The organism is Janthinobacterium sp. PAMC25594 (assembly GCF_019443505.1).
Classification (GTDB): Bacteria; Pseudomonadota; Gammaproteobacteria; order Burkholderiales; family Burkholderiaceae_D; genus Janthinobacterium.
Genome location: NZ_CP080377.1, coordinates 2292589 through 2350259, shown reverse-complemented (window position 1 = coordinate 2350259; position 57671 = coordinate 2292589). Strand labels below are relative to the sequence as shown.

Here is a 57671-nt window from a genome sequence, read left to right as displayed (position 1 = left end):
ATGCTGTGCAGCAACGCTTGCAGAGGCGCGGTGGTGTCCGAGTGCTGGCGCACCAGGGTCAGGTCGACCCGCAAGGTGGCTAGCAATTGCCCCAAGTCATCATGCAGTTCGCGCGCGATATGTTTGCGCTCTTCTTCGCGGATGGATTGCAGAGCGCTCGACAATTCACGCAATTGCGAAAAGGAGCGGGCCAGCTGTTCATGCATCTGCTGGCGCGCGCTGATATCGCGCACGATGATGGTAAATACGCTATGGCCGTCTTCCTGCATGGCCGAGAGCGAGCCTTCGAGGGGAAACATGGCGCCATCGCTGCGCCGTCCCGTCAGGGTGTAGTCGGTGGCGCGCCGGCCCGTCAGGCGCAGCTCCTGGCTGATGTCGCCAAACGGCGGGTCGCCCTCGTGCTTGCCCAGGCTGCCCAGGGTGCGCAAGTCGCGCAGGATATAGTGGCCCAGGCGCATGCCGCGCATGCCGGCCAGCGTGTCGTCGAACAATCTGGCTGCCGCCGCGTTCGCATGCAGGATGAATTGCCCGCTGTCGATGCTGATGATGGCGTCGCTGGCGCTGTCGATGATGGCTTGCCCGCGCGCCTGCCGCTGTCGGCGGGCTTTCAGCGGAGGAAACAAGCACAGCAATAGCGCCGCCGCCATGCCCAGCGGCAGGATGCGCAGCAGTGTGGGACTGCCTCGGTCGGGCATGGGCTTCTCCTTGCGAACGTGTACGAAGGCAGGCAAGACAGGGATGGAGAGTTGGACTTTATGTAGCCTATGCCTGCTGGGGCGGCATGGCTTGATGTGGCGCAGGAAGGGGGCGGAAGAGATCAAGGCGCCGCGCCGGCATGGGCCGGGCGGCGGCGGGCGACTTACATTTGCTTGAACAGGTGCAAGAAGCTGCGGCTCACTTCGAGCTTGTCGGATTTGCCTTTGATGAGTACCAGGTGGCGGCCGCGGATGTCGCGCGTCACGCCTTCGATGGCATTCACGTTGACCAGGGTGGCGCGGTGGATTTGCCAGAACAGCGCAGGGTCGAGCTCTTCGGCCAGATCGCGCACGGGCTTGCGGATCAGTGCCTCGTACTTGGCGGTTTGCACGCAAGTGTATTTCTCATCCGAACGGAAAAATAAAATCTCTTCCACCGGGATCATGCGCAAGTCCTGGCCGATGCTGGCCTGTATCCATTGCAAATAGGTGGGCTTGGCCGTGATTTTTTCCGCCAGCTGCGACAGCATGGCCGTAACGCTGCTGTTGACGTCCAGCGCAGGCTTGTTCAGGTGCGTTTTCAGGCGCTCCACCGTCACCAGCAAACGCTCATGCTCGGGCGGCTTGAGCACATAATCGACGGCGCCCCGCTCGAAGGCTTCGACGGCGTGGGTGTCGTAGGCCGTGACGAAGACGATATGCGTCTTGCTGCCTATCACTTGCGCCGCCTCCATGCCCGTCTTGCCCGGCATGCGGATATCGAGGAAGGCAAAGTCGGGCTTGAGTTGCTCCACCAGTTCGATCGCTTCGTCGCCATTCTTGGCTTCGCCGATGATTTCCAGTTCGGGCCAGGCCTGGCCCAGGCGCAGGCGCAGCTGGTCGCGCATCAGTCTTTCGTCGTCGGCAATAATAGCGGTAGGCATAGGTCTCAAGTGTGAACAGGCGAAGATTGATTATTCAATGATTTAGCGTTTTTATCAACTGTCTTATTTGGACAGCTGATATGGCACTTCGATCACGGCACACACGCCGGACGGTTGATTTGGCGTAATGGTCAGGCTGCCCTGGTCGCCATGCAGCAGCTTCAGGCGTTCGCGGATGGTGGGCAAACCCAGTCCCGTGCCATCGCTGGGCACCACGCCAAAGCCCAGGCCGTCATCGGTGACGATCACGCGCAGCTTGCTATGCGCCACTTCTGCCACGATGCGCAGGGTGCCGCCTTCCGGCTTGACTTCCAGTCCGTGCTTGATGGCATTTTCCACCATCGATTGCAGCATCATGGGCGGGAAGGCGGCGCTGCGCAGGCCATCGGGAATCTGGAAGTCGACGGTCAGGCGTTCCTCCATCCGCATTTTCAGCAGGTTCAGGTACGCTTGCACCATGTCCGCTTCGCGGCCCAGGTTGGTAATCAGGGCGTTGTCGCGCATTTGCGGCAGTACGGCGCGCAGATACTGGATCAGGCTGCGCTGCATCTTGGCTGCGCGCGGCGGATCGACCTGGATCAGGTGCTCGACGGAAGCGAGCGTATTGAACAGGAAATGCGGCTCGACTTGCGCCTGCATCATCTGCATCTTCGCTTCGCTGAGCTGGCGCTGCATGGATTCGCGTTCGGCCGCCTCATTCGCGGTGACAGTTTCCGCCTCGGCGCGTTTCTTGCCGCCAACCAGGGCTTTCATGGCGAAAAGGGCCAACACCAGCAAGGACACGAAACTCTTGAACCAGGTGGACGCTTGCTGGTGGTAGCGCGACACTTTTTGCTCCGCCGCATCATCGACCGCTTCTTCGATGGCATTCGACAGCTCTTCGCCGATTTGTGGCGGCAGTTCAATATGGACTTCTTCGCCCGAAGCATTCGTCGTTACTGGATAGCTGGGCTTGGCGGGGGCGGCCGGTGGTTGGGGCGGCTCAGGCGGCACGGCGCTGGCTTGGGCGTCCGCCTCGGCGGCATCGACTGGATCGCTGGCGGCGTCGGCCGTGCTGCTACGCCGGTTCTTGCTGTTGCGGGGATTGAAATGGATGCCGGTATCGTCGATCAGGATATTGGTATCACCCGTGCCCTTGCTGCTGCGTTTATGCGACTTGATGACAACTTCTTCGTCCGGGCTGGACGAGAACAGCTCATCTTGCAAAATGGAGCCGGCGATCAGGGCCAGCGCCGCGAACAGGAAAAATTTCCACCAGGACAGTTGGGTAACCCAGGTTGTCGTCGCGTCGAATGCCCGTTGCAACCAGGCGAGAATGGTTTTCAACAATTGGGGCAGGCTGGAAATCGGAAGCATGGGGCACTTTCAAGTACAAGAGTTAATCGACGCAGCGGGCAAGTTTAACCCCTTGTTGAGTAGCGTCAGAGTCTGATGTTGCCACTGTGCCTAAAGACCACGAACTACGCCAGCCGATTGCGACAGGCTGCACAAAAAGGCGCTTGAAGTGAAGACAAGGCTTGCTGGGCGGAGAGGGCGAGAAAATAGCCCTTGCGGGGCGTGCGAGGCGGGGCTATAATTCGCCCCCTCGCTGAACGATGCATGCAAATGCTGAGTGAGGCGGGTAAAAAAGAAGGTTGACGAAATGCTGAAAAAGCTTCATACTCTTCCTTCTTCGCAGCTGACAAACACAACGCTTTGTCGATAGCGCGAAAGCAGTACCGAATACCGTTCTTTAACAATTAACAGTCGATAAGTGTGGGCATTTGATGTAAGTGCAGCGCCAATCTTCGGATTGGCGTCTAACTTAAAATATCAAATGTTCACAAGAAATAATGAAATAGGATACTTCTTCGGAAGTAGCCTGTCAGTTTTTTGAGTGAGCGACCCGTCGCAAGACGGTGCCAATAAAATGGCAAAGTAACAGAGATTAAACTGAAGAGTTTGATCCTGGCTCAGATTGAACGCTGGCGGCATGCCTTACACATGCAAGTCGAACGGCAGCACGGAGCTTGCTCTGGTGGCGAGTGGCGAACGGGTGAGTAATATATCGGAACGTACCCTAGAGTGGGGGATAACGTAGCGAAAGTTACGCTAATACCGCATACGATCTAAGGATGAAAGTGGGGGATCGCAAGACCTCATGCTCGTGGAGCGGCCGATATCTGATTAGCTAGTTGGTAGGGTAAAAGCCTACCAAGGCATCGATCAGTAGCTGGTCTGAGAGGACGACCAGCCACACTGGAACTGAGACACGGTCCAGACTCCTACGGGAGGCAGCAGTGGGGAATTTTGGACAATGGGCGAAAGCCTGATCCAGCAATGCCGCGTGAGTGAAGAAGGCCTTCGGGTTGTAAAGCTCTTTTGTCAGGGAAGAAACGGTGAGAGCTAATATCTCTTGCTAATGACGGTACCTGAAGAATAAGCACCGGCTAACTACGTGCCAGCAGCCGCGGTAATACGTAGGGTGCAAGCGTTAATCGGAATTACTGGGCGTAAAGCGTGCGCAGGCGGTTTTGTAAGTCTGATGTGAAATCCCCGGGCTCAACCTGGGAATTGCATTGGAGACTGCAAGGCTAGAATCTGGCAGAGGGGGGTAGAATTCCACGTGTAGCAGTGAAATGCGTAGATATGTGGAGGAACACCGATGGCGAAGGCAGCCCCCTGGGTCAAGATTGACGCTCATGCACGAAAGCGTGGGGAGCAAACAGGATTAGATACCCTGGTAGTCCACGCCCTAAACGATGTCTACTAGTTGTCGGGTCTTAATTGACTTGGTAACGCAGCTAACGCGTGAAGTAGACCGCCTGGGGAGTACGGTCGCAAGATTAAAACTCAAAGGAATTGACGGGGACCCGCACAAGCGGTGGATGATGTGGATTAATTCGATGCAACGCGAAAAACCTTACCTACCCTTGACATGGCTGGAATCCTTGAGAGATCAGGGAGTGCTCGAAAGAGAACCAGTACACAGGTGCTGCATGGCTGTCGTCAGCTCGTGTCGTGAGATGTTGGGTTAAGTCCCGCAACGAGCGCAACCCTTGTCATTAGTTGCTACGAAAGGGCACTCTAATGAGACTGCCGGTGACAAACCGGAGGAAGGTGGGGATGACGTCAAGTCCTCATGGCCCTTATGGGTAGGGCTTCACACGTCATACAATGGTACATACAGAGCGCCGCCAACCCGCGAGGGGGAGCTAATCGCAGAAAGTGTATCGTAGTCCGGATTGTAGTCTGCAACTCGACTGCATGAAGTTGGAATCGCTAGTAATCGCGGATCAGCATGTCGCGGTGAATACGTTCCCGGGTCTTGTACACACCGCCCGTCACACCATGGGAGCGGGTTTTACCAGAAGTAGGTAGCTTAACCGCAAGGAGGGCGCTTACCACGGTAGGATTCGTGACTGGGGTGAAGTCGTAACAAGGTAGCCGTATCGGAAGGTGCGGCTGGATCACCTCCTTTCTAGAGTTTGCACGAATCAGTCATGATTCACGCATCAAATGTTCACACTTATCGGCTGTTTAATTAAGAAGAAACAGTAGTCGTCAGTAGCACCGCGTTGGGGCTGTAGCTCAGCTGGTTAGAGCACCGTGTTGATAACGCGGGGGTCGTTGGTTCGAGTCCAACCAGCCCTACCAGCTAATTAGTAAAATCTCAGGGGGATTAGCTCAGCTGGGAGAGCACCTGCTTTGCAAGCAGGGGGTCGTCGGTTCGATCCCGTCATCCTCCACCACGTTTTACCGAAAGTACAAATGTAAGCCTCTGGGTTTAGATTTGATCTTTTAGCGATCAAAGCTGTTTCGTTCTTTAACAATCTGGAAGAAGTAAAGATTATTTATTGATCGGTTTGCCGTAAAAAGCGAATCGATGGGTAATGATTGTATGTATCAACAAACAAGCAACAACGTTGTACTTTCTTATCCTTGTAGCGCTCTTTGATTATTTAGGTAATCAGAGGCTAACGTTATAGGGACAAGCGAATAAGTGCACATGGTGGATGCCTTGGCGATTACAGGCGATGAAGGACGTAGTAGCTTGCGATAAGCTGCGGGGAGTGAGCAAACACACTTTGATCCGCAGATTTCCGAATGGGGCAACCCACCCTTTTAGGGTATTGCATACTGAATACATAGGTATGCAAGGCGAACGCGGCGAACTGAAACATCTAAGTAGCTGCAGGAAAAGAAATCAACCGAGATTCCCAAAGTAGCGGCGAGCGAAATGGGAAGAGCCTGTACGTGATAGTCGGACCGATAACAGAATCCCCTGGAAATGGGAGCCATAGTGGGTGATAGCCCCGTATGTGAAATTGGACCGGTGATACTAAGCGTACGACAAGTAGGGCGGGACACGTGACATCCTGTCTGAATATGGGGGGACCATCCTCCAAGGCTAAATACTCGTAATCGACCGATAGTGAACCAGTACCGTGAGGGAAAGGCGAAAAGAACCCCGGAAGGGGAGTGAAATAGATCCTGAAACCGTGTGCATACAAACAGTAGGAGCGGACTTGTTCCGTGACTGCGTACCTTTTGTATAATGGGTCAGCGACTTACATTCAGTGGCAAGGTTAACCATATAGGGAAGCCGTAGAGAAATCGAGTCCGAATAGGGCGATCAGTCGCTGGGTGTAGACCCGAAACCAAGTGATCTACTCATGGCCAGGATGAAGGTGCGGTAACACGCCCTGGAGGTCCGAACCCACTAATGTTGAAAAATTAGGGGATGAGCTGTGGGTAGGGGTGAAAGGCTAAACAAACTTGGAAATAGCTGGTTCTCTCCGAAAACTATTTAGGTAGTGCCTCAAGTATCACCATCGGGGGTAGAGCACTGTTATGGCTAGGGGGTCATTGCGACTTACCAAACCATTGCAAACTCCGAATACCGATGAGTGCGAGCTTGGGAGACAGACGTCGGGTGCTAACGTCCGGCGTCAAGAGGGAAACAACCCAGACCGCCAGCTAAGGTCCCAAAGATTGGCTAAGTGGAAAACGAAGTGGGAAGGCTAAAACAGTCAGGATGTTGGCTTAGAAGCAGCCATCATTTAAAGAAAGCGTAATAGCTCACTGATCGAGTCGTCCTGCGCGGAAGATGTAACGGGGCTAAGCCAGTCACCGAAGCTGCGGATATCCTTTATTGGATATGGTAGGAGAGCGTTCTGTAAGCCTGCGAAGGTGTCTTGTAAAGGATGCTGGAGGTATCAGAAGTGCGAATGCTGACATGAGTAGCGATAATGGGGGTGAAAAGCCTCCACGCCGTAAGCCCAAGGTTTCCTGTTCAACGTTCATCGGAGCAGGGTGAGTCGGCCCCTAAGGCGAGGCAGAGATGCGTAGCTGATGGGAAGCAGGTTAATATTCCTGCACCGTCGTATGATGCGATGGGGGGACGGATCGCGGAAGGTTGTCCAACTGTTGGAATAGTTGGTTTTTGACTCATAGAAGGCACTTAGGCAAATCCGGGTGCGGAATTCAAGGGGTTGAGACGAGTGAATTTATTCATGAAGCAATCGGAAGTGGTTCCAAGAAAAGCCTCTAAGCTTCAGTCATACGAGACCGTACCGCAAACCGACACAGGTGGGCGAGATGAGTATTCTAAGGCGCTTGAGAGAACTCGGGAGAAGGAACTCGGCAAATTGGTACCGTAACTTCGGGAAAAGGTACGCCCCGGTAGCTTGACTGGTTTACTCCAGAAGGGTGAAAGGGTTGCAATAAACTGGTGGCTGCGACTGTTTAATAAAAACACAGCACTCTGCAAACACGAAAGTGGACGTATAGGGTGTGACGCCTGCCCGGTGCTGGAAGATTAAATGATGGGGTGCAAGCTCTTGATTGAAGTCCCAGTAAACGGCGGCCGTAACTATAACGGTCCTAAGGTAGCGAAATTCCTTGTCGGGTAAGTTCCGACCTGCACGAATGGCGTAACGATGGCCACACTGTCTCCTCCCGAGACTCAGCGAAGTTGAAATGTTTGTGATGATGCAATCTACCCGCGGCTAGACGGAAAGACCCCATGAACCTTTACTGTAGCTTTGCATTGGACTTTGAACCAATCTGTGTAGGATAGGTGGGAGGCTTTGAAGCGGGGACGCTAGTTCTCGTGGAGCCAACCTTGAAATACCACCCTGGTTTGTTTGAGGTTCTAACCTTGGTCCGTTATCCGGATCGGGGACAGTGCATGGTAGGCAGTTTGACTGGGGCGGTCTCCTCCTAAAGTGTAACGGAGGAGTTCGAAGGTACGCTAGATACGGTCGGACATCGTGTTGATAGTGCAATGGCATAAGCGTGCTTAACTGCGAGACTGACAAGTCGAGCAGGTACGAAAGTAGGACATAGTGATCCGGTGGTTCTGTATGGAAGGGCCATCGCTCAACGGATAAAAGGTACTCTGGGGATAACAGGCTGATTCCTCCCAAGAGTTCATATCGACGGGGGAGTTTGGCACCTCGATGTCGGCTCATCACATCCTGGGGCTGTAGCCGGTCCCAAGGGTATGGCTGTTCGCCATTTAAAGTGGTACGTGAGCTGGGTTTAAAACGTCGTGAGACAGTTTGGTCCCTATCTGCCGTGGGCGTTGGAAATTTGAAGGGGGCTGCTCCTAGTACGAGAGGACCGGAGTGGACGTATCTCTGGTGTACCGGTTGTCACGCCAGTGGCATTGCCGGGTAGCTAAATACGGAAGAGATAACCGCTGAAAGCATCTAAGCGGGAAACTTGCCTTGAGATGAGATTTCCCAGAGCCTTGAGCTCTTTGAAGGGTCGTTCAAGACCAGGACGTTGATAGGCTGGGTGTGGAAGTGCAGTAATGCATTAAGCTAACCAGTACTAATTGCCCGTACGGCTTGTCCCTATAACCTTAGCAGGTACAGAGGATAAGACGGTACAACGTTGCGTGTGTGTTGATACTACTATTCATTACCCAATCTTTGCTTCTTCCAGATTCATGGCTTTGTCGCTCCACTGAGGACAAACGCCGGTACAAGTTATGCCTGATGACCATAGCAAGTTGGTGCCACCCCTTCCCATCCCGAACAGGACCGTGAAACAACTTTGCGCCGATGATAGTGCTGCAACCAGTGTGAAAGTAGGTTATCGTCAGGCTTGTTATACGCAGTAGAGAAAAACCCGATCAGCAATGGTCGGGTTTTTTTTCGTCTGGTGGTTTTAGCCATACCAGCACTTGCCGGGTTTTTGAAAGGGATATCTTGTCTGCTGTGCATACACTGGAGCAATTACGCACTGGCCAACTGGCCGGCGTGCGCCGTCTGACGCTGTCCTGTGGCTTGAGCGACTTCCCGCGTGAGATATTCGACTTGGCCGACAGCCTGGAAATTCTTGATTTGTCGGGCAATGCGCTGTCCTGCCTGCCTGACGATTTGCCGCGCCTGCACAAGCTGCGCATCATTTTTTGCTCGGATAATCTGTTCACCACTTTGCCTGCCGTGCTCGGTTCCTGCCAGAAACTGAGCATGATCAGCTTCAAGGCGAACCAGATACGCCACGTGCCGGCCACAGCCTTGCCACCCAGGCTGCGCTGGCTGACCCTGACCGACAATGCCATCGAAGTCTTGCCGGATGAACTGGGCAAGTGCGGGCAATTGCAGAAACTCATGCTGGCGGGAAATTGCCTGGCCAGCTTGCCCGCCTCCCTGGCCAATTGCCGCCAGTTGGAACTGGTGCGCATTGCCGCCAACCGTTTCACGGCGCTGCCCGACTGCCTGCTGTCTTTGCCGTGCCTGAGCTGGCTTGCGTACGCGGGCAACCCGTTCACGGAAGCACGCGAACTGGCAACCCTGACCGATGCCGGTGCGGCGGGTGTGGCCTGGCCCCGCCTGGCATTGGCGCAGCAGCTGGGCGAGGGCGCATCGGGCGTGATATACCGTGCCCGCCTCGATGGGCGTGATGATGTCGCCGTCAAAGTATTCAAGGGGGCGATGACCAGCGACGGCTTGCCACGCAGCGAAATGGCCGCCTGTGTCGGCGCGGGTGCTCATCCGGGCCTGATTCCCATTCTTGGGACGCTCGATGGGCATCCGCAACAGGCGATGGGCCTGGTCATGCCGCTCATCGATGCTGCCTTCCGCAACCTGGCCGGTCCGCCCAGCCTGGCATCATGCACGCGCGATGTGTATGTCGATGGCGTGCACTTTGATGCACCACAAGCGCTGGCCATTGCCCATGGCATCGCCTCGGCCGTGTGCCAGTTGCATGCGCGCGGCATCGTCCATGGTGATTTGTATGGCCACAATATCCTGCATGCGGATGGTGGCGCCTGCCTGCTGGGCGACTTTGGCGCGGCGTCCATGTTTGCGCCCGGCTCGTCGCAGGGGAACTTGCTGCAGAGTATAGAGGCGCGCGCTTTTGGCGTGCTGCTGGGCGAGTTGATCGCGCATTGCGCGACGCCCTTGCCCGTCTTGCAGACTTTGCAGCAAGCTTGCCTGCAAGAAGAAGTGCTGCGGCGGCCCAAGTTCGACGTGATCAAACGGGCATTGCTGGAAATGTTCCCAGCATAAAAAATGGCGCAGCCTTCGCAGGCTGCGCCATTTTCATTTCAGGCTGGCAAGATTCAGCCAGGTACCTGGATTTCTTTTTCCGGCAGGGCGATCTGGTTGTCGACGCTGAACTGGTAGTCCTTGAAGACGTGTTCGGCCGTCAGGATCTGGTATTCGCCGTTGTCGAGCTTGTGCGTGGTGTCCTTCAGACGATACGTGTAATGGCCGCAGGTCCAGCAGTTGAAGTTGCGCATGTGCGTGCACAGGCAGGTCTTGTCCATCACGACGACGGTTTTTTGCTCGGGATGGGCCGCCACTTCGCGGTTGTACGAGTTGATGTACGCGCAGTTGCCCGTAGCGTCGAGCAGATAGCCATACGATTCGCAGCCTGGACGGATGCCGGCGCCGATGGCGGGCGTGTTTTTCAGCATGCGCATCGGGTAGCCCGTCGGCGAGACGCCGTTGACGATGATGTCTTCTTCCGAGGCTTTGTAGTATTCCTGCTTGACCTTGTTTGGCAAGCCGCATTCCTCGGTGACGGTAAAGCGCGTCGCCACTTGCACGCCGGCTGCGCCCGCTTCCAGGAAGGAGACGGCATCGCTGCCCGTGAAGATGCCGCCAGCGGCGATCAGCGGGATGTCCAGCTGTTCCGTCTTCAGGTAGGCGAGGATTTCGGCGGTAATCGTGTGCAGGTCGTAATTGGCCCAATCCATGCCGAAACCCAGGTGGCCGCCGGCCAGCGGGCCTTCGACGATGATGAAGTCGGGCAGGCGGTCCAGCTTGGCGTTCTTGCGCAGGAAAATCTGCAAGGCGCGCACGGACGAGACGATGATGCCCAGCTTGGCATCGCGGAAACGCGGATGGTCGGCGATCAGTGCAAACGAGCCGAAGTGCAGGCCGGCCGACAGGGTGATGCCGTCGATGCCCGCGTCCAGCGCCGCATTCAGGCGCACGCGCAAAGTCTCGCGGGGGCCATTCATGGTCAGCTTTTCCATGCAGTTGACGAAGATCAGGCCATCGCCCTTTTTCGCTTCCATGGTGCGGCCGATATGCAGACGCTGCGCTTCCGCCAGACGGCCCAGGTCGAACTGCACCACGGCCTTGTCGCTGTTGTTGATGTTGAATTTGTACAGTTTCGTCTTGTCTTTGACGAAGGTGGTGTCGAAACGACGATCCGACACATCTTCCACCATGGCATCGGAGATATGGCCGATACCGTTCAGCCGGGCCGCTTCCAGGGCCAGCTCCGACGTGGAAATATCCACACCCATTCCGCCTATCATGATGGGCACATATTCTTTTTTGCCAAATCGCAGGCGGAAATCATCAACACGTTTCATTGCTATCCTTAGACTACCGTGGTTATCACTGAGCCAGATGTACGGTCAAGCCCGCCGCCGGTCAGGCGCGCGGGCGCATGTAGCTGTGCGCAGCTTCAATTCTACCCCAAGCGGGCAGGCAGGCTCTCCGGGCAGCTTGCCACCATGCCGGTGCAAGCGCGTGCCGGATCGCGCGCTTCATCGAAATTAATCGCGGAAATTGTTAAATTCCAGCGGCATGTCGGGCACGTCCTTGCGCAGCATGGTCATGGCCGCCTGCAGGTCATCGCGCTTGGCGCCCGTGACGCGCACGGCTTCGCCCTGGATGCTCGCTTGTACCTTCATCTTGCTGTCCTTGATGACACGCACGATTTTCTTGGCATCATCCGACTCGATGCCATTCTTGATCTTGATGATCTGCTTGACCTTGTCGCCGCCGATTTTCTTGATGTCACCTTCGTCGAGGAAGCGTACATCGACCTTGCGCTTGGTTAATTTGTTCGTCAGTACGTCGCGCACCTGGCTGAGCTGGAATTCCGAATCCGCAAACGCGGTCAATTCGTTTTCCTTGTGTTCGACGCGGGCGTCGCTGCCCTTGAAGTCGAAGCGCGTCGTGATTTCCTTGTTGGATTGCTCGACGGCATTCTTGACTTCGATCATATCAGCTTCGGAGACTACATCAAATGACGGCATGGTCTGTTCCTTTCGTGTTAGAGCGAACGCGCTCGTAGCGCGCCGGGCGCGCGCATTCTTTGCAAAATGGCACAGCCTCGTTAAAGATGCGACATTTTAACGGACAACGGACGGCCTGCCCTTGTCTTGCGCTGGTTTTTTGTCGGTTTCACTCTATAATCGAGCAAAATAATCGCTATCCCTTGTCTGCAGAGCTCACCATCGAACACAATTACTCCCTCCAGCGCCTGAATACCTTCGGCATCACGGCCAACGCGGCCGCCTACGTACGCATCACTTCGCAAGCCGAATTGCAGGCCGCGTTGCAAGATCCCGCCTTGTCCGCCATGCCGCGTTTGATACTGGGCGGCGGCAGCAACATTGTCCTGACGGGCGACTTTCCCGGCGTCGTGCTGCACATGGCCACGCGCGGCATGCGCCTGGCGCAGGCGGACTTCGAGACCATCCTCGTCACGGCCGCCGCCGGTGAAAACTGGCACGACTTCGTGCAGTGGACCCTGGCACAAGGCGTGGGCGGGCTGGAAAACCTGTCGCTGATCCCCGGTACGGTGGGCGCGGCCCCTATCCAGAATATTGGTGCGTATGGCGTTGAAATCAAGGATTATCTGCATAGCGTGAGCGTCATGCACAGCGCCAGCGGCATCGTCTTCGACATGGACCGCGACGCATGCCATTTCGCTTACCGCGACAGCATTTTCAAGCAGGCAGACGGGCGCGAGCTGATCGTGCTGGAAGTGACGTTTGCCTTGCCGGCCCAGTGGCAGCCGAATTTGCGTTATGCGGAACTGGCGCAGGCCGTGGCCGAGCGCAATCTTGCCGAACCGACGCCGCAACAGGTGGCTGAAACGGTGATGGCGATACGCCGGCGTAAATTGCCCGACCCGGCCGTGATCGGCAATGCGGGCAGCTTCTTCAAGAACCCCGTGGTGTCACGTGAGCAGTGTGTGGCCTTGCTGGAACGTTTTCCCGCGCTCGTCCACCATGCTCAGCCCGATGGCACGGAAAAACTGGCGGCCGGCTGGCTGATCGATCAGTGTGGCTGGAAGGGAAAAAACCTGGGGCCCGCGGGAGTGTATCCCAAGCAGGCGCTGGTTCTGGTGAATAATGGCGGCGCTCGTGGCGCGGACATTACCCGGCTGGCGAAAGCGATACAGGATGACGTCGAGGCGAAATATGGCGTGCGCCTGTCGCCCGAGCCTGTGTTTGTTTAATCAACCGAAGTGGCAGACGTAATCCACGGTTTCCGTTGTTTCGATGTCAAAATAGCTATTGCCCGGGATACTGAATTGCGTGCCCGCGGCATAGCTGTTCCATTCTGTCGCGTCGGCCAGGCGCACCTTGCACAGGCCGCCGACGATTTCCATCGTTTCCGGCGCGCCCGTGTTGAAGCGCAGCGATGACGGAAAAATCACGCCCACGCTTTTCTTCGTGCCGTCGGCCAGGATGACATTGTGCGAGACGCACTTGCCGTCAAAGTAGATATTCGACTTTTTGACGACGCTGACTTTGTCCAGTTGTGTGCTCATGCTTCACTTTCCTTCAGTTAAAAATCAGTCTTCGACGTCATCGGCGCTCAACACGCTGTTGCGTCCGCCGCGCTTGGCCGCGTACAGGGCCTGGTCGGCGCGGTTGATCAGTTGCTCGACCGTCGAGTCCGGAGACGGCACGATGGTGGCCACGCCGATCGAGATGGTGACGATGCCCGTGCTGGTCGCCGGGTTCTCGATCTGCAAACCCTCCAGGTGACGCCGGCACGCTTCGGCGATCAGCAAGGCCCCTGCGGCCTGCGTTTCGGGCAGGATCAGGGCGAATTCCTCGCCCCCATAGCGGGCTGCCAGATCGGCCGGGCGTTTCAGATGTTCTGTCAGCACGGCGGCCACTTTTTTCAGGCCCAGATCGCCCGCCAGGTGGCCAAAGTGATCGTTATAGCTTTTAAAATGGTCGATATCGCAGAAAAGCAGGCTCAGCGGCGACTTGTCGCGCTGGCCCCGCTGCCATTCGAATTGCAGGGTTTCATCGAAGCGGCGGCGGTTGGCGATGCCTGTCAAGCCATCGAGGGCGGCGAGTTTTTGTAATTCAATATTCGCATCGGCCAGGTTTTTTTGGCTTTCGCGCAGGAAGCGAAATGCCTGGTCGCGCTGCAGGCGGCTGATGTGCGCGTTGGAATGGTAGCGTATGCGTGCCAGCAATTCCAGGCGGTCCGGCAGTTTCACCACGTAATCATTGGCGCCGACGGCAAAGCTGTGGGCCTTCAGTTTCGGGTCATCCTTGGCCGACAGCACGATCACTGGCACATGCGCGAGCGCCGCGTGTTCGCGGTACAGCTGGATCAGCGCGAAGCCGTCGATGCCCGGCAGCACCAGGTCTTGCAGGATGACGGTCGGTTGCAAGCGCAGCGCCGTGTCCAGCGCCTGCGTGGCGTCGGTCACGTAATGAAACTCGATATCCTGCTGGTCGCTCAGCATGCGCCGGATTGCCTCAGCAATGATCAACTGGTCGTCCACCAGCAGCACGCTGACCTTGAATTCGGTCAATGCGGGCTCATGCAGGGTGAAACTGGAGGAAAATTCTGGCATTGCATTCTTTTCAGATGTTAGGGGAGGGCTCCCACCCATTGTTGAGTTTTGCGCCCAGGCGGTTGCGCAGGCTGGCGCCTATTCTATCCAATGGCAGGATTTGTTGCGCTGCATCGAGTTCGGCCGCGGCGCGCGGCATGCCATACACGGCACTGCTGGCCTGGTCTTGCGCTATCGTCGTCTTGCCCGCGCGGCGCATGGCCAGCAAGCCGTCGCCGCCATCGCGGCCCATGCCTGTGAGCAACACGCCGATGGCGTCGCCGCGCCAGTGCTGTGCCACGCAATGAAAGAAGACATCGACGGAAGGACGGTAAACATAGTCGCGTGGTGCCGCATCGTAACCCAAACGATAATTTTGATCTAGCAGCAAGTGATCATTGGTCCTGGCGACCAGCACGCTGCCGGCCACCAGTTCGTCGCCCTCGGCGATCACGCGCACCGGCATGTCCAATTGATCGTCCAGCCATTTGGCGAAGTGCGAGGCAAAGGTTTCATCGATATGTTGCACCACCACGATGGCGCAGCCGGGCGGCGCCGTCCAGCCGGACAGCACCTTGGCCACCGCTGACGGCCCGCCCGTCGAGGCGCCGATGGCCAGCAGGGTCGACACCTGGCCGTCGCCCCGTTCGCCGCCATTGCCGTTTGCCTGGCGCGGCGGCGGCGCTTCGGCGCTGTGGCGTATCAGCTTGCCGATGGTCTTGATCTTGGCCAGCAGTTCGCTGTCGCCGCCCACTTCCCCTTGCAGCACGGGCGTGGCCGTGACGTCGAGCGCGCCGGCGCCCAGCGCGCGGAACACCTGATTGACATTGTCCTGCGGGCGCCCCGTGACCACCAGGATGGCGCACGGGCTTTGCTCCATGATCAGGCGCGTCGCTTCCACGCCATCCATCTCCGGCATGTTCAGGTCCATCAGGATCAGGTCGGGACGGTTGCCCTCGCACATGCGCACTGCCTCCAGTCCCGTGCGGGCGATCCACAGCACCTGGTGCTCCTGCGTGCTGGCGACCACTCGGCGCAGGGCCTCGGCGGCCATGGCGACATCGTTAACAATGGCAATTTTCATGAAGTACGACTCATAAGCTGGCATCTCCTATCAGGTCGGCCACCGCGTCGAGCAAGGTCTCGTCGTGGAAGCTGCCTTTGGTCAGATAATAATCGGCGCCGGCGGACAGGCCGCGCGCGCGGTCTTCCGGGCGGTCCTTGTACGAGACGATCATCACCGGCAGCTTGTGCAGGTGCAGGTCCTTCTTGATCAGCGAGACCAGCTCGATGCCATCCATGCGCGGCATGTCGACGTCGGTGATCACCAGGTCGTACTCGCCGCTGCGCACCACGTTCCAGCCGTCGATGCCGTCGATGGCCACGTCGACCTCGAAGCCGCGCGCCAGCAGCAACTTGCGCTCCATCTCGCGCACCGTCAGCGAATCGTCGACGACGAGGATGCGCTTGGCGCGGCGCTGCTGCGCGTGGCCCGCCTGCGCCAGCTGGTGCAGGCCGCCCTCGTGCAGCAGTTTGTCGATCGACAGCAACAAATCGGGCACGTCGAGGATCAGCACCGGCTCGCCGTCGTCGAGCAGGGCGGCGGCGGAAATGTCGCGCATCTTGCCGAAGATCGGATCGATGGCCTGCACCGCCAGGCTTTGCTCGCCGCGGATGGCGTCGACCACCAGCGCATAGCTCTGCTTGCCGCGCCCGATCACCACCACCGGCAAATCGTCGGCGCTGCCGGGCGTTTCGCCCAGCTCCAGCACCTGCGCCGCCGACACAAGGCCCAGATGCTCGCCCTTGAGTTCAAAGAATTGCTTGTTTTCCAGGGTATGGATGGCCGCTTGCGGCACGCGCACCACGCTTTCCACCTTGACGATGGGGATGGCGTAGGCCTCGCCCTGGATGTCGATCACCAGCGCGCGCACGATCGACTGCGTCAGCGGCAGGGTAATCAGGGCGCGGAAGCCCCGCCCCGGCTCCGATTCCAGGCGCACCGTGCCGTTTTGCTGGCGTATCGTCTCGTGCACGATATCGAGGCCCACGCCGCGTCCGGACAACTGGTTGGCCGTCGCTTTCAGGCTGAAGGCGGGCAGGAACAGGAATTCCAGTAGCTCGCCCGGCGACAGCGCGGCGGCCATGGCGGGGCTGGCCATCTTGCGCTCGATGACGGACTGGCGGATTTTTTCCAGGTCGACGCCGCGCCCGTCGTCGCTGATCTCGATGCTCAGCATGCCGGCGCGGTGGCGCGCTTCCATGCGTATCGTGCCCATTGCTTCCTTGCCCGCGTCGATGCGCTCGTACGGGCCTTCCATGCCATGGTCGATGGCATTCCTCAGCATGTGGTTCAGCGGGCTTTCGATCTTCGCCAGGATGTCGCGGTCGACCAGCGTGTCTTCGCCGTCGATCTCCAGCTGCACTTCCTTGCCCAGGCTGCGCGCCAGGTCGCGCACCATGCGGGGAAAAGCATGGATGCCGTCGCGGAAAGGACGCATGCGCAGGGCCAGCACTTCGTCGACCATGCCCTGCGAGACGGCCAGCAGGCGCCGCTCATAGGTTTCGATGTCGGCGATGTGCTCGAGCATGAACTGCTTCAGCGGCTGCGTCTTGTGCAGCGCCAGCAGGGACCTTTCCATCAGGCCCGGATCGCCCGAGCGGGCAATGGCCTCATGCAGGTGTTCGATGGCGGAAAACAGACTGCTCTGGTTGCGCTTGAAGCGCTGCAGCGCGCCGATGAACGGGTGCATCTGGTGCGCATTGATGCGCGATTCGCTGGCCAGCGACAGCAGTTTGTCGAAGTTCTGCGCCTGGGTCTTGGCTGGCGCGGCACCGGTACGCGGCGCCGGGGCGGCCGTTTCCGCTTCCTCTCCCGCCAGGCCGCTGGCCACGGGGGCCTGTGGTTCGGCCGCTTCCGGCGGCAAGGGAGCTGGCGCGGGCGCCGAGGGCAGGGCTGGCAGCTCCGGCAACTCGGCGATGCCGGCGATGGCGTTCAGGGTCTGGTTGATCTGCGTCGCGTTGGCGGCCAGCCACGCTTCGGCGCCCGCATCGTCCAGGCGTGACAGTTGCACGATCAGGTCGACGCCCGACAGCAGCACGTCGACCCGCTCCGGCGTGAGTTTCAAGCGGCCATGCTGGGCGGCGACAAAGCTGTCTTCCATGCCGTGCGCCAGTTGCACCACCACTTGCAGGCCGACGATGGCGGCGGCGCCCTTGATCGAGTGCGCCGCGCGCATCATCGATTCGACGGCGGCCGCGTCGCCCGCATGGCGCTCCATGGCCAGCAAGCCATCGGTGAGAATCTGGGTCTGGCTGTCCGCCTCCATGCGGAACAGGTCCAGCATGGAAAAGGCACTCAGGTCGCCGTACTGGTCCTGGCTCATCGTAATAGTCTCGCAAGTTGAAAGCCGATCAGCGCCGTGTCGAGGCAGCCGATGCGCATGTCGCCCTCGGTGATGACACAAGACAGGAAGCGCGACAGGCCCTTGTTGATGGTGGCCGCAGGCGTTTGCACGCTGCCCGACGCGTAGCGCACGATGCCGTGCAGGTCGGCCACGGGCAGGGCATAGGCTTGCTCTTCCCAGCGCATCAGCAGCAGGCGCGCAAACGTGTGGCGGCCGCGGGCCGCGGGCGCACCCTGTTCGTCGATGCCCAGCAAACTGGCCAGCGACATGCACGGATACAGCTTGCCGCCGATATTGACGATGCCAGACAGGCCGCGCCCGCTGCGGTGCGGCAGCACGTGCGGCTTCGCTTGCGGCGCCACGGCGTCGAACACGCGCGTGGGCAGCGCCAGCCATTCGCGGCCGATGCGAAACACCAGCGCCGAGCTGTCGCGCACTTCGCCGCCCGCATCGACCTGGCGGAAGTGGCTGGCCCAGTCGCGCCGGTAGTGTTCATCCACGGGCCGCTGCAGGTTGCGCTGGGCGGCGCCCGCATACACGTCGCAGTTGCGGCAATGGACGTTGGCGGGCAGTTTGGGACAGCTCTGGTCGCCGACCACGCCGATATGGTTCCAGCAGTCGTCGATGCTGGCGAGGGACTCGGTGGCGATGAGATTGGTCATGCGTGCCCCTTAGTTGGACGCCTGGCGGCGCTGGTAGATGCGCGCCGCGCGCGCCTTCAGGGTGGCGGCGGCCGTGTGGTTGCCATTGCGTTCTGCCAGCAGGGACAGGTGGCACAGCGCCTCGTAATGGTCCGGTTGCAAATAGATGCAGCGGCGCCAGTAGTCGTCGGCCAGGTCCATCTTGCCGGCCAGTTCATTGATCATGCCCAGCATGAAATACGCTTCCGCCGCTTCGGGTACGCGGGCCAGGTGGGCGTGGCATTTTTCGCCCGCTTCGCGCAACTGGCCACGGTCGGCCAGCAGGCGTGCCTCGGCCAGCAGATCCGCCGGTGGCTGCGGCGCCTGCACAGGTACGGGGCGCGGACGCGCCGCCGGAGCAAATGCGACGCGGGCCGGCGCGGGCCGTGGCGCGGGCGGCACGCTGCGCAGCGCGCGCGTCGGCGGCGGCAAAGCGGCCACCTGGATCACGGCGGCCGGTGGCGTGGCTTCCTTTTTCAGCGCGAAGGCCTGGCGGAACTGCAGCGTCGCAAAGCCATTCTGGCAGAACGAGGGCACTTCCGCATAGCCGGCCAGCAGCATGCCGTCGTCGGCCAGCAGGGCGGACAGATTGGCGATGGCCGCGCGCGTGGTCGGCTTGTCGAAATAAATCAGCAGGTTGCGGCAGAAGATGACGTCGTAATGGCGGCTGTAGGTGGCGGTATCGAACTGCAGCAGGTTGCCCTGCCTGAAGGTCACCTGTTCGCGCAGGGCTTCGATGAGGCGGTAGGCTTCATCGGCCACGTGCGTGAAATACCGTTCGCGGAAGGCCACGTCCTGCGCGCGGAAGGCGTTGCGGCCATACACGCCCGCCTGCGCCCGTTCGATGCAGCCGGGACTGAGGTCATACGCATCGATGCTGAACGCCTGTTTCGGCACGCCGCCGTCGCGCAGCGCCATGGCCATCGAATACGGTTCCTCGCCGCCCGCGCACGGAATCGAGAGGATGCGCGTGGCGCGCCCGCGTGCCCAGCGTTCCTGCACCAGTTCGACGGTGGCGTAAAACGCCTGCGGATCGCGGAACAGCCACGATTCGGGCACCACCACCAGTTCGATCAATTGGGTCATTTCGGCCGGCGTGAGCGCCCGCAGGTAGGCTTCGCTGTCGCTGAAGCCCGTCTGCTCCATGCGCTGGCCGACGGCCCGTTCGGCCACGGCTTTGGAGACGGACAGGCCGGTCGCGCGGCGCAGCAGGGTTTGCGCCGTCATGCCGCGCTCGCGTCTTGAAACAGCAGCGCGCGCACGTCGGGCGGCAGCAGGTGTTCCAGTTCGACCAGTTGCACGATGCCGTCGGCGTCGCTGGCCACCTGGCCCAGGAACGGCGCCGTCGCCACGCCGCTGTCTTCAAGCCCTTGCGGGTCGATGTCGGCGATGCCGCGCACCTGCGAGGTCATCAAGCCCAGCGCATGCGTGGCGCCGCCAGGCGTGCGGTAGTCGACGATGACGATGCGCGTGTCGAACTGCGCGGCGGCGGCCGGCAGCCCGGCCAGGCGCGACAGGTCGATCACGGGCACGGGCGTGCCGTGCAAGTCCATCAGGCCGGCCACATAGTCTGGCGTGAGCGGCAACTGTTTCAGTTCCAGCAGCGGCAAGACGCGCACGATGCCGGCCAGGGGCAGGCCATAGCGGTCGCGTCCGATGTGAAAGAGCAGCACTTTCATGGGATCAGATGGTGACGGCGAAGGTCGAGACGCTCGACTGCAGGTCGCCCGCCGCATATTGCAGCTGGTGCACCGCCTCGCTGGTGGCTTTCAAGGATTCCACCGTTTGCTGGGTGGCGTCGTTGAGCTGCATCATGGTGTCGGAAATCTGCGACGCGCCTATCGCTTGCGACTGCATGCCTTGCAGCACGGCGTCGAATTGCGGCGTGAGTTTCTGCACCTGGTCCATCACGGACGACAGCTGCTCGGCCACTTGCCGCACTTCGCCCACGCTGCGTCGAATTTCCTCAGAGAATTTATCCATGCCCATCACGCTGGCCGATACGGCCGACTGCATTTCCTTGAGCATTTGCTCGATATCCCAGGTGGAAACAGAGGTCTGGTCGGCCAGGCGGCGAATTTCCGTGGCCACCACGGAGAAGCCGCGGCCCGCTTCGCCCGCTTTTTCCGCCTCGATGGCGGCGTTCAGCGAGAGGATGTTGGTCTGGTCGGCCACCTTCGTGATGGTGATCAGGACGCTATTGATATTGCTGGCCTTTTCCGACAGGGCGGCCAGCTTGGCGTTGATGGAATCGGTGGCCGAGACCATGTGCTGCATGGTCGAATCCATGCGCTTGAGGTTGTTTTGCGCTTCGGCCGTGGCATTCGTCGTGTAGTCGGCCACGGCCGTGGCGTCTTCCATGGTTTTGAGTAACTGGCTCGTATTGGCCGAGATTTCCTTGGTGGTGCTGAGAATTTCCACGCTGGTTTGCGCCTGCTCGATGCCGGTCGCTTCCTGCTGGCGTGCCGAGGCGGCGATTTCCGTGGCCGACGTCGTCACCTGGATGCCGGCCTTTTGCACATTGTTGAGCAGGCTGCGCAGGTTTTCGAACATCTTCGCCAGGCCGTTGCCCAGCTGACCGATGGCGTCGCTGCCCGTGATGCTGACCTTGCCCGTCAGGTCGCCCGAGGCAGCTTTTGAGACCACTTCCAGCAGCGAATCGACCTTGGCCCGCAAGCTGTTGGTCGCGGCCAGTTCATTGGCCTGGTTGTCCTGGATGGTTTGCGCCATGCGGTTGAATTCTTCCGTCACCTTGCCCAGCTCGTCGCGCGAGAGGATGGCGGCGCGCGCGTTCTGTTCGCCGGCGGCGATGCGCCCGACGGCATCCGTCAGGTTGTTCAGCGGACCGAGGATGGAACGGCCCAGCAGATAGGAAATGCCCAGCGCCAGCACGACGCACAGCAGGCCGCCCAGCGCCAGGGTCAGCAGCATGGTTTCCTGCAGCCTGGCGGTGGTGGCCGTGCGTTCGGCCAGCAAACGGGACTCTTCGGCCGCCACTTCGTCGAGCAGCTTGTTGGCTTGCGCAACGGCCGGGTAGCCGGTCGGCGGCATGCTGCGCGCCACCGCTTCCGTGGCACCCGGGCCATTGCCCAGCGCGCGGCGTTTTTCGATCAGCGGATTGATCCAGTCCTTGACCCAGGTCGTGGTCAGCTGGTCGATCTTGCGGAAGCGTTCCGACTGCTGCTTGTTGTCGACCGTCATGGCGATGGCTTTTTGCGTGTGCTGGTTCAGCACTGCCGTCTCGTCCGTTTCCGGCGTCAGTGAGGCTTCATTGCCGGTCAGGATGAAACCGCGCACTTCCACCTGGATTTGCAGGATGGAATTGTGGATCTTGTCGATCTCGACCAGCACGTCCATCGTGTGGCGGTCCCATGCATTTGCTTCCGACAGGCGCGAAAAGCTGTTGTAGGCGACGCCCAGCAGGATCAGGATGATGGCCACGATGGAGCCGAAGCCCAGGTACAGTTTATTCTTGATACTCAGGTCTTTGAACATGGGGGCTCCGGAAGCGGGAAGTTTCGACTAAATTGCACTGTAGCATTTTGCCACGGGGACAGCAAAACGGGGGGGGGATACGGGAGTTGCAGGGCCGTAAATCGCGGCCGAGTGCGTTTCAGACGTAAAAAAGCCGCCCGTGGGCGGCTTTCGCTTGGCGCGGGAGGCGGTGCCGCCCGGTAAGCAATTATTTCTGGCCGCGTTTTTCGCGGGCGATGGCGGCGATGCGCATGCGCAAGGCGTTCAGTTTGATGAAGCCGCCGGCGTCGGCCTGGTTGTAGGCGCCGCCGTCTTCGTCGAAGGTGGCGATGTTCATGTCGAACAGCGAATCCGTTTTCGAATCGCGCGAGACGACGATGACATTGCCTTTATACAGCTTGATGCGTACCCAGCCGTTCACGGTTTCCTGCGTGTGGTCGATCAGGGTTTGCAGGGCGACGCGCTCGGGCGCCCACCAGTAGCCGTTGTAGATCATCGACGCGTAGCGCGGCATCAGGTCATCTTTCAGGTGGGCCACTTCGCGGTCCAGGGTGATCGATTCGATGGCGCGGTGGGCTTTGAGCATGATGGTGCCGCCCGGGGTTTCATAGCAGCCGCGCGATTTCATGCCGACGTAGCGGTTTTCCACCAGGTCCAGGCGTCCCACGCCATGCTTGCCGCCAACTTTGTTCAGTTCGGCCAGCACGGTGGCGGGCGACATGCGCACGCCGTTGATGGCGACGATGTCGCCTTTTTCGTATTCGATGTCCAGATATTCCGCTTCGTCCGGCGCCTTTTCAGGGCTGACGGTCCAGCGCCACATGCTTTCTTCCGCTTCGGCGCTCGGGTTTTCCAGGTGACGGCCTTCAAAGCTGATGTGCAGCAAGTTGGCGTCCATCGAGTACGGCGCGCCGCCGTTCTTGTGCTTCATGTCGATGTCGATGCCGGCGTCTTCCGCGTACTTCAGCAGCTTTTCGCGCGACAGCAGATCCCACTCGCGCCATGGGGCGATGATTTTCACGCCAGGCTTCAGCGCGTAGGCGCCCAGTTCGAAACGCACCTGGTCGTTGCCCTTGCCGGTCGCGCCGTGCGAGATGGCGTCGGCGCCGGTGGCGTTGGCGATTTCGATCAGGCGCTTGGCGATCAGCGGGCGGGCGATCGAGGTGCCCAGCAGGTATTCGCCTTCGTACACGGTATTGGCGCGGAACATCGGGAAGACGAAATCGCGCACGAATTCTTCGCGTACGTCTTCGATATGGATGTTTTCCGGCTTGATGCCGAATTTGATGGCCTTGGCGCGCGCCGGTTCCAGTTCTTCGCCCTGGCCCAGGTCGGCCGTGAAGGTGACGATTTCGCACTGGTAGTTATCTTGCAGCCATTTCAGGATGACGGAGGTGTCGAGTCCGCCGGAATAGGCCAGGACTACTTTTTTAATGTCGCTCATATTGCTTCCAGTTGTCGTTGTCGATGTATGTATTGCGATGCTGCCAGAATGCTTGCAGTGCCTGGCGAATTATTGGATTTTACCCAGTAACAGGTATTCGATCAGCGCTTTTTGCACGTGCAGACGGTTTTCCGCCTCGTCCCACACCACCGATTGCGGGCCGTCGATCACCTCGGCGGCCACTTCCTCGCCGCGGTGGGCGGGCAGGCAGTGCATGAACAGGGCGTCGGGCGCGGCGCGGGCCATCTTCGCGCCATCGACGATCCAGCCGTCGAAGGCGGCGATGCGGGCCGCGTTTTCCGCTTCGTAGCCCATGCTGGTCCACACGTCTGTGTTGACCAGGTGCGCGCCTGCACAGGCGTCGGACGGGTCGGCGAAGAAGGTGTAGCGCTCGGTCTTGACTTGCGACAAGTCGATGTCGTAGCCCTGCGGCGTCGATACGTTGACGTGGAAGCCGAACACTTCGGCCGCCTGCAGCCACGAGTACAGCATGTTGTTGGCGTCGCCGATCCAGGCGACGACCTTGCCGGCGATCGAGCCGCGGTGTTCGATATAGGTGAAGATGTCGGCAAACACCTGGCACGGGTGGTGTTCATTGGTCAGGCCATTGATCACCGGCACGCGCGAATTGGCGGCGAAACGCTCGATGATTTCCTGGCCAAATGTGCGCACCATGATGATGTCGCACATGCGCGACATGACCTGGCCCGCGTCTTCCACCGGCTCGCCGCGGCCCAACTGGGAATCGCGCGTGTTCAGGTAGATGGCGGCGCCGCCCAGCTGGTGCATGCCGGCTTCGAACGACAATCGCGTGCGGGTGGAGTTCTTTTCAAAGACCATCACCAGGGTGCGGTCGATCAGTGGATGGTAGATTTCGTAATTCTTGAACTTGCGCTTGATCAGATGGGCGCGTTCGATCACATATTCGTACTCTTCCAACGTGAAATCGGAGAACTGGAGGTAGTGCTTGATCGGTTTTTTTATCGACATAATGACCACTTGAAGATGCGCAGGCCGCCGGCGGCGTGCCTTTCCCGCCGGGTTGCATCAGCGTACAACATCTCGTCTGATGACTGCCTCGCCCGGCGCGCTGCTGTGTTGATCGGTGCCCGTGCCTGTTTGTCGCGCGGGTCGATGCGGTTTGCCAAGTTGTAAATCATGCAATGGCAGGGACTTCAGCCATTCAATTATAAGGGTTTTGCTTTTAGATTGGAAAGACTGGCCGGACGGGTACTTGTGTAGACAAGTACCCGCGTCCAGCCTGGCTCTTGCCCGCTCAATAGATGTTGGCCGGGGTGGCCGCATCGATCTGCGGCGCCAGCAGTGGCAGATCGAGCGTGAAACGCGTACCGGAGGAGCTGCTGGCCACCTGGATGGTGCCGCCCAGCAAGGCCGTGACGATGTTGTAGCTGATCGACAAACCGAGGCCGCTGCCGCCCTGGCCCAGCTTGGTAGTAAAGAAGGGGTCGAAGATGCGCGACAGATGCTGTTCGGCGATGCCGCCGCCATTGTCTTCGAAGACGATCCGCACGCGCGCCCCATCGGGCGTGGCGGACAGGCGCATGCAGCCCGCGCCGGCGCCGCCATCGTTGGGCGCGGGAGCGAACGCGTGCAGCAGGGCGTTGTTGATCAGGTTGGTGATCACCTGGCCGAACGGGCCCGGATAGCTGTCCATGGCGATGCCGAATGCGATGTCCGTCTCGATGCGGTGGCCCGAGCTGCGGATGCGGTTCATGACGGTGGCGATGATTTCATTGCTCACCTGTTGCAGGTCAAACTGGCGCCGCTGTTCGGTGGTGCGGTCGACGGCCACCTGCTTGAAGCTGTTGACCAGGTCGGCCGCACTGTGCAGGCCGCGCATCACCAGCGCCGACGCCTTGGCGGCATCCTCGATGTAGGCGGCCAGGTCGGAGCGGCGCAGGCCGGGGCCGTTCATCAGGCGTTCCACGTCTTCCGTCTTTTGCTGCATGGTGCTGGCGATTAATAAACTGTTGCCGATCGGGGTATTGAGTTCATGCGCGACGCCGGCCATCAGGGAGCCGAGGGCAGCGAGTTTTTCCTGCGACACCAGTTGCGCCTGGGCATCTTGCAGCTGCCGGTAGGCGCTGGCATTGTCGAGCGCGATGGCGCCGTACGCGCACAGGGTGCGGAAGATCAGCCGCTCGCGTTCGCCGTAGGCATGGGCATCGCAAGCCTGCACCGTCATCACGCCCAGCACGCGCTCGCCCACCGTCAGGGGCACGTACAGCACGCTCTGGTTATGCAGGGTGCCGGGCACCGTGTAGGCGTGGCGCTTGGGCGGTACCTGGTCGATATACACTTCGCGCCGGCCCAGCAGGCAGCGCACGGAGTAGGCGCGCGGGTTGCTCAGGGGAATGGCGTTGTCGGGCAGGGGACGGCCCGCCTCGATGCCGTGCGCGCGGCGCAGCGCCGTGCCCGCCGCGTCGAGCATGTAAACGGCGAAGGTGTTGACTGGCAGCAAGGCATGCACGTGGCGGTCGAGCACCTGGAACACGGCGCTGGCGTCCAGGTGGGTGGTGATTTCCTGGCCGATGGCCGACAGCCGTTCCAGCGTGTCGCTGGTCTGTTGCAGCACTTCGGCGCGGCGCGCTTCGGAGGCGGCCAGTTCGCGGTGGTGATAGCCTTCCGAGCGCGCATGTTCCGTCTGGTGGTAGACCTGCATGGCGGTGGCGCGGTTGCTGGCCTGCTGGGTGTGGCTTTTTTCGCGCGCCACGCCCGCATCGAGCGCGATATCGTAGGCGCGCGCATAGTCGCCCGCATGCGCGTATTCGCGCGCCAGCGCATCGAGCAGTTCGCCGGGCGGCACATAGCCGTCGATGGAAGAGGCTACCTGCAGCGCCTGGTGCAGGAAATGCAGGGCCGGATTGCGTTCCTGCATGCCTGCCGGCGGCGGTAGCTCGTGGCGCGCATGCAGCATGGACAAGACGCGCAGCGCCGCCACCTGGTGCATGGCGTCACCCTGCGCCGTGGCCAGCTGCCGCGCCCGCTCGGCCGCCTGCAATGCTTCGTCCGGGCGGTCCAGGTAAGACAGCGCATGGGCGCTGCCGCGCTGCGCCATGCTGCGGAAATCGGCCTGGCCCAGCGCTTCGGCGCGTTGCGCCAGGCGGCTGAAGGCGTCGAGCGCCGTGTCGTAGTCGCCCTTGTCCAGGCTCAGTTCGCCCAGATGGAACAGCGCGTTGGCATACGTGCGCGCACCCGACATAGGGGCCAGGATGTGCAGCGCTTCGCGCAGCAAGTCTTCGGCGGTGGCCAGGCGTCCCAGCTTGCGCATGGTTTCGGCCGTATGCGTCTGGCAGGCGCCGATGCTGCGCGGCCAGCCGGTGGGGCGCGCCAGGTCCAGCGCGCACTGCATCCATTCGAGGGCCGATTCGTTGTCGTTAAGGCTGGAGAAACAGTCACCGATATTGATGGCGGCCGTGATGGCGCCGCGCAGCTGGCCGCTTTCCAGCGCCGCTTCATAGCTTTGCATGTAGTGGCCGGCGGCCGCGCCCAGGTCGCGCGACGTATGCGCCAGCAAGCCACGGAAGTCATGCACCCAGGCGGCCAGCGGCGCGGGCAGCTTGCCGCTGGCGCCGTCGGCCTGGAAGTGGCCGCCCCAGCGCGCCTGCGCGGCTGGCGCATCGCGCAACACGGCCCAGCGCGCCGAGGCCGCGTCGGCCAGGCTGGCGCGCATCGCATCGCCGGCGCCGCGCGCTTGCTGCGCCGCGGCCAGCAGTTCGGCATCGCAACGGGCATGGTCGCCCCGGTCGACGGCGATCGAGGACAGCAGCCAGTGGGCGTCGGCGCAGCCGACGGCGTCGCCGTGCGCGTCGCAGGTGGCGCGTGCCGCCATGGCCAGGCTTTCCGCGGAGTCGAGCGCGCCTTGCAGCCACGCTACTTCCGCCTGCACCAGTTGCAGGCGCGCGCGCGCCTGTTCCAGTGCTGCCGCTTCCTGGCCGCCCAGCGGCAGCAGCAGCAGCGCTTCCTCGCTCAGCGCAATTGCTCTGGTGCAATCACGCTGGCGCAAATGCCAGGACAGCAACAGCAGCAGCGGTACGCGCCCGGCGCCGCGCAACGGCAGCAATGCGCTTTCCCACTGCGCTACGTCATGTTCGAGCGCGAACATTTCCATTCAAGCATTCTCCCTGCAAACAGTGGCGCCAGCCTGCGACCGCACAGGCCATGTGTCATCGCATTGTAAGCTGCATTCAGGGGAATTGTTCAGTGTGCCTGTCAGAATTATTCATCCGGCATGGCGCCACCGGCGGGGGCGATTTGCCCCCGGCATTCGATGCCGGCCCCGGCGCTTAGCGCGACACGAGGCGGATGCTGTCGCTGCCAGCCGCGGTGCTGGCGCTGCCAGCCGCGGTGCTGGCGCTGCGCATGTCGGCACGTAGGCGCAAGCCGGGCAGGAGCTGGGCGTCGTCGATCACCACATGCTCGCCTTCATTGCTGAAGACGAAGGTCGCGCCCTTTTTGCTGACAAACTGGCCGGGCCCGGTGGGATAGATTTCCACGCTGGGCTTTGCCTGCCATTCACGGTCGTCGATCAGGCGGCCAAAGAAATGGTTGCCCTGCTGCTGGACTTCCAGCCGTTGTCCATTCGACAGGCGGTATTGCTGCTCGATATCGAGGGCTTCCTGTGCCGTGACGTGATAGTAGGAGCCAGAGGTCACGCGCACGCTGTCAGCGGTTTGCGGTGCTGCGGCGGTTTGCGCCTGGGCCGTGCCGCCGGCAAGGGCGAAGATAGCGGCGAGGAGGGGGAGTAAGCGTTTGGTATGCATGACATTCACCTTCGATCAGGATGACAGGATTGGTTAGAGTTAGATCGTGTGGTCGCTGGCGGGTTTCCGGCAGGGACTGGTGTCAAGTTAGCAAACGCACCTGGCCGTCGCCAGTGGCAGGCGATGGAAGGCAGGTTTGACGCGCTGAAATGCCTGAAACGGCGGATGAACGGTTTTGGGATTAAAGTCGGAAGGCGGGCTCGGCAGCGAAATTAAATTTTGCCTGCCGAGGTTTTATTGCTGCTTTGTTTGTGCTGCCGCGTATGGTTAATACAGCGTCTGCGCCGATTCGTGCAGCAGTTGGCCATACAGGGTATGGCGCATCTTGGCGATCTTGCCTTCAGACAATGCTTGCAGGATGGCGCACTGCGGCTCGATCAGGTGGCGGCAGTTGTAGAACTTGCAGCCACCCAGGTAGGGCTGGAATTCGCGGAAGGCCCGCTCCAGCATGCCTTCGGACAAGTGGTACAGGCCGAATTCCTGGAAGCCGGGCGAATCGATGATGGAGCTGTTGGCGCCCAGTTCGTCCAGCTTGTACAGCCGTGTAAAGGTCGTCGTGTGCTTGCCCGTGTCGAGCGCGGCCGAGATTTCGCGCACGGCGATGTCCGCGTCCGGCACCAAGAGGTTGATCAGCGACGATTTGCCCATGCCCGACTGGCCGATCAGGATCGACGACTGGCCCGCCAGCAGCGGCGCCAGGGTGGCCACGGCGTGCTCGGGTTCGGCGCGCGCCGACACTTCATCGACGGGATAGCCCATCGAGGAATACGGCAGCAGGCGTTCGCGGGCGCGCTCCAGCGAGGCGGTCACGTCCGTTTTATTCAGGATGATGCGCGCCGCGATGCCGGCCGCGTCGGCCGCCACCAGCGAGCGCGAGATCAGGTCGTCGGCAAAGCCCGGTTCCGTCGCCACGACGATGAACAGCTGCGTCAAATTGGCCGCCAGCAGCTTCGATTTGTACTGGTCCGAGCGATACAGCAGGGTCTTGCGTTCCTCGATGCGGTCGATGACGGCCTGGTCGTTGGAGGTGCGCGTCAGGTGCACGATGTCACCTACGGCCACATTGGTTTTCTTGCCGCGCGTCACGCATTGCAGCTTGGCGCCGTCCACGTCGGCCAGGTAGTGGCGGCCGTGGGCGGCGATGATGATACCCGTCAACTTGCCTTCGCTCATGGGGCCACCTGGCTGCTCTGGTAAATGAGGTCGGCCTTGGCGGCGCAGATGAAGTCGTTTTCGGACAGGCCGCCGGCGCCCTGGTTGACCGAGTGCGTGTCGTAGCGCACGGCGCAGGTTTTGTAAGTAATGATGAGCTCCGGATGGTGGTCTTGCGTATGGGTCATATAGGTCAGGGCGTTCACGAACGCCAGGGTCTGGTAGTAATTCTTGAAGCCGAAGTCGCGGCACAGCTTGCCATTTTGCAGCGACCACCGGGGCAGCAGGGCGTGCAGGGTGGCGATGTCCGTGTCGCCCAGCGCCTGCTGGCGTGGCGAGCAACTCAGTTGGGCCAGGTCTTGCGAAGTCGATGGCGTATTCATGTCGTAGCCCCTTTCAGGTGGCGGATGCGCACGCTGGCCGGCGGATGCGAGTCATAGAAGGCCGAGTGCAGCGGGTCGGGCGTCAGGGTCGACGCATTGTCTTCATACATTTTTACGAGGGCCGAGACCAGGTCGTCCGCCTGCGTGTGCGTGGCGGCAAAAGCATCGGCTTCGAATTCATGCTTGCGCGAGCTCAGCGAGGTCAGCGGTCCCAGCAGGAAAGTGAAGACGGGCAAGGCCAGCATGAACAGCAGCAGGGCCAGCGCGTCCGTCGGCTGGCCCGTCAGTGCAAGGGTGACGGGATCGATGCCCAGGCCCGCATAAAACCATGGCTGCGTCTTCAGGAAGCCCAGCAGCGCCAGAAAGCCCAGCGAGATGACGAACATCATGGCGATGCGCTTGACGATGTGCTTGAGCTTGAAGTGACCCAGTTCATGCGCCAGCACGGCTTCGATTTCCTGCGGCGCCAGGCGCGACAGCAGGGTGTCGAAGAAGACGATGCGCTTGTTGGCGCCAAAACCCGAGAAATACGCATTGCCATGGGCGCTGCGCTTCGAGCCGTCCATCACGAACAAGCCTTTCGAAGCGAAACCCACGCGCTGCATCAAGCCTTCGATGCGGCTTTTCAAGGATTCGTCCGCCAGCGGCGTGAATTTGTTGAACAGCGGGGCAATAACTGTAGGAAACAGCACCATCATCAGCAACTGGAAGCCGCTCCAGACGAACCACGCGTACAGCCACCACAGGTCGCCGGACTTGGCCATCAGGGTCAGCACGACCCAGATCAGCGGCAGGCCGATGGCCGCGCCCAGGCCCACGCCCTTGAGCATGTCCGTGAAGAACAGCTTGCGTGCCATGGTGTTGAAGCCGAAACGTTGTTCCAGCACGAATTGGCGGTAGTAGTCGAAGGGCAGGTCGATCAGGCCGGAAATGGCGGCGAAGGCGGCGATCAGGCCGATCTGGTACAGCATGGGCGAACCCGCCCCCATCCACTCATTCAGGGACAGCGCCAGCCACTGCAAGCCGCCCAGCAAGGTGAAACCGATCAGCACGGCGTAGTTGACCAGCAAGGTCAGCAAGCCGAACTTGGTTTTGGCCACCGTGTAGTCGGCCGCCTTCTGGTGCGCGGCCAGCGGGATTTTTTCCGCGAATTCGGGTGGGACTGCGGCGCGGTGCGCCAGCACGTGACGGATCTGCCGCGAAGCGAGCCAGAAGCGCACGGCGAGGGTCAAAACGAGGACGGATACAAACAAAATCGAAAACGCGAGTGAATACATTCTGTGCCTGTGAGAAAATGGCTGATTATTTAGTTTGATTAGGCCAAGAGAGAATTATGTCACAAGCGACCGACTTAACTGCACCCACCTCTGCATCCACCCCCGCACCGATTGTTCCGGCACGCCCAAATGAGATGAACCTGGTCTGGGTCGACATGGAAATGACGGGCCTGGAGCCCGATACCGACCGCATCATCGAGGTGGCGGTGGTGGTGACGGACATGCACTTGAACCTGCTGGCCGAAGGCCCCGTGTTCGTGATTCACCAGTCGGATGAAACCCTGAACAAGATGGATGCCTGGAACAAGGGCACGCACGGCCGCTCCGGCCTGATCGACAAGGTGAAAGCGTCGACCGTGACGGAAGCGCAGGCGGAAGCGGAACTGATCGCGTTCCTGAAGAAATACGTACCGGCAGGCAAGTCGCCCATGTGCGGCAACACCATCGGCCAGGACCGCCGTTTCATGGTGCGCGGCATGCCGAAGCTGGAAGCATTCTTCCACTATCGCAATGTTGATGTATCGACACTCAAAGAGCTGTGCAAGCGCTGGAAGCCGGAAATCGCCACCGGTTTCAAGAAACACCAGAAGCACACGGCGCTGGCCGATATTCTCGAGTCGATCGAAGAACTGAAGTACTACCGCGAGCATTTCATTAAATTGTAATGGTGTTGTCGGGTTACGTGCGACGCGCTAACCCGACCTACGGGTCATTGCAACCGCTGGCGCAGGTCGGCGTAGGTCGGCGTAGGTCGGGTTAGCGCCTTGGCGCGTAACCCGACACAGCCACCTCAAAGGCAAGGCTGTGCCAATCCCCATCCTCATCCTGCCATTCCAGCGCAAACGCTCCCGTTTGCCGTAAAGCCGTGATCCAGCGCACTTCGCCCGGCGGGCGGAAATATTCCACGCACTGGCCGAACGGCTGCTCCAGCCGGCACAGCACCAATCCCTCGCCCGCCACGGCGCACCATTGCTCATGGATATCGATCAGGGCCACGGCCGGGTCGCCATAGAATTCGCCCAGGCTGGCTTGCCGTCCATCGGCGGCCATCACCTTGGCCAGTTCGTATTCGTGCTGGACAATATAGTCGGCGCTGCGCGCCAGTTCTCTGTTCGTCATGCGTTCTCCACGGTGGGCCAGACGGTTTCCTGGTCGGCGCGCGCCTCGGCGATCAGCCATTCGCAGAATGCATGCACGAGGGGCCGGGTTTCCGCCTGGGGCGAGCGCAGCAGGTAATAGCAGTGGGGGCCGCGCACCGCGTGTTCGAACACGCGCACCAGGCGGCCCGATCTTAAATCGTCGCCGATCAGGGGGCTGGCCGCAATGGCCACGCCCTGGCCGCTGGCGGCCGCGTCCAGGCATAAATACGTGTGCGAAAAGCGCGCGCCGCTGTTGCCGCTATTGCCGCTGTAATGCACGCCGCAGCTGTGCAGCCAGCGCGTCCAGTCGATTTCGCCGGGCAGGTGCACTTCCGGCTCGTCGTGCAGCAGCGGATAGCGCAGCAGGTCGGCGGGCTGGCGCAGGCTGGCCGCGTTGGCGCGAAAGCCGGGACTGCAGACGGCGGAAAACCATTCTTCCATTAATAAATCCACTTTCAGGCCCGGATAGCGGCCCGGTCCCAGGCGGATGGCCACGTCCACGCCGTCGCGCGCCAGGTCGACCGGGTGCATCAACGCCAGCACGCGCAGTTCGATCTGCGGGTAGCGGTCGCGCAGCCGGCCCAGGCGCGGCATCAGCCAGCGCGAGACGAGCGAGCTGGTGGCCGTCACCGTCACCACCTTGTCATCGCCCTGGCGCCGCGCCTGCTCGGAGACGTCGGCCAGCTGGTTGAGTATCGGCCCCAGCGAGGCCGCATAGCGCTGGCCGGCGCTGGTGAGCACCACGCCGCGCGGCATGCGCTGGAACAGCACCACGCCCAGCCATGCTTCCAGCTGTTTCACATGGTGGCCGATGGCGCCGGCCGAGACGTGCAATTCTTCGCCCGCGCGCTGGAAGCCTTCATGGCGGGCGGCCGCCTCGAAGGCGTGCAGGGCGGCGAGCGGGGGCAAGGGACGGGACATGGCACTCTTCAAGGGAATTGAGCCTCAGTAATATTCGGCCTATCCGTGAAGAATATTGGTTTGTTCCATTTTGCGCAAGCGAATATGATGCCGTCATCGCGTGAAGTGACCCGCAATAGGATTCACGCATGCATTTCACGTACGCATCACCTTCCAGCCTTGCTTGGCATTAATATTTACAACGCCTGGGAAAACCGTCGCGAGCGGCAGTGATTTGTGGCTGAGAAGCGCAACCGTACTTCAGTACGGTGAGCATCGCCGGCCGCAAAGCGCGACGCGCAGCAGGTTTGCCCTGGCGTACTCAAAGAGGTTTAGTCATGTCTGATCGCCGCGCCGTTGCGCTGGTGTTGCTGTCGGCTGCTGGTTTCGGCAGTTCCGCCGTGTTTGCCAAGGCGGCCTATGCGTCCGGGGTCAACCCGTCGACCATGCTGGCCTTGCGTTTCGTCATCGCCGCCATGCTGTTGCTGCCGCTCGTGTGGCTCGGTGGCTGGCGCTTGCCGCGCGGCCGCCTGCTGGCCGGCTACATGCTGATGGGCCTGATGTACACGGCCCAGTCGCAAGGCTATTTCAATGCCCTCATGTATGCCAGCAGCGGCCTGTGCGGCATGCTGCTGTATGTGTATCCCGTGCTGGTCACCATCCTCGCGCTGGCGCTGGGCTGGGAAAAGCTGGACCGCCGCATGCTGGTGCTGATGGCGCTGGCGATCGCCGGCATGGCCATCACCCTGGGCGGCAAGCTGCAGGGCCAGCCCATCGGCATCGCGCTGGCGCTGATGGCGGCCGGCGTGTACGCCGTGTACATCCTGTTTGGCAACAGCCTGTCGAAAAGCCGCGAGAATATTCACCCATTGGCCGCCTGCGTGGTGATCCTGGGCACGGCTGGCCTGTCGAATACTGCGATTGCCCTGTGGCAAGGCGTGGCTTTGCCGGGCACGGCGACGGGCTGGCTGGCCGTCAGCGCCATCGCCCTGTTCTCGACGGCGATCGCGATTGCCGCCTTCTTTGCCGGCGTGGCGCAGATCGGCGCGGCCAAGGCATCCATCATTTCCACGTTTGAACCTGTCATCACGATGGCGTTCGGCGTGACCATGCTGAAAGAAACCGTGAGCGGCACGCAATTGCTGGGCGGCGCCATGGTGCTGGCCGCCGTGGTCTTGCTGGCGCAGCGTCCGTCGCCCAAGGCGGCGGCCATGCCGGCCGTGCAGGCCAGCGCCTGATCCTGTTTTCCTGAACTGATCGGCTGTATCGATCGGTCTCCTTTGGCGCCGCGACGGGTTTCCTGTCGCGGCGCTTTTTTTATGCGCGCACAAATAAGACTTGATTGCGAATGATTCTCATTTATAATTAACGTCAATTTCCCCACCACCAGCCAGCCCATGCCAGCCAGTGTTCGCCTTGAAAGGAGACACCGTGTCGAGCACGTTCCCCATTTGCAATACCGAGCTGGTCGCCAGTGAATTTGCCCGCCTGCGCCGCGAAAAGAAGGCCCGCCACCGCGACATCGCCGAGGAACTGGGCATAGCCGAAGGCGAGCTGATCGCCGCGCATGCGGGCCTGTCGCTGGCCGATGGCGCCTTGCTGGGCGCCGAGCGCCTGCAGGCCGACTGGCCCGCCATCGTCCAGGCGCTGGAGCCGCTGGGCGAAGTCATGGCGCTGACGCGCAACGCCTCGTGCGTGCATGAAAAGACGGGCGTCTATCGCAAGGCCAGTCACAACAACCATGTGGGCCTGGTGCTCGGTGGCGACATCGACTTGCGCGTGTTTTATCGCCACTTTGCGCATGGCTTTGCCGTTCGGGAGATGGGTGAGAAGGAAGTGCAGCGCAGCCTGCAATTCTTTGATGCGGCCGGTCATGCCGTGCACAAGATTTTCCTCAAGCCGCAAAGCGACCTGGCCGCCTACGACGCGCTGGTGGCGCATTTTGCCGACGCGGACCAGGCGGCCGGCATCGCCGTGACGGCGCCGGTGGCCCCGCCAGCGGAACTGCCCGACGCGCAGATCGACGTGGCCGGCTTTCGCGCCGCCTGGGCCGACTTGCGCGACACGCATGAGTTTTTCACCGTGCTGAAAAAATATGCGGTCTCGCGCCTGCAGGGCCTGCGCCTGGCCGAGCCGCGCTTCGTGCAGCAGATCGACAAATCCTGCGTGCTCGATCTGCTCAACGATGCCGCCCTCGAAAAGGTGTCCATCATGGCCTTCGTCGGCAATGCCGGCATGATCCAGATCCATTCGGGCCCCGTGCACAAGATCGCCGTGATGGGGCCGTGGATCAATGTCCTCGATGCGCGCTTCAACCTGCATTTGCGCGAAGACCATATCGCCAGCGCCTGGGTGGTGAAAAAGCCGACCGTCGACGGCCTGGTGACGTCCGTGGAACTGTTCGACGCGAAGGGCGACACCATCGTCATGTTCTTCGGCGAACGCAAGCCGGGCGTGCATGAGCTGTGCGAATGGCGCCATATCGTCGACAGAGTGGCGCAAGAGGGCGAACTATGCGCCGCATGATCGCCGCCAGCGTGGCGCGCCGCATCGCGCTGAAAAAGATGGGGAGCGTGAGTGCAGGCACTGGCCTCAGCCTGCAGCATACGCACGATGAGCCGCAGCGTGCTCGCCGCGTGGCTGGCCCGCAAGTCGCGCAGCTTGCCGCCGTAGGCGCCGAAAAACACCTCGCTGGCGCACAGGCTGAAGGTGTGTTCCAGGTGGCTGCGGGTCGGCTCAGCGCCCGGAGGTGAAGACGGCGTGCGCCTGCTTCACAAGGGTGCGGCTGATGGCCGGCGCGCTTCCTGCAGTGGCAATGCCGATCTTGAGGCCGGACGGACGTCAGGGGAATTAGTCTTTTGCCTGCCTATCCATGCATGCCGGGGTCGGTGCCAGCTCCGCCTTGGTGCATTGCAGGGCGATGCAGCGGCTTTTGCTCGCCTCATCGGTACTGTCTTCACAAGTCTGCAATGCCAGCAAACTTTCGGCTAATAATTTTTTGGATAGCTTAAGCTCATCCTCGGTGACAACGCGTTCATTTTCTGCCATGGAAAGTGCTTGAGCCGGGATTGCTTGTGGTGGCGCTATTTCTTCGTTCGTCACGATGACATTCTTTAAACGCGGAGCGGCGGACGGGGGTGGTATCTGCGTGAAGCTTGCGGCAGGCTCTGTCTCTGTAACCAGGCTCTTTGCCGAGGGGGCTTCCGTATCCGTTCGTGGGCCGAACGCTACAAAACCGATGATAACAACACCGAGCATCATCAGGCTCCTGGAGAGGAGCCTGCGCATGGAGTAGCCCATGCCGGAGCGGCCTATACTTGAGAAGCCAATATTGCGGTTCCCGCAGTTGGGACACTTTATTGATCGGTCTTTCCCTCTTGGGAACCACGTATATTCGCAATCCATGCACTTGTTTTCTATCCGCTTTGTAGTACTCATTTTCTACTGAGTCCCCCGTAGTAATAGCAAGACAGGCTGGAATTTTCATGACGTGAAGAGGACAGGCCAGGGCATGGAACGGGCTGGCATGCGTTGTCCTGCAGCACAAATGGCGGCACGAATTATTCTTGATTATAGACAAGTGAAAAGGCTGGCGCAATCGCGTGGCAACAACAGTGGCGGCGAGCGAATGGGGAGGGCTGCGAGGGAGAGAAATGCGCCGGGACAGTGCCCGGCGCAGGGTAACGCGAAGGTATTACTCGGCTGCCGGCTCGGCGCCGCAGCATTTCTTGAACTTCTTGCCGCTGCCGCAAGGGCAGTCGTCGTTGCGGCCCACTTTCGGCTCGTCGCGCTTCATGGTTTGCACCGGTGCCTTGCGGCGCGGTACCCAGAAACGGTGGATGGCCGGCAGGTTCGCTTCCAGTTCCTGCGCCAGCTTGTGCGCCTTGACCGGGTCTTCCACCAGTTTCAACTCTTCTTCCTTGATTTCGTCGGCGCCCAGCAGGTAGATCGGCTGCATCAGCGCGGCCACTTCGGAATCCCAGATTTCGTTCCACGAGCCAGGACGCAGTTCCATGCCGTCCCAGAAACCCCAGCACCAGGCTTCGGCGTCGATCAGGGTCTGGCCTTCGTAGTCGTGTTCGACGAACAGGGCTTCGAATTCCTTCGGCGCCACTTCAAACGTCACCAGCACTTCGTTCATGAAGCGCATGATCAGGTTGACGATGCGTTCTTCTTCCTTGCTGTTCTTGAATTTCGGTGCATCTTCGGCATCCTCGCCCCACACGCGCGGCAACCACTCGGCTGGCATGATCGGTTCCGGACCGATGGCCACGGCCGTCAGATAGCCGTGCAGCATATCCATGGTCATCGCGTCTTCGGAGCAGCGCTCCGACAACAGGAATTGGTCTAATTCGTCGAATTCTTTTTCTGATAATGGCTGTTCGAGTGACATGGCTTGCTCTTTGATGAAATGTAAGGCGCCAGTATACGCCTTGCGGCGCTTCATCACCGAAGTGTTTGCACCGGCGGCGCGCGCGCGCCTTACAATGTCGCTCATGCACAATGAAAACCAGCCGCACGAGGACGACCGGCCCGTCCATCCATTTTCCGCCCTGAGCCCCGATTGCGTGCTCGACGCCCTCGATAGCGTGGGCTTGCGCGGCGATGGCCGCCTGCTGGCCCTGAACAGCTATGAAAACCGCGTCTACCAGGTGGGCATCGAAGACAGCGCGCCCCTGGTGGCGAAATTTTACCGCCCCGCGCGCTGGAGCGATGCGGCCATCCTGGAAGAGCACGCGTTCGTGTCCGAGCTGGTCGAGCGCGAAATCCAGGTGGTGCCGGCGCTGGAAATCAACGGCAGCACCCTGCACCAGTACCAGGGCTTCCGCTTTGCCGTCTTCCCCCGCCACGGCGGCCGCGCGCCCGAGCTGGACGATCCGGCCACCCTGGAATGGATAGGGCGCTTCATCGGCCGCATCCACGCCGTCGGCGCCCTGTCCACGTACCAGGAACGGCCGGCGCTCGATCACCAGACGTTTGGCGTCGAGCCGCGCGAATTCTTGTTGGAGGGCAATTTCCTGCCGCCCGAACTGCTGGCCGCGTATTCCAGCGTGGCGCAGCAGGCGCTCGATGGCGTCAAGCGCTGCTATGACCGCGCGGGCGACGTGGCCGTGCTGCGCACGCATGGCGACTGCCATGGCGGCAACGTGCTGTGGACGGACGCCGGCCCCCATTTCGTCGATTTTGATGACAGCCGCATGGGCCCGGCGATTCAGGACCTGTGGATGATGCTGTCGGGCGAGCGCGGCGACCAGGTGCGCCAGATGAGCGACATCCTGGCCGGCTACGAGGATTTCTGCGATTTCGATCCGCGCCAGTTGTACCTGGTCGAAGCGCTGCGCACCCTGCGCCTGATCCATTATTCGGCCTGGCTGGCGCGCCGCTGGGACGACCCCGCCTTCCCCGTCGCCTTCCCGTGGTTTAACACGCAGCGCTATTGGCAGGACCGTATCCTGGAGTTGCGCGAGCAGGTGGCCTTGATGGATGAAGCCCCCCTGTGGCCTATTTGAACTAAACGCAAGAAGAGGGCCGTAAACGCCCCTCTTCTTGCCGCGCTGATTTGCAGGTGCTTACTCGATAATGGTGCTAATAAATTCCCATAAGCAAAAGAATTCACCCGAATAAGCGAGAAATCATGCAAGCACAGCAAAATCCGCGCCAGGCCGCCTCCCTCACCGTCGCGTATTGCGCCGACGACGAGTTCGACCAGGACAGCATGGTCTCGCTGCATGATTTCAAGGACCTGGAGCGCAAGGCGGATGCACCGGCCGTCGCCATCACGCCCGAATTGCACGCCGAACCGCAAGCCGAGCCGGCAACTGACACCGACAGCAAGGCGCCTACCGCCGAACGCCAGAAAATGGAATTGAAGGCCATCCACGAGGCGATTGCCCGCGTGGAAGCTGAGGCGAAAGCCACCTGCGCCGCCGAGAGCCGCGCGCTGGCCGAGGCGCGCGTGCGCTCGCTGGCCGAGGACCGCGCCGCCATCGACGCGGCCGCCGCCGCCGCCGCACAGCAAAATGCGCAGGCAGCCGAAGAATCGATTGCCGCCAACCGCGAACGTCTCGATACCATGCGCGCCGCCGCGCAGGCCAGCGTGGCCCGCCTGGAAGCGGTCAAGCAGGAGACGGCCGAATTGCGCGCGCGCGTGGAGTCCGACAACGCCATCCGCCTGGCCGCCGAACAGCGTTCGCGCGCGGAACAGGAAAACCGCTTGCGCGCCTGCGAGCAAGTGGCGGTGCAGTCGGAACTGGCCGAGCAGGCCGCCCGCGCCGCCGAAGAATTGCAGGTACAGACGGAGCAGGCGCGCCTGCAAGCCGTCGAGCGCGTCGCCGCCGTGCAGGCGGCCAAGGAAGAAATGGTGGGCATCGCCTCGGCCGACGCCAGAGTCGCCGTGCTGGCGCGTGAACGCGAGCGCCATGCGCACGGTGCGCGCCAGACGGCGCAGATGCTGGCCGAAGCGGAAAGCGAAGCGCTGGACTTGACGGTGCAGCGCGAGCGCGCCGACCAGATCGCGCTGGAATCGGCTTTCAACCGCGCCGCCGCCGAAGTGCGCGCCCTGGAAGAAGCGCGCGCGCTGGCGCACCTGGAGCAGGAACGCGAAGCCATCGCCCTGGCGCAGGCGGAATCGGAACGCCATGCGGCGCAGTCCCTGCGTTTGCGCCTGCAGACCGAAAAGGAATTGCGCGATGCGGCCATCCACCGCGAGCGGCTGGAAATGGTCGCCGTGGCCAGCGCGCAGGCGCGCCGCGATGCTGACGTGCGTATCCTGGCCGCCACCGAGGCGCGCATCGAGGTGGACCGCCAGCTGCGCGCCGTGGCGCTGGCCCGCGTAGCGGCCGAACAGGATGCGGAAATCGCCGGCCACGCCAAGCTGGAAGCGGAAACGGCAGCGCTGGAAGAAACCAGGGCGCGCGAAGCGGCCGAGCAGGCCGCCGCCGTGGCAGCGGCGCGCGAACTGGAAGAACAGCAGCGCGCCGCCAGCCTGGCGCACGAACGCGCCGAACTGGCGCGCCAGGCAGCGGAGCTGGCCGCCAGCCGGAATGATGCCGAGCAGGCCGAGGTCGATGCCGGCAAGGCGACACTGGCTGCGCAGGCGCAAGCGTCGCAACTGGTGCAGGAAAAAGCCCGGCAGGCAGAGCAACTGCTGCAAGCCGAGCAGGGGCGCCTGGCCGCCGAACAAGGCGCCCTGGCCGCCTTGAAAGAGAAACTGGAAGCGGAAGCGCTGGCGTTCAACGCGGCGCAGGAACGCATCGCCGCCGAAGACGCGCAAGCGGAACTGCTGCGCGGCCAGCACGCGGCCGAACAGGCCTTGCGGGAAGCGACGCAAAAGGAAGCCGATGCCATTCGCATCCTGATGGACCAGGCGCTGGTCGAAGGCGAGCAGAAAGCGGCTGCCGCGCAAGCGGTGCAGGCGCAGGCGCGCCTGGCCGTGGAACTGGGACAAGTGCATAGCGAGCGCGCCCGCGTGGAAGAAGACAAGGCGCAAGCCGCCGATGCGCTGCTGGCGTCCGAGCGCGATTTCGTCGCGGCCGAGCGCGAGTCGCTGGCCTTGATCGCGCAAAAACTGGTGCAGCAACGCCAGACCAGCAGCGCCGAAGAGCGCGCCTCGCAAGCCATCGCCGGCCGCCTGGAAGCGGAAAAGCAGGCGACAGCGGCCGCTGAAACGCGCGCCGCGATGGAACAGCAGGCGCTCGACGCCATGCGCCAGCGCGAACAGCTGGAGCGGGCCGCGCAGCAGGCGGCCAGCGAGAAGCTGGCTGCGCAGCAAGCCTTGCTGGCCAGCGCCCAGGCGCATGCAGCCCTGCAGCGCAAGGCTGCCGAGACCACGCGCGCGATGGCGGTCGCCAGGCAGCAGTTGCTGGAACAGGACACGGCGCGCGCGCAGCAGCAAGAGCGCGAACTGGCCGCCCTGCGCGCCAGCCTGGAGCAACCGCAAACGGTCTTTTCCAGCTCGCTGACCGCCGCCCGCGCAAAAGCCGGACAAGTCAGCTCGGCCAGTTTGACGCGCGAAGTGATCGAGCGGCTGACGCAGCCGAACGAAGCTGGTGCCGTCTGGCGTTCGCGCTGAGAACCCGATAACAGCCGGGGTCGGACCTTAAGGTCCGACCCCAGTCCCAGGTTTGGGTTGCGTCTGTATTTCCATTAAAACTTCCGTCCCACCCCCACCAGAATCACATCCGCATCGCGGTGATAATCGGTGATGACCCGGTTCCACGCCACTTGCGCCACCCAGCGGCGGTCGACGTGGTAGCGGGCTGTGGCCGACAGCAAGCCTGTCAGGCGCGTGCTGTGGCCCTGGGTATCGCGCCCGTCCCACGCCAGGTAGGGACCGCCACCCATGCCGAATTCCACCTTTTCATTGAGTGAACGGATCAGCCACAGCTGGGCGGCCACGCCGCGCCGGTGCGCCAGGTCGGCATCGCCTTCATCGAGGGCGGTGACCGTCCAGTCCACGTATTTTCCCGCCGCGCGCCGGTATTCCAGGGTGAACGGGCGCGCGCTTTCCGAGCGCAAGCTGTTGACGATGGTGTGGCCCGTCGAGAGTGTCAAGGTGTCGTCATGCGCCCAGTTCTGCAAGTGCAGCTTGGCGCCCGGCACGCCGTCATAGCGGTAGCCGGCGCCGATCAGCAGGTGCGTGGTGTTGTCCTTGCCATCGGGCTTGATGCGGTTGAGCTGCGCTTGCGCATACCAGCGATTGTCGAACTGCCAGCGTGCCTGCAGGCTGACGATGGAGCCCCAGCCATGGTCATTGTCGAAGTTGTGCAGGCCGTCGTCGGTCCTGGCCGTGTCGAAGAAAAAGTAGCGGCCCACGCCAGCGCCCAGCATCAGGCCCTGATCCACTTTTTTCGTGCGCAGCCAGAACTGGCCCGCCATGCCGTCGCGGTGATGGTCTTCCGGGTGGCCTTCGTTGATATACGACAGGCTGGCGGCGTTGTAGTCGCCCACCGGCTGCGTGTAGCTGACGGCGGCAACAAAGGTGCGCTCATTGGTCGAACTGACTTTCAGGGCGCCGGCCATGCCGGAGATATCCTGTGCCTGGGCGGACAGGGGGAGAGAACTGGCCAGCAGGAGCAGGCCGGAGAGGCGGACGCGCATGAAATTTCCGGTGATGATGCAGGCTGAAGGTTGGCTGGCTGGGCATCATGCGAAGGCGCAATCATCACGCACATTTACTACATTAGTAAAATGTCTCAGTCAGAACTAATTGTCCTAGTGTATAAGAAAGTGAGAATGTGTGAGGCACGTAACAAATTTCTTGCTAGGAATTTATTGCCGCAAAGGCGAGGGAAAGGCGGGGAGGGGGGGCGCCGGCCTGGAATGGCCAGCCGGCGCGGCACTGCGGGTATTATTGGCTCAGCACGACCTTGTCGGCATAGTATTCCGTCTCGCCAAAGCATTGCGTCGGCACGCCCTTGTGCTGGCTGTAGGTGACGAGGATGCGTTTGCCGGCGGCAGCCGACAGTTGCTTCGCCACTTCCTCGTCGCGCACGCTGAACTGGAATTTTTCCGGGATGGTGCCCGGCAGCGCCGTCAGCAGCAATTCACCCTCCCATGTCTTGCAAATCCAGCCCCGCTTGGAGAACTTTTGCAGGTAGCCCGCCCGTTCGCCTTCCGAGTAAGAGAAGCTGAGGGCCATCCACGTGTACGCGGCCAGCAGCAGGAAGCCGGCCACGAGGAAGATGACGAAGGCGAAGGTGACTTTTTTGGTCGTAGGGGTCATGGTAGGGTTGTTTAGGTAAAAGGGTCAATCCTTGCGGCCGGCTTTCCAGTTCAGGCCGAAATTATATTTCTCGTCCATCGCCTGGTGCGCCGTGATTTTACCTTGGCCGCCGAAGTATTCCACCAATTTTGTCACCTGCAGGTTGCCGCCGTGGTTTTCCAGCATGGCGATGGCGCACATGGCGTGCTGGCTGTCGCTGTCGAGGCGCACTTCCACCGTCGGCTGGCCGGGAATCTCGATCGTCACGACGCCATCCGTGGCGGCCCAGTTCGGCACACCTTCGTAGATGAAGGCGTACACGAGCACGCGCTTGATCTGGTCGAAATGGGTGCCGTTGATGAAGATGTTTTCACCGCTGCTGACGCTGCCCGTGCGGTCGTCGCCTTCCAGGTGGATGTAGGGCTGCCTGTCATACGCGCCCCAGCTGTTGCCCAGCGCCTGCACGGCGCTCTTGCTGCCATTGCTCATCTCGAACAGGCAGCCGATATCGAGGTCGATGCCGCCCGAACGGCTGGCCGGCTTGTTGAACAGCTTGCCGAGGAAGCCCGTGTCCAGTTTTGATGCGGGCGCCTGGCCTTGCGACGCGTTCTGGTTCCAGTTCAGGTTGACCCGGATGCGGCCGTAACCGCCGCTGTCGCGCTTGTCGAGCGAGATCTTGTCGCCGCGTTTTTCCAGGCGGATCTTCGACAGCGAGATTTTATTCGCCGGTGGTGGCGGTGGCGCCGCTGGCGTGGACATGGGAGTAGGGGACGAAGAAGCCGCCTCGCTGCCGCCGAAGTGCTTCAGCAGCGCCGCCAGGCCACCGGCGAAACCCTGGCCCACGGCGCCGAAGCGCCAGCTGCCGTCGCGGCGATACAGTTCGCCGATGATGACGGCTTTTTCATCCTGGAAGTCATTGCCCGTGAAAGCGAAGGTGGCTGCCTGGCCCAGCGCCATGCTGGAGTTGCCCAGCGCGCGCATGCTGCCCTGTTCCGTCGCCGCCGTAAATACCAGCTTGTCGATCGAGGCGGGCAAGCGGGCAAGGTCGATTTGGAACACGGAGCGGGGGCCGTTCAAGTCCACCGTGATGGCGTTGTCCGGCGCGCTTTTCTGGTTGAAGAACACCATGTAGCGGTCGTCCGACAGCTTGCCGGCCGCATCGACGCCGAAGCAGCTGACGTCCACTTCCATCGAGCCCGAAACGATATCGAGCGTGACGGCAAACGGGCCATTCAAGCCCAGGTCAGCCAGTTTGCCTTTTTGTCCGCGTGTGAAATTGGTCATGGTCGTGCAATCCCTTCGTCGCTTGAGAGTTGAGTCAATGAGATATTCGGCAGGTGCGCGGCGGCGTTGTCGGCCGCATGGCGGATGCCGAACAGGCGCGCCTGCTCGATGATGCGCAGCGCCCAGCTGCTGTGCGTGGCCACTTCGCACATCGATTCCTGCATGCGGAACACGGCGGGGCTGTCCGGGTCGATGATGCGCAGCGCCAGTTCGATGTCCGACTGCGCCACCTGATAGTGGCGCTCGATCTGTGGCACCTGGTCCGGGTGGATGGCCGTCTTGGCGATCATGCCGTGCGCCATGTCCTGCGCCACTTCGGCATCGAGCCAGCTGCCCTGCGACAGGTGCTCGAAGACGGGCGCCGTCAGCTGGAAGCCGTGCGGCTTGAAGATGGTGACCAGGCGGCCGATGACCTGGCCCAGCGGGGTCTGGTAAATGGTGCCGCTGGTGGGGCGGCGCAGGCCTAGCAGGGCCAATAAATCGTTGCCGCCGATGCGCAGGGCCAGGATGCGGCGCCGCACTTCCGGTGCCGATAAAATAATGCGGAACTGCTTCATTTCCTCGTCGTCGAACACGTCCACCGTTTCCAGGGTCGGCATCAGCAGATGATGCGTGTGGCGCACCGGCTCGAAATACGCGGCAAAGTTGTGGCGCGTGGACTTGGGCAGCACGAAGCCGCTCAATTTCTCGGCGCCGGGCATGGCCAGCACGCGCGCCAGCACGTCGAGATTACGCACGCGCACGAAGCGCAAGGTATCCGACTCGTCGCACATGTTTTGCAGCGCCAGCGACAGGTTGAACAGCGCGTAACTGAGATCGCGTTCAGCGATGGCGTCTTCGGTGCACAGGATGACCGAGCGCAAATGGCTGAATTTGTCGCCATTGGCGATCGCCAGCAAGTCCTTGTGCGTGGTCGGCACATACATGGAGGCGCCCAGCGCCGCTTTATGCTCGCTTTGCGGGTGTAGGGAGTTGTTATCCATCGACTGCGCTCCTGATAAGGGCGACCGCCTGGTAAGGCAGCGCCGGTTCTACTGTGACGGGTATGGCTTTTTCCTGCGCCAGAAGCAGCAAATGTGCCACGTCCGGCGCATTCGTGTCGCGCACGATCAGGCGCTCGGGCACGCGGCGCAGCAGCACGCGCGTCGCTTCGCCGATGCCCGGCTTGATCAGGTTGATGTCGCTGATGCCGTATTCCTGCTGCGCGGCGGCCATGTAGGCTTGCGAGCGGGCCGCCATGGCTGGCGCATCGCTCGCTTCGGCCAGCGGGATGCCGCTGCTGGCGGCGATCGCCAGGGCGTCGGCCACCAGGCCGTCGGCGAAAGCGCGCGACTGGTCGTGCTGCTCGAACTGCGCGTAGTACACGCAGCCGTGGAAGTCGTCGGGGCCGATGGCTTCATTGAGCACGGAGCGGCTGACCAGGCCCGAGACGGTGGCGTTCAAAATGCTCGACGGGATCAGGTAGTCGCTGGCCGAGGCGGCGCAGGCGGCCGTGCCGGCCAGGTCGGCCAGCACGAACAGGCCGCCGTCGATCGTCGTGCCATTGGCCGCGTTGAAATCGTCGACCGTCTGGCGCAGTTCGCGCGAAATCACGCCCTTGCCCGTCCAGCCATCGACGAAGACGATGGAGGCGTCGCTGTGGCCCTGTGCCAGGATGTGTTGCAAGGCATTCGTATCGATGCCGCGGTCGCGGATGATGGAGACGGAATAATGGCTGCACTCGCGCTGGAACACCTGGCGCAGCAAGTGCCCCAGGATGACGCCCACGGGCGTGCCGGCGCGCGCCAGCGACACCAGCGTGACGGGTCCCGTGCGGCGCGCCGCGATCAGGGCGGCCAGGCGCAGACAGTCGCGCGCCATCTGCAGGCGGTTGGCGGCAAACGCGCTCTGGAACAGGGCCAGGTAGGCGGGCGAGGGCAGGGATTCCGGCGACAGCATCTCGCTGTAGTGGCGCTGGCCGGACTGGATCAGCCGCTCTTTTTCGGCCAGGTCGAGGATGGGTTCGAGCGCCATCGGCGTGAGCAGAAACTCCACGTCTTCCAGGCGGTAGCTGCCGCTGAAATGCTGCGTGCTGTCGGTCATAGCGCCGCCACCGTGAGTGCCGCCAGCTGGGTGCCGTTGGGGATGATGGCGTAGTCGCATTCGGCCATGAAGCGCGCGTCCGAACGGCTGTCGCCCATGCCGAAGCTGACGATGGGGCCATGTTCGGCTTCCAGCTCCGCGCGCAGGTAGGCCACGGCGCGTGCCTTGTTCAAGGTCTTCGGCAGCACGGCCAGGTTGTTGCCATTGCGGTGGATGAAGTAGTCGGCGCCTTCGCCGGCGATCCACTGCCTCAGCACTTGCTCTTCGATGTCGGCCAGGCGTTCGCCGCGCGCTTCATGGTCCTTGACGACGATGTAGAACGGCGTGTTGTAGTCCTCGATCAAGCGCGCGCGCGAGGGCATGCCCGTCTTGACCTGGAAATCGTCGATGATGCGCATGGCGTCCCGCAGGCCGGGCAGCGCCGTCTGCATGTCGTTCTGCATCAGGGCCAGCCAGCCCGCGTCGAGCGCGCCGCCCGGCTGCAGCACGATGCCGCCGTAATCGAGCACGCTGTAGCTGGTAAACGGCAGGTCGACTCTGCGAAACGCGTCGCCATTCCTGGCCGTGGCGGGGATCAGGGTCATGCCGCTTTGCGCGAATTCAAAGAAGGCGCGCTGGCGCGCCGTCGTAAACGAGCAGGCGTCGCCATTTTTCAAATAGGCGGCCGCTTGCAGGTCGGTCTCGCCCGGGCATTTTTTCGGGGTCTGGAACAGTGTGTCGTCCAGATCAACAAACAGGAATTTCTTCAATTTTGGTCTCTGACTGAAAGTGGAACAGGCGGCCATTCAACTGGCCGGCGAGTTGCATGAGGGCCGGGCTGGCCGGAGTTTCATGGCAGATGAAAACGTGCTGGTACTGGCCAGGCGCCACGTTGTACAGGTAATTGGCGATGCCTTCGCCGTAGTTGTCGTCGCAGTGGACGATATGGCCGACGGAGCCCCAAGACAGGATGGGCGAGCGCGTGGTCGACTGCACCACCACGTTCTTGCCCAGGCTTTCCAGCTCGCGCGCGAGCAGGAACGACGGGTGCATGAATTCGCCCGTGCCCAGCACCAGCACGGAGTCGCCGGCGCCGATTTCCTGCGCCAGCTGCACCGCCAGGCCTTGCGGCGGCGTCAGGGCGCGTCCCACGCCGATGCGCCCGAAGGCGGGGCTGGCGCCGCGTTCCGCATTCGCTTCGAAGCGCTGCGCGCTGGCCGCTATCGGAGCCGGCGCATCGCCGGCCTGGAAGGCGTAGTGGCCGGACAGCGCCGCGCCGACGGTGGTTGGCAGGCCGAAACGCTCACTCAAGCCCGCATTGGCGGCCTGGCCCATGAAATTGGTGATGACGCCCAGGTGCAGCTTTTCCAGCTGCGGATAGCGCGCGCGGCACACTTGCACCAGGTTGGCGAAGGTGTTGCCGGTCGACGCTTCATCGTCGATCAGCACCAGGCTGCGCGCCGTGGAAAACAGCGCGCTGGCCGCGTCGGACAAATGCAGAAACTGGCGCGGCGCGTGGCTGTGCGATTCCTCGAACTCGAAGAAGGGCACCGTGCCCACGCGGTAGCGCGAGCTGTGCAAGAACAGCGCTTTTCCATTCGGGTTGGCGCGCAGCCACGCCTCGAACACGCCCTGACCCAGGCCGACGGCCGTTTCCGCCATGGCGATGAAGACCACGGGACCGGGCAGGCTGGGGGGGATCTGCGCGGCCAGGTCGTCGTGGATGGCTTGCATGGCGCGCGGCGTGACGGGCCAGTGCTTGCCCAGCACTTTCGAAAGGAACAAAAAGCCGCGCTTGGCGTTGGCGCGCGCGGCAAAGCCGATCAGCCAGTCCAGCGGAAAGCGCGCCTCGTCCACCTTCAGGGTCAGCTCGCCCGTGGGCATCTGCTGCTTGACGCTGTTCATGGCAGCTCCACGGCGTAGGCGGCTTCGCCCACGCGCAGGCCTTCGTGGATGGCGGGCACGCTGAGTTTGTCAAAGCCCTGGTCGAAGCCGGCCAGCGCCAGGTAGGGCAGGTTGGGACCCGCCGCGCACGCCATGCCGATGCCGCCCGACATGCGCGGGTTAATCTCCAACAAGGCCAGGCCATTCGCGCCTTCGCGGAACTGGACGTTGAACACGCCATTCAAGCGGTAGTCGCGCGCGAGTTTGTCGCAGGCCGCCAGCAGGTCGGCGCGCAGTTCGATCAGCTGGCCGCTGCCGGCCACGTGCAGCTTCTTGCGCGGCACGGCGCAAATCAGCTTGCCCTGGTTGGCGACGCAGTCGGCGCTGTATTCGTGGCCATCGAGGTATTCCATCAGCAGCAGGGTTTTGAACGTTTCCATCTGCGCCAGGCCGCTGCGCAGCTCCTGCGCATTGACCTGGTAGGCGGCGCCGGCCAGCAGCAGCTGGGCGCTGCTGCGCTCTTCATCGAGTATGGCAAAGCCCAGGGCATACACGGATTCGGACGGCTTGATGCACAGCTTGCGGTGCAGCGGGCGCAGTTCGGCGTAAGCGGCATCGTATTGCGCGATGGTGGTCACGGCGCGGTAGTCGGCCGGGCGCGCCATGGGCAGGTCGAGGCCGTCGCAGAAGCGTGCCTTGTCGTGCATCAGGTCCAGTACCTCTTCGGTGGCCACGCTGAGCACGCGCGTGCCGAGGGCGGCGAAGCGCGCGCTGGCGCTGCCGATCAGGCCCGCTTCCTTGCCGGGCCAGAAAATCGTGATACCCCGCTCGCGGCAAAATTCCAGGCACCACTCGACATAATTGTGCCCCGTCAGTCCTGACGGTTCGACCGCATATTCGTGGGCCGACAAGAAGGCTGCCGCGTGCGCGTTCGTATTGCTGCACACGATGTGATAGCGGGGCACACCGCCTGTGGCGGCCATGTCGGCTTCGCGGATCAGGCGCATGGCCGTGCCGACCGAGGAAAATGTTTTGTTGAACCAGACTCTTTGCATGTACGGGGGACCGGGTAAAGAAAGGGGAAGCCGCGCGCAGGTGCGCGCGCGGGCAGTGTAGCCAGAAAAACTTAACCTGGCCTTAGAGAGGGGGAATCAGCCGGCTTTGCCGCTCGCCGTCCACTTGAGGAACGCGTCGCGGTTGCGCGAGCAGATGAACACCTTGCCCGAGCCGGAAAAGCGCAGCACGATGCCTTCGCCGCTGGTCACGCTGTTGACGATATTGCCGAGGAAGCCGCCGATGCCGCCGCCGCCCGCGCCGCCGCCCGTGGTCACGGAAATTTCGTATTTCAGGCTATTGTCCCAGCACACGACGTGGGAATTGTCGATCACGACATCCTTGCCCGGCTCGACGTCGAGCTGGAACATGGAGCCGAAGCCCGACACCACCACTTGTCCCGTGCCGGCCGTCTCCATGACGAAGAAGCCGCCCGACTGGGCGAACAAGGCGTTGCCGATGCTTTGCGTGCGCACCTTCATTTCCGTGCCCGAGGTGGCGGCGACAAAGGCGCCGTCGTTGAGCAGGTACTGGCGCGCGCCCACGTCGACCACTTCGATGGCGCCCGGCAGGGTGGGCGAGAGCAGGCAGTCGCCGCTGCCGCGCACCGCTTCGATGTGCTGCTGGAAGAACGATTCGCCGTTGGCGAAGCGGCGCATGATGGCACTGCCCAGGCCGCCCGTCATCTTGCCCTTCAAGTCGAGCGCCGTTTCCATCATCACCATCGCATCGGATTCGCAATAGATGGTTTCGCCCTGCTTCATGCTGACGTGGAGGAAGGGATCGACGTCGCCCGTGACACTAAATACTGGCATGATAAATCTCCAAAAAAAAGCCGCCTGATTTGTGCAGGCGGCAGTAATGATATGACATTAAGATAATTCACCTCGGAAAACCGTAGCGAGCAAGCTCGATTTCGGGTTAAGTCGCGCAACTGTACGGAGGTACAGCGAGCAACGCAGGCCCGAAAGTGAGCGGCGCAGTAGGTTTAACGAGCGTGAATTAAGCGTTGACGCCGAAAGAACGGGCGAGGGGGCCCAGGCCGCCATTGAAGCCCTGGCCGATGGCCTTGAACTTCCATTCGCCGTTGTAGCGGTAGATTTCGCCAAAGATCATCGCCGTTTCCGTCGAGCTGTCTTCGGACAGGTCGTAGCGGGCGATTTCTTTTTCGCCTTCCGCGTTCAGGCAGCGGATGAAGGCTTTCGAGACCATGCCGAAGTTCTGGCGGCGCGCATCGGCGTCGTGAATGGTGACGGTGATGCTGATGCGGTCGATGTCGGCTGGTACGCGGGTCAGGTCGATTTCGATACGCTCATCGTCGCCTTCGCCTTCGCCCGTGGTGTTGTCGCCCGTGTGCACGACGGAACCGTCGGTCGACTTCAGGTTGTTGTAGAAGATGAAGTCAGAGTCGCCACGGACTTTGCCGTCGCTTTTCAGGAGGAAAGCACTACCGTCAAGGTCGAAGGTGGCGCCGTCCGTCGAACGAGGATCCCAGCCGAGGCCGACGATGATCTTCTTCAGGTTCGGTGCTTCCTTGCTCAGGTTGACGTTGCCGCCTTTTTGCAAACTGATTGCCATGTGGTGCTCCTTTTCAGTAATTAACTCAAAACGCCAATCAAAACCTACTGCGCGTCGTAATTTGCGGCCTGCGATGCTCACTGTACCTTCGTACAGTTGCGCTTCTCTGCCACAACTTCCTTCCGCTCGCTACGGTTTTGTCAGGCGTTGTTAAACATGCCTGCATGGAATGAGCGCCTAAGGCGCTCGTGCCATTACTCTCTCAATTGGGGGTGGAACCCCCGATTTCAAGCTTGTGCCGCGTGCCGTTTGCGATAACGCAAGGACGACCTCAGCGAAACGAGGATGAAGGCCACGCCCGACAGGCCCGTGAACCACTCCGGAATATGGTACTTGACGGACGCCAGCATGATCAAGGCCAGGATGCCGATCGCATAATGGGCGCCGTGCTCGAGGTAGACGAATTCGTCCAGGGTGCCCTTGTGCACCAGGAAGACCGTCATCGAGCGCACGAACATGGCGCCGATGGCCAGGCCCAGCATGATGATGACGACGTCGTTGGTGATGGCGAACGCGCCGATCACGCCGTCAAAGCTGAACGAGGCATCGAGCACTTCCAGGTACAGGAAGCCGCCGATACTGCCGCGCGCCACCGTTTTTACCAGGTCGCCATTGCCGTTCCTGGCTGGCGCGGTGCCTTCTTCCGCGTCATCCTGCAAGTCCGGTTCGCCTTCTTCCAGCAAGCCGCTGATCCAGTTCACGCCGATGTAGACGGCGATGCCGACGACGCCCGAAGCGAGCACGCTGTATTTTTCTTCCGCGGGGCCCATCGCCACGCAGGCGGCCACGGCGCCCATGGTGATCAGCACGGCCAGGCTTTCGGTGCCCAGCGCATTGACTTTTTCCTCGGCCCAGCCCAGCCAGTGCAATTCTTTCTCGTCGTCGAACAGGAAGTTCAGGAACACCAGCAGCAGGAAGGCGCCGCCGAAGGCTGCCACTTGCGCATGGTTGTCCGTCAGGTGCTTGGCATACACGTCTGGCGTGGTGGTGGCCATGGTCCATACGTCGACCAGGCCCAGGCCCGTGGCGACGGAAACGATGACCAGCGGAAACAGCAACCGCATGCCGAAGACGGCCACGAGGATACCGACCGTCAAGAACAGTTTTTGCCAGAATTCATTCCAGTGACGCAAGACCGAGGCATTCACCACGGCATTGTCGAACGACAGCGACACTTCCATGACGCCCAGCACGCCCGTGATCCACAGGGCATTGATCAGGCCGGGCATGCCGCCATGGCTGTAACCCCACCAGCCCGACACCGCCATCAGGATAAAAGTGACTAAAAAGGAAATTCTGAAATGCCGCATGAGGACCCCGTTGCAAGTATGAAAGACGTTTGATTATCCGCGCCGCTGTGCGCGCCGCGCTCAGTGTTGATATACGTCAATTGTTGTATATGCCATGATTTTATATTAGTTGCCGTCGGGGACCGCGTTTTATAGGTTGACGCCAGACAGTTCTGCTGGCGCGGATGATCTGCGATAATTGCGGCGCGCCCGTCTCTCCAGACACACTCTCTACCTATAAAAGAAGGAATACCCGTGGATATCGCTTACCTCGTCACGCCCCTGATCGCCTGGATCCTGGTCGGACCGATCAAATTCCTGATCAACAGTGTCCGCACGCGGCAATGGGCGTTCGGCCTGGTCGGCAATGGCGGCTTTCCCAGCAACCACAGCGCTGTCGTATCCAGCATGGCCACCCTGATCGCCTTGCGCGAAGGCATAGGCCACCCCGCCTTCGGCGTGGCCGTGACCCTGGCCTTCATCGTCATCATCGACGCCAACAGCCTGCGCCAGCACGTGGGCAAGCAGGCGGCCGCCATCAACCGCCTGGCCGGGGAGGCGGCCAGCGCCGCGCACAAGACTTTGCGCGAGCGCATGGGCCATACCCTGGTGGAAATCGCCGGCGGCCTGTGCACGGGCGTGGCGATCGGCTTCCTGATCAACACCGTTTTTAGCCGCTAAGCTCGCTTCCCCTGAAACACAAAACCCCGCTTGAGGCGGGGTTTTGCGTTTCAGGGCGTAAAAACTACGTTTCATCCATTGATTAAAGCATTACAGGAAACCGCCGATTGACATGCCCGGACACGCTCATGGATACTTTGGCGCTTGTGGTTTTAATAAAAATAAATGCCTGCCATCGCCTGCAGCCCTATCCGGGCCGTGGGGACGGTCGCGGTGCTATCTATCCGGAGAATTACCCATGTTGCGCAAAACCCTGTTTGTTCTGGCAATCGCTTCCGCCCTGACCGCTTGCGGCAAAGAGTCCAAGGATCCCGGCAAGGGCGGCAAGAATGCCAAGGAACAGGCGGGCGCCGCCGTCAATCTGCTGGTGTCCCCGGAAGACCTGCTGACCATCCAGAGCAATGCGCTGGCGTCGGGGCCCGTCATCACCGGTTCCGTGCAACCGGAGCGCAACGCGGACTTGCGCGCCGAAGTGTCGGCCGTGGTGATCCAGGTCATGAAGGAAAATGGCGAAGCCGTCAAGCGGGGCGACGTGCTGGTGCGCCTGGATGAAACGTCCATCCGCGACAGCCTCAATTCGGCCGAGGAAGCCAGTCGTGCCTCGGGCCAGGTGCTGGAACAGTCCGAACGCATGTTCCAGCGCATGAAAACCCTGCGCGCCTCGGGCATGACCTCGACGCAGGCGCTGGAAGACGCGGAAATCCGCCGCAACAATGCGCAAAGCGATTTGTCCGCCGCGAAGAGCCGCGCCGCGCAGGCCCGCCAGCAGTTGCAGCGCACCCTCGTGCGTGCGCCGTTCGACGGCATCGTGAGCGAGCGCAAGGTATCGAATGGCGATACGGCACAAATCGGCAAGGAATTGATCAAGGTCATCGATCCGACCAGCATGCGCCTGGAAGGCCTGGTGTCGGCCGACAAGATCGGCGTCGTCAAGGTGGGCCAGCCCGTGCTGTTCCGCATCAATGGGTATCCGGGCCAGGATTTTTCGGGCAAGGTGCGCCGCGTCGATCCTGCCGCCAATGCCGTCACGCGCCAGGTGGCCGTGCTGGTCGATTTCAACGACAAGGAACAACCGCGCGTGGCCGGCCTGTATGCGGAAGGGCGCATCGAGACGGACAGCATCAGCGCGCTGATGATACCCGACTCGGCCCTGGTGAAGGCGGGCGACGTCACGTACACGTGGAAGGTCAAGGACAAGGCCTTGCATAAAGTGAATTTGCGCATCGGCGCGCGCGACGTGCGCACGGGCCAGTGGGAAGTGCAAAGCGGCCTGGCCAGCGGCGACACCGTGCTGCGCACGCCCGGTTCGACCTTCAAGGATGGGCAGAAAGTGGAATTGACGGCCGGCAAAGCCTTGCCCGCCGCCGCCGTGGCCAGCAGCAGCACCGTCGTTGCCGGTAAAGGAAACTAAGCCATGTTCCTTTCCGATTTCAGTATCAAGCGGCCCACCGCCACCATCGTCCTGATCCTGGCGATGATGTGCGTCGGCTTGCTGGCGCTCAAGAAACTGCGCGTCAACCAGAACCCGGACGTCGAAGTGCCGTTCATCGTCGTCAGCATCCCTTACCCTGGCGCCTCGCCCGACACGGTCGAGCGCGAAGTGGTGAACCGCCTGGAAAAGTCGCTGCAAAGCATTTCCGGCGTGACCGAGGTCAACAGCGATTCGAATGAAGGTTCGGCCACCATCTTCCTGAAGTTTTCCTTCAGTAGCAACCTGATCGAGGCATCCGACAATATCCGCAATGCGATTGCCGCCGTGCGCTACAAGTTGCCGACGGAAATGCGCGAGCCCATCCTGCAGCGCATCGACCCGGCCGCCGAACCGATCATGCAGCTGGCACTGTCGTCGAATACGCAAAGCCATGCGGAAATCTCGCGCCTGGCCGAGGACGTGCTGTCGGACCGCTTCCGCACCGTCGATGGCGTGGCGCTGGTCAACGTGGGCGGTTCGCTGAAGCGCGAGCTGTCCGTGCTGCTGCGCGCGGAAAAATTGCGCGAATACAATGTGTCCGTCAGCGACGTCGTCACCGCCTTGCGCAACCAGAACACGAATGCCCCGGTGGGCAAGGTGCGCGGCGCCCTGGACGAGAAAAGCATCCGCCTGGTGGGTCGCATCGAGTCGCCAGCCGATTTTGAAAAAGTGGTGATCAAGCGCCGTGGCGAGGAAATCGTGCGCCTGGCGCAAGTGGCCACCATCGAGGATGGCTTTGCCGAGGTCAACAGTCTGAGCATGCGCAGCGGCAAGCCCAACGTGGGCATATCGATCACCCGCGTGCGCGACGCCTCCACCGTCAGCGTGGCCAACAAGATCCGCGACATGGTGGCGGACATCAACAAGACCTTGCCGAAAGGCACGATCCTGCAAGTGACGCGCGACGGCGGCGAAAACGCCCAGCATAGCCTGAACAACGTGATCGAATCGCTGGTGCTGGGCGCCGTGCTGACGATTTTCGTTGTCTACGCTTTCCTGAACTCGTGGCGTTCGACCCTGATCACGGCGCTGAGCCTGCCCACATCCGTGATTGCCGCCTTCATCGCCGTGTGGCTGTGCGGCTTTACCCTGAACTTCATGACCCTGCTGGGCCTGTCGCTGGCCATCGGCGTGCTGATCGATGACGCCATCGTGGTGCGCGAAAACATCGTGCGCCACATGCAGATGGGCAAGGACCGCCGCACGGCCGCGCTGGAAGGCACGGCCGAGATCGGCATGGCCGTGGCCGCCACGACGTTCTCGATTATCGCCGTCTTCATTCCCGTGGCCTTCATGCCGGGCATTTCCGGCGAATGGTTCCGTCCGTTTGCCTTGACGGTGACGTGCTCGGTGCTGGTCAGCCTGGGCATCTCGTTTACGCTCGACCCCATGTTGTCGGCCTACTGGGGCGACCCGGTCGAGGAACATGCGGCGCCGAAAAAGGGCATCGGCCGCGTGCTGGAGAAATTCAACCACTGGTTCGACCACCAGGCGGACCGCTACGGCCGCGTGATCGCCTGGGCCTTGCATCACCGCCGCTGGATGGCCGTCATCGCCTTCGGCAGCCTGGTGGGCGCCATCGCCCTGCACGCCACGCATGGCGGCACGAGTTTCCTGCCGGCATCCGATTCGGGCAACCTGATGATCAATGTGCGCACGCCATCGTCGAGCAGCATCGAGTACTCGCGTTTGAAACTGGAAGCGGCGGCCGTGCTGGCGCGCACCTTGCCTGAAACCAAGGATACCAACAGTTCCATCAATGCGGGCGGTGGCCGCGTGTATGTCGACATCGGCAAGCGCAACACGCGCAAGCGTTCGGCCAAGGAAATCGCCGTCGAGTTGCGCGAGAAGATGTCGCGCCTGGTGGGTGCCGAATACGTGGTGCAGGATGACTTGAGCAATGGTTCGCAAAAACCGATCCAGGTGGAATTCACGGGCCCGGATTCGCGCAAACTGATGGAAATTACCAACGCCTACATGGACAAGCTGCGCGCCATTCCCGGTGCCGTCGACGTGGGCCTGTCCGAGCAGGACCCGAAGAACGAGCTGCAGATTGAGCTCAACCGTGGCCTGGCCAACTCGATGGGCATTTCTGTCAATGATGCGGCGCAATCGCTGCGCGTGGCGTTTGCCGGCGTGGAAGTGGGCGACTGGGTCGATCCGACGGGCGAAACGCGCGACGTGGCCGTGCGCCTGCATCCCGATGACCGCGTGGCATCGGAAAACATCGAGCGCTTGCCGATCAGCGTGACGGGCACCTCGCAAATGGTGCCGCTCGATCAGATCGCCACCATCACCATGGGCAAGGGCCCGTCCGGCATCGAGCACAAGAATGGCAAGCGCACGATCACCGTGTCGGCCAATGCGCAGGGCCGCTCGAATGGCGAAGTGACGACCGATGCCATGAAGCTGGCCAATTCCATCGACTTCCCGCCCGGCTATGGCCTGGCGCTCGGTGGCGCCGGCCAGGACCAGCAAGAGCTGTTCACGGAAATGCTGATCGCGCTGGTGATGGGTATCGGCCTGATGTATTTGATCCTGGTGATGCAGTTCGGTTCCTTCACGGCGCCGGTGGCCGTGATGATGTCCTTGCCGCTGAGTCTGATCGGTGTGGTGGTGGCGCTGGTGATCACCAACAACACTCTCAACCTGATGAGCTTTATCGGCATCATCATGCTGATGGGCCTGGTCGCCAAGAACGCCATCCTGCTGCTGGACGCGGCGCGCAAGCGCGAGGAAGAGGGCCATGGCCGCGAAGATGCGCTGATGTATGCGGGCCGCATGCGTCTGCGCCCCATCCTGATGACGACGTTCGCGCTGATCGCCGGCATGTTCCCCGTCGCGCTGGGCCTGGGCGAGGGCGGCGAGTTCTACCGTCCATTGGCGATCGCCATCATCGGCGGCACCATCACCTCGACGATTCTGACCCTGCTGGTCGTGCCGACCTTCTATGACAGCATCGAAATCGCCCGCGATGGCGCCGTGGCCAAGTTCCACCGCCGCGCCGCGCGCATGCCTGTGGCTTTCGCCCTGATCCTGACCCTGATCGAGTGCGTACTGACCTTGCTGCTGGTGCGCTTCGTCTACCGCATGCTGAAAAAGGCCGTGCTGTTCCTGATGGGACGCCGCACGCCGAAAGTGGCGTCGGTCAGCCTGCAAAAGTAAGTCAGGCAGCCTCGGCTGCGCAATCCTTGTGCCAGGTCAAAGAGCCTTCTTCGGAAGGCTCTTTTTACGTCTGGTGCTCTACAATCGTAGAACGGGTGGGCGAGTTCGCCAGCCTGGTATCGCGATATTTTTGCGATATTTTTCAACGGCAATGTGGCACGGCAACGTAACGGACCAGCACCATGTTTTCC

The 57671-nt window shown here is 61.5% G+C and carries 47 protein-coding genes, 2 tRNA genes and 3 rRNA genes (2 of these 52 only partly in view); 17 read left to right on the top strand and 35 right to left on the bottom strand.

Translation table 11 applies throughout. The annotated features are described in order from the left end of the window. The 3 genes from KY494_RS10570 to KY494_RS10560 form a co-directional block, all read right to left on the bottom strand. On the bottom strand, positions 1-695 hold the 5' portion of the coding sequence (locus tag KY494_RS10570) for a PAS domain-containing sensor histidine kinase (protein WP_219890899.1). It extends 496 nt beyond the left edge of the window; only the first 695 of its 1191 coding nucleotides appear in the window; it begins with the start codon at positions 693-695; its stop codon lies beyond the left edge, outside the window. 164 nt (positions 696-859) lie between these two features. After that, positions 860-1618: a LytTR family DNA-binding domain-containing protein gene (locus KY494_RS10565; RefSeq protein WP_096234411.1), complete on the bottom strand. Its 759-nt coding sequence runs from the start codon at positions 1616-1618 to the stop codon at positions 860-862. A gap of 63 nt (positions 1619-1681) precedes the next feature. Continuing rightward, on the bottom strand, positions 1682-2974 hold the full coding sequence (locus tag KY494_RS10560; RefSeq protein ID WP_219890898.1) for a sensor histidine kinase: 1293 nt from the start codon (positions 2972-2974) through the stop codon (positions 1682-1684). Between the two features lie 573 nt (positions 2975-3547). Here KY494_RS10560 and KY494_RS10555 point away from each other — a divergent pair. The 6 genes from KY494_RS10555 (at position 3548) to KY494_RS10530 (ending at position 10125) form a co-directional block, all read left to right on the top strand. Then, positions 3548-5078, top strand: a 16S ribosomal RNA gene (locus KY494_RS10555). 99 nt (positions 5079-5177) lie between these two features. Further along, positions 5178-5254, top strand: a tRNA-Ile gene (locus KY494_RS10550). A gap of 19 nt (positions 5255-5273) precedes the next feature. Beyond that, positions 5274-5349, top strand: a tRNA-Ala gene (locus KY494_RS10545). A gap of 237 nt (positions 5350-5586) precedes the next feature. Then, positions 5587-8462: ribosomal RNA gene (locus tag KY494_RS10540) — 23S ribosomal RNA — on the top strand. A 138-nt stretch (positions 8463-8600) separates the two neighbouring features. Further along, positions 8601-8713: ribosomal RNA gene (gene rrf, locus KY494_RS10535) — 5S ribosomal RNA — on the top strand. Together the 16S, 23S and 5S rRNA genes with 2 tRNA genes alongside form the textbook arrangement of a ribosomal RNA operon. Before the next feature lie 113 nt (positions 8714-8826). After that, complete coding sequence (locus KY494_RS10530) at positions 8827-10125, top strand: leucine-rich repeat-containing protein kinase family protein (protein WP_219891559.1); 1299 nt, start codon at positions 8827-8829, stop codon at positions 10123-10125. Between the two features lie 53 nt (positions 10126-10178). Here KY494_RS10530 and KY494_RS10525 read toward each other — a convergent pair whose 3' ends face one another. Next, positions 10179-11444 carry a nitronate monooxygenase gene (locus tag KY494_RS10525; protein ID WP_219890897.1) on the bottom strand — a complete coding sequence of 422 codons (1266 nt, stop codon included), beginning with the start codon at positions 11442-11444 and terminating at the stop codon, positions 10179-10181. A gap of 186 nt (positions 11445-11630) precedes the next feature. Beyond that, positions 11631-12116 carry a YajQ family cyclic di-GMP-binding protein gene (locus KY494_RS10520; protein WP_010396032.1) on the bottom strand — a complete coding sequence of 162 codons (486 nt, stop codon included), beginning with the start codon at positions 12114-12116 and terminating at the stop codon, positions 11631-11633. A gap of 182 nt (positions 12117-12298) precedes the next feature. On the opposite strand from KY494_RS10520, the gene murB reads away from it, so the two are divergent. Beyond that, a complete protein-coding gene (gene murB / locus KY494_RS10515) occupies positions 12299-13327 on the top strand; it encodes a UDP-N-acetylmuramate dehydrogenase (protein WP_219890896.1) in 1029 nt (342 codons plus the stop codon). On the opposite strand, the gene KY494_RS10510 is transcribed toward murB, so the two are convergent. The 15 genes from KY494_RS10510 to KY494_RS10440 all read right to left on the bottom strand — a co-directional run bounded on the left by KY494_RS10510 (position 13328) and on the right by KY494_RS10440 (position 31272). After that, positions 13328-13642, bottom strand: a complete 315-nt coding sequence (locus tag KY494_RS10510; RefSeq protein WP_219890895.1) for a pyrimidine/purine nucleoside phosphorylase — start codon at positions 13640-13642, stop codon at positions 13328-13330. Between the two features lie 24 nt (positions 13643-13666). Continuing rightward, complete coding sequence (locus tag KY494_RS10505; protein ID WP_219136473.1) at positions 13667-14692, bottom strand: diguanylate cyclase; 1026 nt, start codon at positions 14690-14692, stop codon at positions 13667-13669. A 10-nt stretch (positions 14693-14702) separates the two neighbouring features. Beyond that, positions 14703-15755 (bottom strand): chemotaxis-specific protein-glutamate methyltransferase CheB, encoded by a 1053-nt coding sequence (cheB, locus tag KY494_RS10500; protein ID WP_219136472.1) that lies wholly within the window; start codon positions 15753-15755, stop codon positions 14703-14705. Positions 15756-15765: 10 nt separating this feature from the next. Next, positions 15766-18057: a hybrid sensor histidine kinase/response regulator gene (locus KY494_RS10495; protein ID WP_219890894.1), complete on the bottom strand. Its 2292-nt coding sequence runs from the start codon at positions 18055-18057 to the stop codon at positions 15766-15768. Next, positions 18054-18740: a chemotaxis protein CheW gene (locus KY494_RS10490; RefSeq protein WP_219136470.1), complete on the bottom strand. Its 687-nt coding sequence runs from the start codon at positions 18738-18740 to the stop codon at positions 18054-18056. The genes KY494_RS10495 and KY494_RS10490 overlap by 4 nt, the downstream gene beginning before the upstream one ends. A gap of 9 nt (positions 18741-18749) precedes the next feature. After that, positions 18750-19985: a protein-glutamate O-methyltransferase CheR gene (locus KY494_RS10485; protein WP_219890893.1), complete on the bottom strand. Its 1236-nt coding sequence runs from the start codon at positions 19983-19985 to the stop codon at positions 18750-18752. Then, positions 19982-20437: a chemotaxis protein CheW gene (locus tag KY494_RS10480; RefSeq protein WP_219890892.1), complete on the bottom strand. Its 456-nt coding sequence runs from the start codon at positions 20435-20437 to the stop codon at positions 19982-19984. The genes KY494_RS10485 and KY494_RS10480 overlap by 4 nt, the downstream gene beginning before the upstream one ends. 4 nt (positions 20438-20441) lie before the next feature. Then, positions 20442-22253 carry a methyl-accepting chemotaxis protein gene (locus KY494_RS10475; RefSeq protein ID WP_219136467.1) on the bottom strand — a complete coding sequence of 604 codons (1812 nt, stop codon included), beginning with the start codon at positions 22251-22253 and terminating at the stop codon, positions 20442-20444. 187 nt (positions 22254-22440) lie between these two features. Continuing rightward, a complete protein-coding gene (locus KY494_RS10470; protein WP_071078781.1) occupies positions 22441-23676 on the bottom strand; it encodes an argininosuccinate synthase in 1236 nt (411 codons plus the stop codon). A gap of 69 nt (positions 23677-23745) precedes the next feature. Next, positions 23746-24666, bottom strand: a complete 921-nt coding sequence (argF, locus tag KY494_RS10465) for an ornithine carbamoyltransferase (RefSeq protein ID WP_219890891.1) — start codon at positions 24664-24666, stop codon at positions 23746-23748. Positions 24667-24952: 286 nt separating this feature from the next. After that, positions 24953-27808, bottom strand: a complete 2856-nt coding sequence (locus KY494_RS10460; protein ID WP_219890890.1) for an ATP-binding protein — start codon at positions 27806-27808, stop codon at positions 24953-24955. Between the two features lie 175 nt (positions 27809-27983). Further along, positions 27984-28460 carry a hypothetical protein gene (locus tag KY494_RS10455; RefSeq protein ID WP_219890889.1) on the bottom strand — a complete coding sequence of 159 codons (477 nt, stop codon included), beginning with the start codon at positions 28458-28460 and terminating at the stop codon, positions 27984-27986. A 267-nt stretch (positions 28461-28727) separates the two neighbouring features. Beyond that, the gene (gene rsgA, locus KY494_RS10450) at positions 28728-29633 is read right to left on the bottom strand and encodes a ribosome small subunit-dependent GTPase A (RefSeq protein ID WP_096234426.1); all 906 of its coding nucleotides are present in this window, start codon (positions 29631-29633) and stop codon (positions 28728-28730) included. Next, positions 29630-29995, bottom strand: coding sequence for a 4a-hydroxytetrahydrobiopterin dehydratase (locus KY494_RS10445; RefSeq protein ID WP_219890888.1), 366 nt, complete (start codon positions 29993-29995; stop codon positions 29630-29632). The genes rsgA and KY494_RS10445 overlap by 4 nt, the downstream gene beginning before the upstream one ends. After that, the gene (locus KY494_RS10440) at positions 29992-31272 is read right to left on the bottom strand and encodes a M48 family metallopeptidase (RefSeq protein ID WP_096234427.1); all 1281 of its coding nucleotides are present in this window, start codon (positions 31270-31272) and stop codon (positions 29992-29994) included. Before KY494_RS10440 ends, KY494_RS10445 begins: the two co-directional genes overlap by 4 nt. Positions 31273-31328: 56 nt before the next feature. Here KY494_RS10440 and orn point away from each other — a divergent pair, with 56 nt between their 5' ends. Next, positions 31329-31937: an oligoribonuclease gene (gene orn, locus KY494_RS10435; protein WP_219890887.1), complete on the top strand. Its 609-nt coding sequence runs from the start codon at positions 31329-31331 to the stop codon at positions 31935-31937. 91 nt (positions 31938-32028) lie between these two features. On the opposite strand, the gene KY494_RS10430 is transcribed toward orn, so the two are convergent. Then, entirely contained in the window at positions 32029-32391 is a 363-nt protein-coding gene (locus KY494_RS10430) for a hypothetical protein (protein WP_219890886.1), read from the bottom strand. Next, a complete protein-coding gene (gene gcvA, locus KY494_RS10425; protein ID WP_219890885.1) occupies positions 32388-33332 on the bottom strand; it encodes a transcriptional regulator GcvA in 945 nt (314 codons plus the stop codon). The genes KY494_RS10430 and gcvA overlap by 4 nt, the downstream gene beginning before the upstream one ends. Positions 33333-33649: 317 nt before the next feature. Between gcvA and KY494_RS10420 the strand changes: the two genes are divergently transcribed. The 3 genes from KY494_RS10420 (at position 33650) to KY494_RS10410 (ending at position 36064) form a co-directional block, all read left to right on the top strand. Next, positions 33650-34549, top strand: a complete 900-nt coding sequence (locus KY494_RS10420) for a DMT family transporter (protein ID WP_219136459.1) — start codon at positions 33650-33652, stop codon at positions 34547-34549. Positions 34550-34742: 193 nt separating this feature from the next. After that, complete coding sequence (locus KY494_RS10415; protein WP_219890884.1) at positions 34743-35837, top strand: hemin-degrading factor; 1095 nt, start codon at positions 34743-34745, stop codon at positions 35835-35837. Further along, positions 35825-36064 (top strand): hypothetical protein, encoded by a 240-nt coding sequence (locus tag KY494_RS10410; RefSeq protein ID WP_219890883.1) that lies wholly within the window; start codon positions 35825-35827, stop codon positions 36062-36064. Before KY494_RS10415 ends, KY494_RS10410 begins: the two co-directional genes overlap by 13 nt. A gap of 97 nt (positions 36065-36161) precedes the next feature. Here KY494_RS10410 and KY494_RS10405 read toward each other — a convergent pair whose 3' ends face one another. Continuing rightward, entirely contained in the window at positions 36162-36572 is a 411-nt protein-coding gene (locus tag KY494_RS10405) for a hypothetical protein (RefSeq protein ID WP_219890882.1), read from the bottom strand. Positions 36573-37005: 433 nt separating this feature from the next. Continuing rightward, on the bottom strand, positions 37006-37704 hold the full coding sequence (locus tag KY494_RS10400) for a UPF0149 family protein (protein WP_219890881.1): 699 nt from the start codon (positions 37702-37704) through the stop codon (positions 37006-37008). Between the two features lie 103 nt (positions 37705-37807). Between KY494_RS10400 and KY494_RS10395 the strand changes: the two genes are divergently transcribed. Together KY494_RS10395 and KY494_RS10390 are read left to right on the top strand one after the other, a co-directional pair. Continuing rightward, on the top strand, positions 37808-38821 hold the full coding sequence (locus KY494_RS10395) for a serine/threonine protein kinase (protein WP_219136455.1): 1014 nt from the start codon (positions 37808-37810) through the stop codon (positions 38819-38821). Between the two features lie 125 nt (positions 38822-38946). Beyond that, positions 38947-41382: a hypothetical protein gene (locus KY494_RS10390; RefSeq protein WP_219890880.1), complete on the top strand. Its 2436-nt coding sequence runs from the start codon at positions 38947-38949 to the stop codon at positions 41380-41382. Between the two features lie 74 nt (positions 41383-41456). On the opposite strand, the gene KY494_RS10385 is transcribed toward KY494_RS10390, so the two are convergent. The 11 genes from KY494_RS10385 to KY494_RS10335 all read right to left on the bottom strand — a co-directional run bounded on the left by KY494_RS10385 (position 41457) and on the right by KY494_RS10335 (position 52184). Further along, positions 41457-42410 (bottom strand): hypothetical protein, encoded by a 954-nt coding sequence (locus tag KY494_RS10385; RefSeq protein ID WP_219890879.1) that lies wholly within the window; start codon positions 42408-42410, stop codon positions 41457-41459. 250 nt (positions 42411-42660) lie between these two features. Beyond that, on the bottom strand, positions 42661-43035 hold the full coding sequence (locus KY494_RS10380) for a hypothetical protein (protein ID WP_071324734.1): 375 nt from the start codon (positions 43033-43035) through the stop codon (positions 42661-42663). Between the two features lie 24 nt (positions 43036-43059). Beyond that, a complete protein-coding gene (locus tag KY494_RS10375) occupies positions 43060-44298 on the bottom strand; it encodes a TerD family protein (RefSeq protein ID WP_219890878.1) in 1239 nt (412 codons plus the stop codon). Next, complete coding sequence (locus KY494_RS10370) at positions 44295-45281, bottom strand: HpcH/HpaI aldolase/citrate lyase family protein (RefSeq protein WP_219890877.1); 987 nt, start codon at positions 45279-45281, stop codon at positions 44295-44297. The genes KY494_RS10375 and KY494_RS10370 overlap by 4 nt, the downstream gene beginning before the upstream one ends. Continuing rightward, positions 45274-46380 (bottom strand): cysteine protease StiP family protein, encoded by a 1107-nt coding sequence (locus KY494_RS10365; RefSeq protein ID WP_219890876.1) that lies wholly within the window; start codon positions 46378-46380, stop codon positions 45274-45276. The genes KY494_RS10370 and KY494_RS10365 overlap by 8 nt, the downstream gene beginning before the upstream one ends. Continuing rightward, the gene (locus tag KY494_RS10360) at positions 46377-47129 is read right to left on the bottom strand and encodes an HAD family hydrolase (protein ID WP_219890875.1); all 753 of its coding nucleotides are present in this window, start codon (positions 47127-47129) and stop codon (positions 46377-46379) included. Before KY494_RS10360 ends, KY494_RS10365 begins: the two co-directional genes overlap by 4 nt. Then, positions 47107-48264 carry a phosphoribosyltransferase domain-containing protein gene (locus KY494_RS10355; protein ID WP_219890874.1) on the bottom strand — a complete coding sequence of 386 codons (1158 nt, stop codon included), beginning with the start codon at positions 48262-48264 and terminating at the stop codon, positions 47107-47109. Before KY494_RS10355 ends, KY494_RS10360 begins: the two co-directional genes overlap by 23 nt. Continuing rightward, positions 48261-49298 carry an ATP-grasp domain-containing protein gene (locus KY494_RS10350; protein WP_219890873.1) on the bottom strand — a complete coding sequence of 346 codons (1038 nt, stop codon included), beginning with the start codon at positions 49296-49298 and terminating at the stop codon, positions 48261-48263. The genes KY494_RS10355 and KY494_RS10350 overlap by 4 nt, the downstream gene beginning before the upstream one ends. A gap of 96 nt (positions 49299-49394) precedes the next feature. Beyond that, entirely contained in the window at positions 49395-50111 is a 717-nt protein-coding gene (locus KY494_RS10345) for a TIGR00266 family protein (RefSeq protein ID WP_219136446.1), read from the bottom strand. A 187-nt stretch (positions 50112-50298) separates the two neighbouring features. Continuing rightward, on the bottom strand, positions 50299-50874 hold the full coding sequence (locus KY494_RS10340; protein WP_046682304.1) for a TerD family protein: 576 nt from the start codon (positions 50872-50874) through the stop codon (positions 50299-50301). Between the two features lie 227 nt (positions 50875-51101). After that, positions 51102-52184: a DUF475 domain-containing protein gene (locus tag KY494_RS10335; protein ID WP_219890872.1), complete on the bottom strand. Its 1083-nt coding sequence runs from the start codon at positions 52182-52184 to the stop codon at positions 51102-51104. Between the two features lie 234 nt (positions 52185-52418). Here KY494_RS10335 and KY494_RS10330 point away from each other — a divergent pair, with 234 nt between their 5' ends. From KY494_RS10330 to KY494_RS10315, 4 genes are all read left to right on the top strand, one after another. Continuing rightward, entirely contained in the window at positions 52419-52844 is a 426-nt protein-coding gene (locus KY494_RS10330) for a divergent PAP2 family protein (protein ID WP_071078753.1), read from the top strand. Between the two features lie 238 nt (positions 52845-53082). After that, complete coding sequence (locus tag KY494_RS10325; RefSeq protein WP_219890871.1) at positions 53083-54255, top strand: efflux RND transporter periplasmic adaptor subunit; 1173 nt, start codon at positions 53083-53085, stop codon at positions 54253-54255. Between the two features lie 3 nt (positions 54256-54258). Further along, on the top strand, positions 54259-57480 hold the full coding sequence (locus tag KY494_RS10320) for an efflux RND transporter permease subunit (protein WP_219890870.1): 3222 nt from the start codon (positions 54259-54261) through the stop codon (positions 57478-57480). Between the two features lie 182 nt (positions 57481-57662). Then, positions 57663-57671: the 5' portion of an efflux transporter outer membrane subunit gene (locus KY494_RS10315; RefSeq protein WP_219890869.1), read on the top strand. The gene runs 1497 nt beyond the window's last position; 9 of the gene's 1506 nt are visible here — the first part of the coding sequence; the start codon lies at positions 57663-57665; its stop codon lies off the right edge, out of view.

Coding starts and splice junctions, on each gene's coding strand:
- KY494_RS10400 (WP_219890881.1), bottom strand. CDS start 37,704: ATGTCACTCGAACAGCCATTATCAGAAAAAGAATTCGACGAATTAGAC.
- KY494_RS10455 (WP_219890889.1), bottom strand. CDS start 28,460: ATGCATACCAAACGCTTACTCCCCCTCCTCGCCGCTATCTTCGCCCTT.
- KY494_RS10370 (WP_219890877.1), bottom strand. CDS start 45,281: ATGGATAACAACTCCCTACACCCGCAAAGCGAGCATAAAGCGGCGCTG.
- gcvA (WP_219890885.1), bottom strand. CDS start 33,332: ATGTCCCGTCCCTTGCCCCCGCTCGCCGCCCTGCACGCCTTCGAGGCG.
- KY494_RS10345 (WP_219136446.1), bottom strand. CDS start 50,111: ATGCCAGTATTTAGTGTCACGGGCGACGTCGATCCCTTCCTCCACGTC.
- KY494_RS10410 (WP_219890883.1), top strand. CDS start 35,825: ATGCGCCGCATGATCGCCGCCAGCGTGGCGCGCCGCATCGCGCTGAAA.
- KY494_RS10390 (WP_219890880.1), top strand. CDS start 38,947: ATGCAAGCACAGCAAAATCCGCGCCAGGCCGCCTCCCTCACCGTCGCG.
- KY494_RS10475 (WP_219136467.1), bottom strand. CDS start 22,253: ATGTTCAAAGACCTGAGTATCAAGAATAAACTGTACCTGGGCTTCGGC.
- KY494_RS10490 (WP_219136470.1), bottom strand. CDS start 18,740: ATGACCAATCTCATCGCCACCGAGTCCCTCGCCAGCATCGACGACTGC.
- KY494_RS10350 (WP_219890873.1), bottom strand. CDS start 49,298: ATGCAAAGAGTCTGGTTCAACAAAACATTTTCCTCGGTCGGCACGGCC.
- KY494_RS10485 (WP_219890893.1), bottom strand. CDS start 19,985: ATGACGGCGCAAACCCTGCTGCGCCGCGCGACCGGCCTGTCCGTCTCC.
- KY494_RS10480 (WP_219890892.1), bottom strand. CDS start 20,437: ATGAAAGTGCTGCTCTTTCACATCGGACGCGACCGCTATGGCCTGCCC.
- KY494_RS10520 (WP_010396032.1), bottom strand. CDS start 12,116: ATGCCGTCATTTGATGTAGTCTCCGAAGCTGATATGATCGAAGTCAAG.
- KY494_RS10495 (WP_219890894.1), bottom strand. CDS start 18,057: ATGAGCCAGGACCAGTACGGCGACCTGAGTGCCTTTTCCATGCTGGAC.
- KY494_RS10385 (WP_219890879.1), bottom strand. CDS start 42,410: ATGCGCGTCCGCCTCTCCGGCCTGCTCCTGCTGGCCAGTTCTCTCCCC.
- KY494_RS10525 (WP_219890897.1), bottom strand. CDS start 11,444: ATGAAACGTGTTGATGATTTCCGCCTGCGATTTGGCAAAAAAGAATAT.
- KY494_RS10355 (WP_219890874.1), bottom strand. CDS start 48,264: ATGAACAGCGTCAAGCAGCAGATGCCCACGGGCGAGCTGACCCTGAAG.
- KY494_RS10420 (WP_219136459.1), top strand. CDS start 33,650: ATGTCTGATCGCCGCGCCGTTGCGCTGGTGTTGCTGTCGGCTGCTGGT.
- cheB (WP_219136472.1), bottom strand. CDS start 15,755: ATGAAAATTGCCATTGTTAACGATGTCGCCATGGCCGCCGAGGCCCTG.
- KY494_RS10510 (WP_219890895.1), bottom strand. CDS start 13,642: ATGAGCACACAACTGGACAAAGTCAGCGTCGTCAAAAAGTCGAATATC.
- KY494_RS10395 (WP_219136455.1), top strand. CDS start 37,808: ATGCACAATGAAAACCAGCCGCACGAGGACGACCGGCCCGTCCATCCA.
- KY494_RS10380 (WP_071324734.1), bottom strand. CDS start 43,035: ATGACCCCTACGACCAAAAAAGTCACCTTCGCCTTCGTCATCTTCCTC.
- KY494_RS10375 (WP_219890878.1), bottom strand. CDS start 44,298: ATGACCAATTTCACACGCGGACAAAAAGGCAAACTGGCTGACCTGGGC.
- KY494_RS10565 (WP_096234411.1), bottom strand. CDS start 1,618: ATGCCTACCGCTATTATTGCCGACGACGAAAGACTGATGCGCGACCAG.
- KY494_RS10340 (WP_046682304.1), bottom strand. CDS start 50,874: ATGGCAATCAGTTTGCAAAAAGGCGGCAACGTCAACCTGAGCAAGGAA.
- argF (WP_219890891.1), bottom strand. CDS start 24,666: ATGTCGATAAAAAAACCGATCAAGCACTACCTCCAGTTCTCCGATTTC.
- KY494_RS10430 (WP_219890886.1), bottom strand. CDS start 32,391: ATGACGAACAGAGAACTGGCGCGCAGCGCCGACTATATTGTCCAGCAC.
- KY494_RS10320 (WP_219890870.1), top strand. CDS start 54,259: ATGTTCCTTTCCGATTTCAGTATCAAGCGGCCCACCGCCACCATCGTC.
- KY494_RS10560 (WP_219890898.1), bottom strand. CDS start 2,974: ATGCTTCCGATTTCCAGCCTGCCCCAATTGTTGAAAACCATTCTCGCC.
- KY494_RS10445 (WP_219890888.1), bottom strand. CDS start 29,995: ATGAATACGCCATCGACTTCGCAAGACCTGGCCCAACTGAGTTGCTCG.
- orn (WP_219890887.1), top strand. CDS start 31,329: ATGTCACAAGCGACCGACTTAACTGCACCCACCTCTGCATCCACCCCC.
- KY494_RS10470 (WP_071078781.1), bottom strand. CDS start 23,676: ATGAGCGACATTAAAAAAGTAGTCCTGGCCTATTCCGGCGGACTCGAC.
- KY494_RS10405 (WP_219890882.1), bottom strand. CDS start 36,572: ATGATGCTCGGTGTTGTTATCATCGGTTTTGTAGCGTTCGGCCCACGA.
- KY494_RS10440 (WP_096234427.1), bottom strand. CDS start 31,272: ATGTATTCACTCGCGTTTTCGATTTTGTTTGTATCCGTCCTCGTTTTG.
- KY494_RS10505 (WP_219136473.1), bottom strand. CDS start 14,692: ATGCCAGAATTTTCCTCCAGTTTCACCCTGCATGAGCCCGCATTGACC.
- KY494_RS10325 (WP_219890871.1), top strand. CDS start 53,083: ATGTTGCGCAAAACCCTGTTTGTTCTGGCAATCGCTTCCGCCCTGACC.
- KY494_RS10335 (WP_219890872.1), bottom strand. CDS start 52,184: ATGCGGCATTTCAGAATTTCCTTTTTAGTCACTTTTATCCTGATGGCG.
- rsgA (WP_096234426.1), bottom strand. CDS start 29,633: ATGAGCGAAGGCAAGTTGACGGGTATCATCATCGCCGCCCACGGCCGC.
- KY494_RS10365 (WP_219890876.1), bottom strand. CDS start 46,380: ATGACCGACAGCACGCAGCATTTCAGCGGCAGCTACCGCCTGGAAGAC.
- KY494_RS10460 (WP_219890890.1), bottom strand. CDS start 27,808: ATGGAAATGTTCGCGCTCGAACATGACGTAGCGCAGTGGGAAAGCGCA.